Origin of the sequence: Flavobacterium sp. ALD4, from assembly GCF_002836475.1 — a bacterium.
Classification (GTDB): domain Bacteria; phylum Bacteroidota; class Bacteroidia; order Flavobacteriales; family Flavobacteriaceae; genus Flavobacterium.
The window spans coordinates 1,153,427-1,211,097 of the sequence record NZ_PJBJ01000030.1; the positions used below are offsets into that span (position 1 = coordinate 1,153,427).

General features: G+C 36.9%; 51 protein-coding genes and 2 tRNA genes (2 of these 53 running past the window's edge). 36 read left to right on the forward strand and 17 right to left on the reverse strand.

Features of this window, described 5'->3' with window-relative positions; translation table 11 throughout:
* Nucleotides 1-930, forward strand: the 3' end of a protein-coding gene (locus CXF59_RS13770) for a prolyl oligopeptidase family protein (RefSeq protein WP_232758922.1). 1,167 nt of this gene lie to the left of the window's left edge; 930 of the gene's 2,097 nt are visible here — the last part of the coding sequence; the start codon falls outside the window, past its left edge; its stop codon occupies nucleotides 928-930.
* Between the two features lie 235 nt (nucleotides 931-1,165).
* Here CXF59_RS13770 and CXF59_RS13775 read toward each other — a convergent pair whose 3' ends face one another.
* The 3 genes from CXF59_RS13775 to CXF59_RS13785 all read right to left on the reverse strand — a co-directional run bounded on the left by CXF59_RS13775 (nucleotide 1,166) and on the right by CXF59_RS13785 (nucleotide 5,333).
* Nucleotides 1,166-2,764: a murein L,D-transpeptidase gene (locus CXF59_RS13775; RefSeq protein WP_101138316.1), complete on the reverse strand. Its 1,599-nt coding sequence runs from the start codon at nucleotides 2,762-2,764 to the stop codon at nucleotides 1,166-1,168.
* Between the two features lie 279 nt (nucleotides 2,765-3,043).
* Nucleotides 3,044-3,532, reverse strand: coding sequence for a L,D-transpeptidase family protein (locus CXF59_RS13780; protein ID WP_232758903.1), 489 nt, complete (start codon nucleotides 3,530-3,532; stop codon nucleotides 3,044-3,046).
* Between the two features lie 190 nt (nucleotides 3,533-3,722).
* Entirely contained in the window at nucleotides 3,723-5,333 is a 1,611-nt protein-coding gene (locus tag CXF59_RS13785; protein WP_101138317.1) for a murein L,D-transpeptidase, read from the reverse strand.
* A 162-nt stretch (nucleotides 5,334-5,495) separates the two neighbouring features.
* Here CXF59_RS13785 and CXF59_RS13790 point away from each other — a divergent pair, with 162 nt between their 5' ends.
* The 7 genes from CXF59_RS13790 to CXF59_RS13820 all read left to right on the forward strand — a co-directional run bounded on the left by CXF59_RS13790 (nucleotide 5,496) and on the right by CXF59_RS13820 (nucleotide 9,947).
* Nucleotides 5,496-5,987: a nuclear transport factor 2 family protein gene (locus CXF59_RS13790; RefSeq protein ID WP_101138318.1), complete on the forward strand. Its 492-nt coding sequence runs from the start codon at nucleotides 5,496-5,498 to the stop codon at nucleotides 5,985-5,987.
* Between the two features lie 141 nt (nucleotides 5,988-6,128).
* Complete coding sequence (trmB, locus tag CXF59_RS13795) at nucleotides 6,129-6,806, forward strand: tRNA (guanosine(46)-N7)-methyltransferase TrmB (protein WP_101138319.1); 678 nt, start codon at nucleotides 6,129-6,131, stop codon at nucleotides 6,804-6,806.
* Between the two features lie 53 nt (nucleotides 6,807-6,859).
* Nucleotides 6,860-7,495 carry a LysE family transporter gene (locus CXF59_RS13800; RefSeq protein ID WP_101138320.1) on the forward strand — a complete coding sequence of 212 codons (636 nt, stop codon included), beginning with the start codon at nucleotides 6,860-6,862 and terminating at the stop codon, nucleotides 7,493-7,495.
* Nucleotides 7,496-7,545: 50 nt separating this feature from the next.
* Nucleotides 7,546-7,872, forward strand: coding sequence for an MGMT family protein (locus tag CXF59_RS13805; RefSeq protein WP_101138321.1), 327 nt, complete (start codon nucleotides 7,546-7,548; stop codon nucleotides 7,870-7,872).
* Nucleotides 7,873-8,064: 192 nt separating this feature from the next.
* On the forward strand, nucleotides 8,065-9,201 hold the full coding sequence (locus CXF59_RS13810) for an Mrp/NBP35 family ATP-binding protein (RefSeq protein WP_198554703.1): 1,137 nt from the start codon (nucleotides 8,065-8,067) through the stop codon (nucleotides 9,199-9,201).
* Between the two features lie 45 nt (nucleotides 9,202-9,246).
* Entirely contained in the window at nucleotides 9,247-9,486 is a 240-nt protein-coding gene (locus CXF59_RS13815) for a NifU family protein (RefSeq protein ID WP_101138323.1), read from the forward strand.
* Nucleotides 9,487-9,629: 143 nt separating this feature from the next.
* Nucleotides 9,630-9,947 (forward strand): 2Fe-2S iron-sulfur cluster-binding protein, encoded by a 318-nt coding sequence (locus CXF59_RS13820; protein ID WP_101138324.1) that lies wholly within the window; start codon nucleotides 9,630-9,632, stop codon nucleotides 9,945-9,947.
* A 152-nt stretch (nucleotides 9,948-10,099) separates the two neighbouring features.
* Here CXF59_RS13820 and CXF59_RS13825 read toward each other — a convergent pair whose 3' ends face one another.
* Complete coding sequence (locus CXF59_RS13825; protein WP_101138325.1) at nucleotides 10,100-10,882, reverse strand: DUF3050 domain-containing protein; 783 nt, start codon at nucleotides 10,880-10,882, stop codon at nucleotides 10,100-10,102.
* A 91-nt stretch (nucleotides 10,883-10,973) separates the two neighbouring features.
* Nucleotides 10,974-12,152 carry an acyl-CoA dehydrogenase family protein gene (locus tag CXF59_RS13830; RefSeq protein WP_101138326.1) on the reverse strand — a complete coding sequence of 393 codons (1,179 nt, stop codon included), beginning with the start codon at nucleotides 12,150-12,152 and terminating at the stop codon, nucleotides 10,974-10,976.
* Nucleotides 12,153-12,863: 711 nt separating this feature from the next.
* Here CXF59_RS13830 and CXF59_RS13835 point away from each other — a divergent pair.
* Complete coding sequence (locus CXF59_RS13835) at nucleotides 12,864-13,394, forward strand: hypothetical protein (RefSeq protein ID WP_157824585.1); 531 nt, start codon at nucleotides 12,864-12,866, stop codon at nucleotides 13,392-13,394.
* Nucleotides 13,395-13,469: 75 nt separating this feature from the next.
* Here CXF59_RS13835 and CXF59_RS13840 read toward each other — a convergent pair whose 3' ends face one another.
* The 3 genes from CXF59_RS13840 to CXF59_RS13850 form a co-directional block, all read right to left on the reverse strand.
* Nucleotides 13,470-14,177: a tRNA1(Val) (adenine(37)-N6)-methyltransferase gene (locus CXF59_RS13840; RefSeq protein WP_101138328.1), complete on the reverse strand. Its 708-nt coding sequence runs from the start codon at nucleotides 14,175-14,177 to the stop codon at nucleotides 13,470-13,472.
* 71 nt (nucleotides 14,178-14,248) lie between these two features.
* Entirely contained in the window at nucleotides 14,249-14,773 is a 525-nt protein-coding gene (rimM, locus tag CXF59_RS13845) for a ribosome maturation factor RimM (RefSeq protein ID WP_101138329.1), read from the reverse strand.
* A gap of 14 nt (nucleotides 14,774-14,787) precedes the next feature.
* Nucleotides 14,788-15,354, reverse strand: coding sequence for a 30S ribosomal protein S16 (locus CXF59_RS13850; protein ID WP_101138330.1), 567 nt, complete (start codon nucleotides 15,352-15,354; stop codon nucleotides 14,788-14,790).
* 199 nt (nucleotides 15,355-15,553) lie between these two features.
* Here CXF59_RS13850 and CXF59_RS13855 point away from each other — a divergent pair, with 199 nt between their 5' ends.
* Nucleotides 15,554-16,069, forward strand: a complete 516-nt coding sequence (locus CXF59_RS13855) for a DUF6252 family protein (protein ID WP_101138331.1) — start codon at nucleotides 15,554-15,556, stop codon at nucleotides 16,067-16,069.
* Nucleotides 16,070-16,218: 149 nt separating this feature from the next.
* Complete coding sequence (locus tag CXF59_RS13860; protein WP_007137132.1) at nucleotides 16,219-16,581, forward strand: RNA-binding protein; 363 nt, start codon at nucleotides 16,219-16,221, stop codon at nucleotides 16,579-16,581.
* Between the two features lie 339 nt (nucleotides 16,582-16,920).
* Here the strand turns inward: CXF59_RS13860 and leuB are convergent, their stop codons facing one another.
* The 4 genes from leuB to leuC form a co-directional block, all read right to left on the reverse strand.
* Complete coding sequence (gene leuB, locus CXF59_RS13865) at nucleotides 16,921-17,982, reverse strand: 3-isopropylmalate dehydrogenase (RefSeq protein ID WP_101138332.1); 1,062 nt, start codon at nucleotides 17,980-17,982, stop codon at nucleotides 16,921-16,923.
* A 239-nt stretch (nucleotides 17,983-18,221) separates the two neighbouring features.
* Complete coding sequence (locus CXF59_RS13870; RefSeq protein WP_232758905.1) at nucleotides 18,222-19,814, reverse strand: alpha-isopropylmalate synthase regulatory domain-containing protein; 1,593 nt, start codon at nucleotides 19,812-19,814, stop codon at nucleotides 18,222-18,224.
* Nucleotides 19,815-19,950: 136 nt separating this feature from the next.
* Nucleotides 19,951-20,547 (reverse strand): 3-isopropylmalate dehydratase small subunit, encoded by a 597-nt coding sequence (leuD, locus tag CXF59_RS13875; RefSeq protein WP_101138559.1) that lies wholly within the window; start codon nucleotides 20,545-20,547, stop codon nucleotides 19,951-19,953.
* A gap of 165 nt (nucleotides 20,548-20,712) precedes the next feature.
* Nucleotides 20,713-22,107, reverse strand: a complete 1,395-nt coding sequence (leuC, locus tag CXF59_RS13880; protein ID WP_101138333.1) for a 3-isopropylmalate dehydratase large subunit — start codon at nucleotides 22,105-22,107, stop codon at nucleotides 20,713-20,715.
* Between the two features lie 968 nt (nucleotides 22,108-23,075).
* Between leuC and CXF59_RS13885 the strand changes: the two genes are divergently transcribed.
* The 16 genes from CXF59_RS13885 to CXF59_RS13955 all read left to right on the forward strand — a co-directional run bounded on the left by CXF59_RS13885 (nucleotide 23,076) and on the right by CXF59_RS13955 (nucleotide 46,320).
* Nucleotides 23,076-23,390, forward strand: a complete 315-nt coding sequence (locus CXF59_RS13885) for a hypothetical protein (RefSeq protein WP_101138334.1) — start codon at nucleotides 23,076-23,078, stop codon at nucleotides 23,388-23,390.
* A 365-nt stretch (nucleotides 23,391-23,755) separates the two neighbouring features.
* A complete protein-coding gene (locus tag CXF59_RS13890) occupies nucleotides 23,756-24,847 on the forward strand; it encodes a proton-conducting transporter membrane subunit (RefSeq protein ID WP_369828573.1) in 1,092 nt (363 codons plus the stop codon).
* Nucleotides 24,844-27,213 (forward strand): DUF2309 domain-containing protein, encoded by a 2,370-nt coding sequence (locus tag CXF59_RS13895; protein ID WP_101138335.1) that lies wholly within the window; start codon nucleotides 24,844-24,846, stop codon nucleotides 27,211-27,213. The genes CXF59_RS13890 and CXF59_RS13895 overlap by 4 nt, the downstream gene beginning before the upstream one ends.
* A gap of 408 nt (nucleotides 27,214-27,621) precedes the next feature.
* Nucleotides 27,622-32,160: a DNA polymerase III subunit alpha gene (gene dnaE, locus CXF59_RS13900; RefSeq protein WP_101138336.1), complete on the forward strand. Its 4,539-nt coding sequence runs from the start codon at nucleotides 27,622-27,624 to the stop codon at nucleotides 32,158-32,160.
* A 264-nt stretch (nucleotides 32,161-32,424) separates the two neighbouring features.
* Entirely contained in the window at nucleotides 32,425-33,393 is a 969-nt protein-coding gene (locus CXF59_RS13905) for an outer membrane beta-barrel protein (protein WP_101138337.1), read from the forward strand.
* Nucleotides 33,394-33,751: 358 nt separating this feature from the next.
* Complete coding sequence (trxA, locus tag CXF59_RS13910; protein ID WP_016990016.1) at nucleotides 33,752-34,069, forward strand: thioredoxin; 318 nt, start codon at nucleotides 33,752-33,754, stop codon at nucleotides 34,067-34,069.
* A gap of 186 nt (nucleotides 34,070-34,255) precedes the next feature.
* Nucleotides 34,256-35,185, forward strand: a complete 930-nt coding sequence (locus tag CXF59_RS13915; RefSeq protein ID WP_101138338.1) for a DUF58 domain-containing protein — start codon at nucleotides 34,256-34,258, stop codon at nucleotides 35,183-35,185.
* Between the two features lie 85 nt (nucleotides 35,186-35,270).
* Nucleotides 35,271-35,344 (forward strand) — tRNA-Asp (locus CXF59_RS13920).
* 521 nt (nucleotides 35,345-35,865) lie between these two features.
* Nucleotides 35,866-35,939: transfer RNA gene (locus CXF59_RS13925), tRNA-Asp, on the forward strand.
* A 702-nt stretch (nucleotides 35,940-36,641) separates the two neighbouring features.
* On the forward strand, nucleotides 36,642-37,049 hold the full coding sequence (locus CXF59_RS13930) for a DUF4402 domain-containing protein (RefSeq protein ID WP_157824587.1): 408 nt from the start codon (nucleotides 36,642-36,644) through the stop codon (nucleotides 37,047-37,049).
* Between the two features lie 709 nt (nucleotides 37,050-37,758).
* On the forward strand, nucleotides 37,759-38,262 hold the full coding sequence (locus CXF59_RS13935) for a DUF4402 domain-containing protein (RefSeq protein WP_101138340.1): 504 nt from the start codon (nucleotides 37,759-37,761) through the stop codon (nucleotides 38,260-38,262).
* An 82-nt stretch (nucleotides 38,263-38,344) separates the two neighbouring features.
* Nucleotides 38,345-39,205 (forward strand): molecular chaperone, encoded by an 861-nt coding sequence (locus CXF59_RS13940; RefSeq protein ID WP_157824588.1) that lies wholly within the window; start codon nucleotides 38,345-38,347, stop codon nucleotides 39,203-39,205.
* 17 nt (nucleotides 39,206-39,222) lie between these two features.
* Nucleotides 39,223-39,747 (forward strand): DUF4402 domain-containing protein, encoded by a 525-nt coding sequence (locus CXF59_RS13945; RefSeq protein ID WP_101138342.1) that lies wholly within the window; start codon nucleotides 39,223-39,225, stop codon nucleotides 39,745-39,747.
* Nucleotides 39,748-39,818: 71 nt separating this feature from the next.
* Nucleotides 39,819-42,737, forward strand: coding sequence for a carboxypeptidase-like regulatory domain-containing protein (locus CXF59_RS13950; protein ID WP_101138343.1), 2,919 nt, complete (start codon nucleotides 39,819-39,821; stop codon nucleotides 42,735-42,737).
* A gap of 17 nt (nucleotides 42,738-42,754) precedes the next feature.
* Nucleotides 42,755-42,922: a hypothetical protein gene (locus CXF59_RS15030; protein WP_157824589.1), complete on the forward strand. Its 168-nt coding sequence runs from the start codon at nucleotides 42,755-42,757 to the stop codon at nucleotides 42,920-42,922.
* Nucleotides 42,919-46,320 (forward strand): ice-binding family protein, encoded by a 3,402-nt coding sequence (locus CXF59_RS13955; RefSeq protein ID WP_101138344.1) that lies wholly within the window; start codon nucleotides 42,919-42,921, stop codon nucleotides 46,318-46,320. Before CXF59_RS15030 ends, CXF59_RS13955 begins: the two co-directional genes overlap by 4 nt.
* A 471-nt stretch (nucleotides 46,321-46,791) precedes the next feature.
* Here CXF59_RS13955 and CXF59_RS13960 read toward each other — a convergent pair whose 3' ends face one another.
* Together CXF59_RS13960 and CXF59_RS15800 are read right to left on the reverse strand one after the other, a co-directional pair.
* Nucleotides 46,792-48,051, reverse strand: a complete 1,260-nt coding sequence (locus tag CXF59_RS13960) for a DUF819 domain-containing protein (protein WP_101138345.1) — start codon at nucleotides 48,049-48,051, stop codon at nucleotides 46,792-46,794.
* A 353-nt stretch (nucleotides 48,052-48,404) separates the two neighbouring features.
* Nucleotides 48,405-48,704, reverse strand: a complete 300-nt coding sequence (locus CXF59_RS15800) for a DUF456 family protein (RefSeq protein WP_369828581.1) — start codon at nucleotides 48,702-48,704, stop codon at nucleotides 48,405-48,407.
* Nucleotides 48,705-48,961: 257 nt separating this feature from the next.
* Between CXF59_RS15800 and CXF59_RS13970 the strand changes: the two genes are divergently transcribed.
* From CXF59_RS13970 to CXF59_RS13980, 3 genes are read left to right on the forward strand one after another with little or no spacing between them, the layout of a single operon-like run.
* Nucleotides 48,962-49,324 (forward strand): hypothetical protein, encoded by a 363-nt coding sequence (locus tag CXF59_RS13970; RefSeq protein WP_101138346.1) that lies wholly within the window; start codon nucleotides 48,962-48,964, stop codon nucleotides 49,322-49,324.
* A 45-nt stretch (nucleotides 49,325-49,369) separates the two neighbouring features.
* Nucleotides 49,370-49,846, forward strand: coding sequence for a hypothetical protein (locus CXF59_RS13975; protein WP_101138347.1), 477 nt, complete (start codon nucleotides 49,370-49,372; stop codon nucleotides 49,844-49,846).
* Nucleotides 49,847-49,849: 3 nt separating this feature from the next.
* Nucleotides 49,850-50,554 carry a DUF4184 family protein gene (locus tag CXF59_RS13980; RefSeq protein WP_101138348.1) on the forward strand — a complete coding sequence of 235 codons (705 nt, stop codon included), beginning with the start codon at nucleotides 49,850-49,852 and terminating at the stop codon, nucleotides 50,552-50,554.
* 1 nt (nucleotide 50,555) lies between these two features.
* Here CXF59_RS13980 and CXF59_RS13985 read toward each other — a convergent pair whose 3' ends face one another.
* The 3 genes from CXF59_RS13985 to CXF59_RS13995 all read right to left on the reverse strand — a co-directional run bounded on the left by CXF59_RS13985 (nucleotide 50,556) and on the right by CXF59_RS13995 (nucleotide 52,993).
* Nucleotides 50,556-51,677: a glycosyltransferase gene (locus CXF59_RS13985; protein ID WP_101138349.1), complete on the reverse strand. Its 1,122-nt coding sequence runs from the start codon at nucleotides 51,675-51,677 to the stop codon at nucleotides 50,556-50,558.
* 12 nt (nucleotides 51,678-51,689) lie between these two features.
* Nucleotides 51,690-52,655, reverse strand: a complete 966-nt coding sequence (locus CXF59_RS13990) for a lysylphosphatidylglycerol synthase domain-containing protein (RefSeq protein WP_101138561.1) — start codon at nucleotides 52,653-52,655, stop codon at nucleotides 51,690-51,692.
* A 146-nt stretch (nucleotides 52,656-52,801) separates the two neighbouring features.
* Nucleotides 52,802-52,993, reverse strand: a complete 192-nt coding sequence (locus CXF59_RS13995) for a hypothetical protein (RefSeq protein ID WP_101138350.1) — start codon at nucleotides 52,991-52,993, stop codon at nucleotides 52,802-52,804.
* Between the two features lie 627 nt (nucleotides 52,994-53,620).
* Here CXF59_RS13995 and ruvC point away from each other — a divergent pair.
* The 6 genes from ruvC to CXF59_RS14030 all read left to right on the forward strand — a co-directional run.
* Nucleotides 53,621-54,175: a crossover junction endodeoxyribonuclease RuvC gene (ruvC, locus tag CXF59_RS14005; protein WP_101138351.1), complete on the forward strand. Its 555-nt coding sequence runs from the start codon at nucleotides 53,621-53,623 to the stop codon at nucleotides 54,173-54,175.
* A 51-nt stretch (nucleotides 54,176-54,226) separates the two neighbouring features.
* Nucleotides 54,227-55,360, forward strand: coding sequence for a radical SAM family heme chaperone HemW (hemW, locus tag CXF59_RS14010; RefSeq protein ID WP_101138352.1), 1,134 nt, complete (start codon nucleotides 54,227-54,229; stop codon nucleotides 55,358-55,360).
* Between the two features lie 87 nt (nucleotides 55,361-55,447).
* Complete coding sequence (locus tag CXF59_RS14015; protein ID WP_101138353.1) at nucleotides 55,448-56,227, forward strand: cyclase family protein; 780 nt, start codon at nucleotides 55,448-55,450, stop codon at nucleotides 56,225-56,227.
* Nucleotides 56,228-56,283: 56 nt separating this feature from the next.
* A complete protein-coding gene (locus tag CXF59_RS14020; RefSeq protein ID WP_101138354.1) occupies nucleotides 56,284-56,649 on the forward strand; it encodes an MmcQ/YjbR family DNA-binding protein in 366 nt (121 codons plus the stop codon).
* A gap of 117 nt (nucleotides 56,650-56,766) precedes the next feature.
* On the forward strand, nucleotides 56,767-57,177 hold the full coding sequence (locus tag CXF59_RS14025) for a response regulator (protein ID WP_101138355.1): 411 nt from the start codon (nucleotides 56,767-56,769) through the stop codon (nucleotides 57,175-57,177).
* A 6-nt stretch (nucleotides 57,178-57,183) separates the two neighbouring features.
* On the forward strand, nucleotides 57,184-57,671 hold the 5' portion of the coding sequence (locus CXF59_RS14030) for a heme NO-binding domain-containing protein (protein ID WP_101138356.1). It continues 55 nt past the right edge of the window; the window shows 488 of its 543 coding nt (coding positions 1-488); its start codon is at nucleotides 57,184-57,186; its stop codon lies beyond the right edge, outside the window.

Sequence of the window (57,671 nt, forward strand, 5' to 3'; positions counted from 1 at the left end):
TTATATTATTCTTTCACTAATTACACTACGCCAGGAACTATATACTCCTTTGAAGCTAAAAAAGGAAAATCAGCAGTATATCAAAAACCAAAAGTGGACTTTAAAAGTGAAGATTTTGAATCCAAACAAGTTTTTTATACTTCAAAAGACGGAACTAAAATCCCAATGATGATTACCTATAAAAAGGGTGTGAAATTGAACGGTAAAAATCCAACAATACTTTATGGTTATGGAGGTTTTAACGTGAGTCTAACGCCAAGCTTTAGTATCGCTAATGCGGTATGGTTAGAAAATGGAGGGGTTTATGCCGTACCTAACTTGCGTGGCGGAGGAGAATATGGAAAAAAATGGCACGATGCAGGGACCAAAATGCAAAAGCAAAATGTATTTGATGATTTCATCGCGGCGGGCGAATACTTGATTGCTCAAAAATATACTTCTTCCGAGTTCCTTGCAATTCGTGGCGGGTCAAATGGAGGTTTATTAGTAGGGGCAACGATGACACAGCGTCCAGAATTGATGAAAGTAGCTTTGCCGGCAGTGGGAGTGATGGATATGTTGCGTTACCATACTTTTACGGCAGGTGCAGGTTGGTCATATGATTACGGAACAGCACAAGACAGCAAAGAAATGTTTGAATATATCAAAGGCTACTCTCCGGTACACAACGTAAAAGCGGGAACACACTATCCAGCTACTATGGTCACCACCGGGGATCACGATGATAGAGTGGTGCCTGCGCACAGTTTTAAATTTACGGCGGAGTTACAGGAAAAACAAACAGGAAATAGTCCGGTTTTAATTCGCATTGATGTAAAAGCAGGCCACGGTGCCGGTAAATCATTGGCAGCGACTATCCAAGAAAATGTCGATATTCAGGCGTTTACGCTGTACAATATGGGATTCAAAGAATTGCCAAAATTAAAATAATTTAGATTTTATTTGAAGCTATCCCGATAGCTATCGGGACTACTCCCGACGCTTTTAAGCACTGTATTCACGATAACAAAAACTATGGTCTATGCCCTCTTTTGCTAATTCGGGAGATCCCGCTTCAATTAGGAATGGGAAATAGAAACACAAAGAACTATTTTTTATACAAAACGCCAACCGAGAGATTGGCGTTTTGTATTTGCATAAGTTAAAGCAGATAGCGGCTCGTTTTTTATAAGTCGGAAAGTAATATTTTAGACAAGCGTTCGTCGTGTCCATAAATATCTTCATAAAAATGAATTTGACCGTCGCTATCAACCCAAGCCGTAAAATAACCTATGTATACTGGGATTCGGGTTTTTAGATTGTAAGTTTTCTCGACTTGTCTATTCATGGCGGCATCTATTTTCTCGACTGTCCAGTTTTTATCGTCCTTTAAAACTTCGATCGCTAAATCTCTTGGACGAGCTAAACGAATGCAACCATGACTAAATGCCCTTTGTTCTTCGTCAAACAAACTTTTTGATGGGGTATCATGCATAAAAATAATATGGGAATTTGGAAAAACAAATTTCACTTTACCCAAGGCGTTCTGTGGTCCGGGTCTTTGCCGCACTCGATGTCCAACCCATTCCATATCGTGTTTTGCTAGATAGTTACTGTTTCTGGCAATAGCCGGTAAAATTTCTTTTCTTAAAATACTTGATGGTACATTCCAGTAGGGACTAAATATAATTTGGTTCATTTGGCCGCTGAACACAGCCGTTTTATTCATGGATTTGCCTACGACAACTCTGGAGACGAGTAGGGGCTTGCCTTGCTTGAAATAAGTTAGGATAAAGGAAGGGATATTCACCACTATAGATTGTTCTATTTTTGTTAAACTGGGCGAAATCCATCTCGAGCGCTCCATATTGACCATAATAGTCTTGATGCGGTCGTGTGTGGGTATATTCATATTCGTAATATGTTTGGGCAACAGTAAGGAATCCGGATTGAATGCGTTGCGTTTTTTGTACTTTAGGATACCTTCCACTAAGTAATTATCAAAGATGTTTTTTTTAGAATCTATTATTAAATCTCCGGTAATAAACAGACGGTTTCTAATTTGTAAGATGACATCGGAAGTATCTCCGGGTTTCAGGGATTTTAATTTTTTGGAAAAAATAATTGGGTCCCAACCCCCTTTTTTTTCAATGTCACGGTAATTTTGAAGTGCCTTTTTTAAAAGGTAATATTGCCCGGGAAGGTCTTTTAGCTGTTTGTTGAGTAAGCCGGGGTCCTGAAGCAAGGAGTCCAATCGATTGACATACGATTGTTTTTTTCGGGGTAGATACCAACCTAGTTCTACCGTTTTTTTCGCATCTAATCCTTTAAAAACGCGATCAGCATAAAAAAAATAAAGAGAAGACATAAGAAGTTCCACCTCCAGATCTGACTTGTTTATATTCTCCGTATCCTGAAAAATAGTTTGTATTTTTTCTGCATAGGGTACACGTATTTTAAGTCCTTCCTGCTCTAAATTATTGACTTTGTTGTATAATAAGGCTGCAAACTCATTCATGCCATTGCTGTCATGCCAAAGAAACTGGTAATCGTGTTTCTTGTAGAGTTGGACAACTTCCGGTTTGAGGTATTTAAACTTTGGATATTTAACAAAAAAAGGGGCTACTAAAGTACTGTCAAATGGTATTGGTGGGAAGGAAGGAATTTTTTGGTAATTGAGAGCAGCAGACACTGACGAAAAACTACTCGCTGTTGTCGTAGTGGAAAATCCTACTATTAGCAAGCTGTTTATTAAAAAAACAGAAATGACAAGTATGCGTTTCATGTCAATATATTTATGGTGTTAACTATAAATATACAAAAAAAAAGGGGGAGTAATTTTTAAGTAACGTTTTGACAAATGGGAAGTTATAAAAAAACGGTCAATATTAATCCTCGTGAGAAAGATTACCTTGTTGTGAAGCTGTGAATCGTTATTTTATAAATAGCAATGCCGCTAATTCGTCATCTCTATTATAAACGTTTCATAAAAATGATTGTCTTCCTTGTCATCTGCCCAAGCGGCAAAACAGCCAAAGTAAACCGGGATTTTATTTTTTAATGTCTACCATTTTTCTTCTCCGCTATTCATGGCTTTGATAATCTTTTGTTTATGCCATTTTTTATCATCTTTCAAGATAAGAGTTGCCAGTTCAATGGGCTTTTCCACTCGAATACAACCGTGACTGAATGCTCTGTCTTCTTTATTGAATAGACTTTTTGCAGGAGTGTCGTTTAAATAAATAGCATTCGAATTAGGAAACAAGAATTTTATTAATCCCAATGAATTTTTAGGTGTCGGTTTTTGTCGCACGTAATCGTTATGCCACTGCATACCGTATTCTTCCAAATAATGTCCGTTTTTTTTGATACGGGGAAGAATTTCTTTGTCCAGAATGCTCTGCGGAATATTGCAATAAAGACCAAATAAATAGATTTTATTGGAGCGCTGAAAATCACTGTTTGATTCATCACTTTTCCCACATCGGATTGCTATCTGATACCCTATTTTTTTTACAAGACAATGTACCAAGTAAAAACAGAAAAAACGCAATTGCGATATGTTAAAATAATTTTCTCATACTGATGGAGTTTGTACTTCCTTTTAAAACTAATGCTAGAGTACATTAAAAGTCTATATGATATTGCATAGTTGCCTTTGGCATGGTAGTTTAGAATCACAAAAAAATGTATCGCGTGTGGTATTAATAGAATCAGCAGTGACTTAAGAGAATTGACTAGTCTTATTCTGAATCCTTAGAAAATAATAAGTCAGCTAAACGATCGTCTCGTTGGTATAAGTCCTTATAAAAATTGATTTTTCCAGTATCGTCAACCCAAGCAGTAAAATAACCAATATGTATCGGGATTTCATTCGTGAGTATATGGATAGTTTGCTTTTCTCCTTTCATAGCTTCATTGATAGCGTATAGGGGCCAGTTCGTATCCCCTTTTAGAATTAATATTGCCAGTTCCTTGGCTTTGTCCATATTGATACACCCATGACTAAATGCACGGTAATCAAATTCAAATAAACTTTTATAGGGGGTGTCGTGTAGATAAATGGCATTCGAATTCGGAAACATAAATTTAACTAATCCCATTGGGTTTTTGAATCCAGGTCTTTGTCTGATGTTTCCATTATTCCATTCCATGTCGTGTGATTCAAGATAATTTTCGTTTTGAAATATGGCTTGTTTTAATTCGTTTTCGATGATACTTCTGGGAACATTCCAATACGGGCTAAAAACAATAGAACTGATGGATCCGCTGAAGACTACTGTTTCGGTCATATTTTTACCCACTAAAAGATTAGATTCCAATTCTTTTTTGCCGTTTCTGTTGTAGGTCAGTTTAAAAGCGGGAATGTTTATAACTATATATTCAGGGACTTGTGTAAGCTTAGGGTCAATCCATCGACAGCGCTCCATATTTACCATAATAGTGCTGATGTATTTCTTTATTGGTATGTTCATTCGTTGCACTTGCCAGGTCGAAAGTATTTTGTTGGCTTTGTATCCGTTTCTTTTTTTGAAACTCATGACTCCTGCCATCAATTCTTCGTCATAAAGGTTGCTTCCAGAATCCTGCTTTAAATCTCCCATAACAACAAGACGGTGTCTGATTTGACCAATTGTTTTTGAGCTGTCATTGTGTTTGTAGTATTGTACCAAAGGATCAATGTAAATGGGGTTCCAATCACCGCTTTGTTCTATCGCTCTATATATTTTCAAGACTTCACGGAGTTTGTAATATTGTCCAAATAGTTGCTTTTCATTTTTGCTTAAAAGTTTAGGGTCTGCTAAAAGGGAATCCAAAAGGTCCTCATATGAAATATTTTTTCGGGGCAGAAACCATCCGATTTCGATGGTTTTAGTGACATCGATTCCAAGGAACACTTTCTTTGCATAAAAGATATACATAGTGGTTAATAGTATTTCTGTATCGGTTTGTGAAAGTTCAGTCGCGGTATTCGTATTGAATATCCCGTCAATTATGGGGGAATATGTTAAGCTGGATCTCAGACCTTCTTCTTCTAAGCTGTTCACTTTGGAATAAAGTAAATCAGCAAATTCAATCAGGCCTTTTTTATCATACCAAATTGAATTGTAATTTCGGTTTTTATATAAAGCAAGTACATCGGATTGGTATTTTTTTAAATCGGGATATTTGGTAAAAAAAGAATTGAGAATAGCCTCGTTAATTGGGATTACAGATTTTTCAACAGGAGTCTTTTGAAAAATTTTGGCAATGGAAATTATCTTTGCCGGTATATCGTCATTTCTGTAATGATAAAAAGCGGCAAGAGAAAAACCACATAAAACAACTACAATCGATAAAAATAAATTTTTCACGGTACTAGCATTTGCTTAAAGATAAATAATTATGTGCTTTTTATAAAATAAATGGAGGTCAACAAGAGTTTAAAGGAGGTTTTTTGATCTATTCTATTCTGTTTTTCGGTTTTTTCTTTCAAAGAGCAAAAGATTTTATATTTTTATCTAAATTATTAGCTCATGAAAAAAATCATATTTGTCCTACTTGTAGTGACGATTTCCTGTAAGCCAACCGAAGACACTATCTTCTCTGATGACACTCAAATCAATATATTGCTTGATTCTTGGCATAAAGCTGCAGCAGACGCAAGGTATGACGCCTATTTTAGTAAGATGACCGAGGATGCTGTTTTCATCGGTACCGATGCGACTGAGAATTGGGGAAAACCCGCCTTTCAAGGATTTGCAAAACCTTATTTTGATAAAGGGAAGGCATGGAATTTTACAGCATTGGAACGTCATATTTATTTTGATAAAACAAAAGAGATGGCTTGGTTTGATGAATTGTTGAATACGCAAATGAAAATATGCCGGGGTTCAGGAGTACTGGTGAAAATAGGGAGCGAATGGAAGATCAAACAGTATGTTTTATCGATGACGGTTCCGAATGAAAATGTGAATGCCGTTATCAAAATCAAAGCGCCCATAGAAGATAAACTGATATCGGGTTAATATAAAGCGAGTCGATAGCCAAATATTTTAGTATAAACAGTACTTTTTTTGTAGGGTATAAGCTGGTTTGGATTAATTTTTCTTTCGTTCGGTCTTCGGTCTTATATATTTCCTTAATTTTGCAAAAATATTTGAAAAATCGTGGGAAGCAAAAATAAATTAAAGAGGTTCGAGGAAAACGAAACATTTACCAATGTTTTTCAACCAACAAGAGAAGAAGTAGTGGGTGATTTATTTCCTTTAAAGGGGAAATGGAACGCAGATTTTTTTAAAAATGACAACCCTATAGTCGTGGAGTTAGGCTGTGGTAAAGGAGAATATTCAGTTGGGCTGGCGGAAAGATATCCAAATAAAAATTTCATTGGAATTGATATTAAAGGAGCTCGTTTTTGGCGAGGTGCTAAAACCGCTGTTGATGAAGGCTTGCAAAATGTAGCTTTTATTAGAACTCAAATCGAATTAATCAATCATATTTTTGCCGAAAATGAAGTGGACGAAATCTGGATTACTTTCCCGGATCCGCAAATAAAATACAAGCGTACCAAGCATAGAATGACAAATTCGGAGTTTTTGCAATTGTATAAAAAAGTGCTTAAAAAAGACGGTGTTGTAAACCTTAAAACGGACAGTGAATTCATGCATGGATATACACTTGGGTTACTTCATGGTGAAGGACACGAAGTGTTGTATGCGAATCACAATGTATATGTCAACGAAGGAAGTCCGGAGGAAGTAACTGCCTTTCAGACCTTTTACGAAAAACAATATTTAGAAGTTAATAAAGCAATTACGTATATTCGATTCAAAATCAAAGAATAATTATTTTTTAAAGTTTGAATTGCTAGCCTTTTGCGAATGCTGACACCGTGCCTATGAATTTAATTATATCTTTACTTTCTGGTTTTATTACTGCTTTAATTGGGATTACTCCGCCAGGATTACTCAATATGACGGCGGCTAAAGTGAACTTGAAAGAAGGGAAAAAAAATGCCTCCTGGTTCATATTCGGTGCAGTGATAATTATTTTTTTTCAAGCCTATTTGGCGATATTGTTTGCGCGCGTCATCGATATTCGACCAGATATAGTAGTTTTATTGCGTGAGGTGGGCTTCGGGATATTTGGAGCTTTGACCGTTTATTTTTTGTGGTTAGCTAAAAAACCAAAAATCAAGAAAGCAAAAATCAAGAAGAGTAGTAAAAAGAAGCGTTTTTTTCTTGGCATGCTGCTCTCGGCACTTAATTTCTTTCCAATCCCGTATTATGTTTTTGTAAGTATAACGCTGTCTTCCTATGATATTTTTTCTTTTAGTACCATCTCGAATCTTATTTTTGTTATCGGTGCGGTAATAGGATCCACTCTTGTTTTTTATTTTTACATTACCTTCTTTCAAAAAATAGAAAACAAAGCCGATTATCTATTAAGGAATATGAATACTATTATTGGAAGTATAACGGGATTGATTTCGATAATTACGTTATTTAATATCATAAGGTATTATTTAGAGTAGTTCGTCGGGTACTTTCAAATAGGCGTAAGCCATCGTTATCATTTAGAACTATGTCAAACGAGAATTTTTTCGAAAGGGTTTATGCTGTCGCAAGAGAGGTTCCTTACGGAAGAGTCACTTCTTATGGCGCTATTGCTAAAGCCTTAGGAACGGCCCGTTCAGCAAGAATGGTTGGTTGGGCAATGAACGCCTCACATAATAGGGAAGATGTTCCCGCCCACCGCGTGGTGAATAGAAACGGATTGCTTACCGGAAAATTCCATTTTGAGGGTACTAATCTGATGCAACAATTATTAGAAAGTGAAGGCATAGAAGTGGTCGAGAATCAAATTGTAGATTTTGAAAAACATTTTTGGGAACCAGAAGTCCAGTTTTAGGATCTCAATTAATGGGCAACTGATAAGTTAGCGCTATTTGTAATAGGATAAGAAGTGTTAATTTCGGCATCAATAAATCCAATCCAATTCCTTTATTTTAAGAACTTTTCATAGTATCTTTACAATCTGAAATCAGTTTAAATAAAGATAACGTTTCAACTGTAAATATCAATTGAAAATAGTACAATTATAATGAAATTAGATAGAAAAGAAATTCTTAAAGCTTTAGAAACAATTACTATAGCGGGAGAAGGAAAGAATATGGTAGAAAGTGGAGCGGTTACAAACGTAGTCACTTTTGGAGATGAGGTTGTTGTTGATTTAGTTTTGCACACACCAGCTATGCACATCAAGAAACGTGCAGAAGACGACATTAAAAAAACAATCCACGACTTAGTTTCGCCAGATGCAAAAGTTAAAGTAAACACCAAAGTGGAAGCGGCTGTGGCTGAAAATCCAAACCAAATAAAAGGAAAAGCTATTCCGGGAATAAAAAACATTATTGCTGTAGCCTCTGGTAAAGGGGGTGTAGGTAAATCTACAGTTACTGCAAATCTAGCGGTAACATTGGCAAAAATGGGATTTAGTGTTGGTATTTTAGATGCTGATATCTACGGACCTTCCATGCCAATAATGTTTGATGTAGAAAACGAAAAACCAGTTTCTGTAGTTGTTGACGGTAAATCTAAAATGAAACCGGTAGAGAGCTACGAAGTAAAAATACTATCGATTGGTTTTTTCACTGCGCCAAGTCAAGCTGTAATCTGGAGAGGGCCAATGGCTTCTAAAGCGTTGAATCAAATGATTTTTGATGCAGATTGGGGTGAACTGGATTTCATGTTGATCGATTTGCCTCCAGGAACCGGCGATATTCATCTGTCTATCGTTCAGGCTTTGCCAATAACGGGAGTGGTAGTAGTAAGTACACCGCAAGCAGTAGCTTTGGCTGATGCCAAAAAAGGAGTTTCTATGTTCATGTCTGAGGCTATTAATGTTCCTGTTTTGGGTATTATCGAAAATATGGCGTATTTCACACCGGAAGAATTACCTGAAAACAAGTATTATCTTTTTGGAAAAGAAGGAGCAAAAAACTTAGCCGAAGACTTGGGAGTTCCATTCTTAGGAGGAATACCAATTGTACAATCGATTCGTGAGGCCGGCGATTACGGGCGTCCGGCAGCCATGCAAACCGCATCTGCAGTGGAACATGTTTTTGACGAGGTAACTCGTAATGTTGTACAGGAAACCGTAAAACGAAATGAAAATTTACCTGCTTCAGAAGCTGTTAAGATTACCACAATGGCGGGCTGTTCAGCAGTTAAAAAATAATATAAGATTAGATAGTTCGCTATGATAATCTTTAAATAAAATAGAATGACAACAGAAGAATTAACAACAGAAGTTCAAAAAGCACTCGAAGAAATCAGACCCTTTTTGAATTCGGACGGTGGAGATATATCTTTAGTTTCCATCGAAGAAGGCAAGCATGTCAAAGTTAGACTTGAAGGCGCCTGCACCAGCTGTAGCGTCAACCAAATGACACTGAGAGCCGGAGTAGAAACGACTATTAAAAGGTTTGCTCCACAAATTGAAACTGTTGTAAATATCCTATAACTATTTTTGATGTGTCCCCGCTGAACAAGTGGGGCTGTGTCATCTATTGTAGTATTCCAAATAGAAAGCGGCAGGGTTTCCACTTTTATCACTCACACAATAGTATTAACTAGAAGTAAAAAGCTTATAACTATAATTTAATTATGGATGTATTAATAAAAATTAAGGACAGAGAAGGAGTAGTGCATGAATTGCAGGCTCCCACAGATATGGCCATGAATATCATGGAACTATGTAAAGCCTACGAACTTCCGGTAGAAGGAACTTGTGGCGGAATGGCAATGTGCGCTTCTTGTCAATGTTATGTGCTTAATCATGTTCTATTACCAGAAATGGGTGAAGATGAAGAAGCGATGCTCTCAGAGGCGTTTTATGTTAAATCAAATAGCAGATTGGGTTGTCAAATTCCAATTACCGAAAGTTTAGAAGGATTGGAATTAGAGTTAGCTCCAGAAAATTAAAAAAAGCGTCACAATTAAATGTGACGCTTTTTTTATTATTTTTATGTCCGTTGCTGAAATTAAGATTATACTATTTATTTTTCATAAGAGTAAATAAAAGGTATTCAATAATAATAAATACAGAAAGTCAGTACCATCAAACGCAAAAAAGATTAAGCCATTTCGACTTTCATCTCAATAATCTCTTCAATAGCATCCCATAGACCAATTCTTTTATCTAAAGCCGTTAGCGAAACTTCTTTGACTTCTGTCCATTTTTGGGCATCGTCTCCGCAAAGTTCTGTAATCATTTTCATAGCCATTGGCCCGTGTTCATCTGCGTCTATTTCAATATGTCTTTCGAAATAATGAATTAATTTTTTTAGATCAGTATCAGGAAAATTAATTTGAAAATTTTTAATAATCTCCGTAAACATTTTTGGGATTAAGTCTTCTCTTCCAAAGGTGAAGGCAGCTGCTATTTCATGCGGCTTTCCTTGTTCAATAACGCTAAAAGTGAATTCCAGAAATGCTTTTATTTTGGGGTGTAAATTACTGGTCTTTATGGCCACAAAAATATTTTGCAACGAATTAACTTCTGCCAGGAAACTTTCAATTTCAACTGTGCTTGCACCGCAATCCTGCATGGATTCAATGTACATTTCATAGTGGCTTTGTCTGCGACCGTCGAGCGTCAAATCAGATTCTTCTGCCACCACGATTTCATTTATCAAATACCTCGTGTCTGGGTTTGCAGTTGCAAACCAAGGAGTTGTCGTACAGGTTAATTTAGATTGTAATGCTTTTAGTAAGGACATAAAGTCCCACACGGCAAATACATGGTTTTCTAAGAACGACTGTAAATCTTCAATCGTTTTTACTTTTTTGTACAAAGTGTGTTGCAACAGGATCTTTTTTTGTGGTTCAATCGCTGTATTGATATCTTGAATGTTCATAGATGGTATTTTGATGTAAATATAAAAAAGCTTCTTGTTTCCAAGAAGCTTTTGCTATCATTTTTATAGATACTTTAATAGTTGTTTACTACTATTTAAAAGCAGGGATTCCTGTAATATCCATACCCGTAATTAATAAATGAATATCATGTGTACCTTCATAGGTGATTACTGATTCTAAATTCATCATATGACGCATGATGGAGTATTCACCACTTATTCCCATAGCTCCTAATATTTGTCTTGCCTCACGTGCAATATTAATGGCCATGTCGACATTGTTTCTTTTGGCCATAGAAATCTGAGCCGTTGTAGCTCTTCCTTCATTTTTTAAAACACCCAGTCTCCAAGTCAGTAATTGTGCTTTTGTGATCTCCGTAATCATTTCAGCTAATTTCTTTTGTTGTAATTGTGTTCCGGCAATAGGCTTGTCAAACTGAATTCGTTCTTTAGCATAACGAAGCGCAGTATCGTAACAGTCCATAGCAGCGCCAATAGCGCCCCAGGCGATTCCGTAGCGTGCTGAATCTAAACATCCAAGTGGTGCTCCTAAACCAGATTTGTTAGGTAACAAATTTTCTTTTGGTACTTTTACATTATCGAATATTAGTTCTCCTGTCGATGAGGCACGAAGGGACCATTTATTATGTGTTTCGGGTGTAGTAAAACCTTCCATGCCGCGTTCTACGATAAGTCCGTGAATTCTACCAGCTTCATTTTTTGCCCAAACAACTGCAATATCTGCAAACGGCGCATTTGAGATCCACATTTTAGCGCCATTCAATAAATAGTGGTCACCCATATCTTTAAAGTTGGTAATCATGCTTCCTGGATCAGAACCATAATTCGGCTCAGTCAAGCCAAAGCAACCCATAAATTCACCGGTGGCTAATTTTGGTAAATACTTCTTGCGTTGCTCTTCATTGCCATATTTCCAAATAGGATACATAACCAAAGAAGATTGAACGGAAGAAGTAGAACGTACTCCTGAATCACCGCGCTCAATTTCCTGCATGATTAATCCGTATGAGATTTGATCTAATCCTGCTCCACCATATTCCTCAGGGATATAAGGACCAAAACCGCCTATTTCGCCTAAACCTTTAATAATTTGTTTTGGGAATTCTGCTTTTTGAGCATATTCTTCTATAATAGGAGATACTTCACGTTTTACCCACGCACGAGCGGAATCACGCACTAATTTGTGTTCTTCTGTCAATAAATCGTCGAGGTTGTAATAATCGGGAGATTGAAATAAATCTGGTTGCATATTGAGCTTTTTTATAATAGTATTGCAGTAGCAAAGGAATTGTATTCGGTCTTGAGAATAAAACTAAGGCTAATTGCTTGATTATTTGTTTCTACCTCACAAATTTACACAAAGAAATATAACAAAACCATTATATATTGTTATATTTTGTATAAAACAAATTGTAGTCTCATTTAAAGTTATAAATATATTTTTAAAATAATGCTTCTCATTATGTTTTGGAAAACAGGGAGGATTTTCAATTTTTTGGATCACATCTAAATAAAGCACCCGTATTTAAACATGAGCAATGATATAGTAAATTTTATATAGATATCAGAAGTTATAAAATAAATATATATTTATTTATCGGGTCGCATAATTAGTCATTATACCTCTAATAAAAAATATAAAATTAAGAGGTCGTCTATATTTATTATGGTTTTCATTGTGATTTTCGCTCTGGTATCCGGTAAAAGCAGAAATTACATTACTTATTACAATAAAGCGAACTCCATTGATAGTGTTTACAAAATTAATCGTGAAACAATTACTTTTATAAAACGATACAAAAAACTATTTAAAAAATACAAATCGCCCAAGAGCTACGATACCTATAGCAAATATGAAAACTAGATTGTTTTTTCTGACAAGTACAGCAAAAGCTTTGGAAAAAAAAGCTTGTATAAATTACTTGATGTAGTCGCTCCTTACAAGAGACATTATAAAAACTTGTTTCCGATTTGCGCGAAATACGGAATAGATAGCTTAAGTGTTGAGCAGAAAACAGCAAGTACTAAGGACAATATGAATAAACGATTAATAGATTCTTTTTCCGTAGCTTTTGTTCGTGACCAAGAAGCGAAACGTATGGTTTCCTTGGTGATGGTGAAGAATGATGCGAAAAATGCAAGACTTTTAAAATGGACTTTAGAAAATTATGGGTACCCGTCATTCCGAAAAATTGCTACGACAGGCAATAATGATGTGTTTATGCCTATGCTGATATTTTGGAGTTACATGTGGATTGGCGTACCAGAATATTATTCCTATTTTAAAAATACATCATTGAAGTATGTAAAATCTGGAGAATGTTCTCCACGCGAATATGCAACAATGATAGACCATGAACATGAAAATAATTACGGAATTCTCTATGGTGAGTATTTTGGAGATTTTTTGGATACATTAAAAAGTAACCGTAATAGGAGAAGTATTGGTCTTAAAAGTAGAGATTTTAAGATAAAAAAAATCAGCAAATAAAGTAGTAAAAAACTAGTAGTTGCATGAAAATTATAGGCAGCCACTATGATCAATATAGCGTGGGTAAATCATTGATTACATTTTCAAATAAAACTCTTTAGTCAATTCGATGTATTCTGGAGTATATACATGTCTGGTAACCTCGATGGTTAATTCGTCAATAGGAAAGTCTGTAATTTGGTTTCGGCTAAAAGCTAACAGGCTACGTTTGATTTCGGTAGTTGGAGTTCCTTTTACGCGAGTGATCTTTATAGGATAAAGTTCCATTTCTTTGGCTAAAGCCACGAAATTATCTTCCTCTTTAAAAGGAATAATGACCGAAAATATTCCGTTTTCAGAAAGTAATAGATCGGCTGCCTCAATTAAATCTTCAAATGGCATCGCATCTTGAAAGCGGGCTAAATCTCTCTGGTCGCAGTCTGTTTTGTAGTCTTCGGAATAAAATGGGGGGTTGGAAACGATTAAATCGTACTCGTCTTCTGGATCTTCAACAAATTCATCTAAACCGGCATGAAAGCAGAATAAACGATTGCTCCAAGGGGAGCTTTCAAAATTATCGACAGTTTGTTCGTATGCTTCTTGATCAATTTCCAGTGCGTCAATTTGTTCCGCGGTACTCCGCTGGGATAACATCAATGCAATGAGCCCCGTTCCTGCACCAATATCCAGAATGCTAAATGGGTTGTTTTCAATTGGCGTCCAGGCACCCAATAAGACACCGTCAGTTCCAATTTTCATGGCACAACGATCTTGTTCAAGCGAAAATTGTTTGAATTGGAACATATAGAATTGATATTGAAGATTAACGATTTTTGATTTCAGATTTCTTCGTAACTGAAAACGGATTGCTTCCTTTAAAGGTACATCTCGATTAAACCTTCCGGCAAATCCATGATTACTTTTTTGTTTTCACGGTCAATTTTGACAAGGAAATGGTCAATCATCGGAATTAAGATTTCCACTTCGCCGTTTAGTACTTCAAAAAGGGGTTGGGCGGTTGAGTCATTTATGGATTCGATTTTTCCAACAATACCAAGGCGGTTATCTTCCACTTCAAAGCCAATAACTTCGTGAAAGTAGAATTTGTTACCAGTAAGTTTTGGCAACATCTTTAGAGGAAGGTATATGTCGTTACCCATTATGGCATCAGCATCTTCTTCAGTATTCATGTCTTCAAAACGAATTCTTAGGAAATCATTTTTGTGTAAGGAGCTATTTTCAATAAAAAAAGGAACCAAGTGTTTGTTGCATTCAACAAACACTGATTCCAAGTTTTCGTATAACTCTGGTTCGTCCGTATCTAAATAGGCAAGGACTTCCCCTTTAAAACTAAATTTTTTGGCGATTTTGCCTAAATAGAAACAATCTTCTTTATGCATCGTCGCTTATAAATTTATGCTTGAGTTTCTTCGTTGTTTTCTTCTGCAGCAGGAGTTTCTTCAGTTGAAGCTTCAACTTCAGCAACTTCTTCTTCAACAGCAGGAGCGGCAGCGGCAATAGCATCCGCTTCCGCTTTAGCTGCAGCAGCTAAACGTTTTGCGTTTACATCTTGTTCTGCTTTGAAAGCTTTAGCTTTAGCATCAGCTTGCACCTTTGTTAAGCCATCTTTCTTAGCGTCAACTGTTCCAGTTTTAGCTTCTAACCAAGTAGCTAATTTTGCATCAGCTTGTTCTTGAGTTAAGGCTCCTTTACGGATACCACCATCAAGGTGATGTTTCAATAAAGCTCCTTTATAAGAAAGAATTGCTTTAGCAGTATCAGTTGGTTGAGCACCATTGTGCAACCATTTAACTGCACTATCAAGGTTTAAGTCGATAGTTGCTGGGTTTGTGTTTGGATTGTAAGTACCGATTTTCTCTAAGTATTTACCGTCTCTTTTTGAGCGAGCATCTGCTGCTACAACCCAGTAAAAAGGTTTTCCTTTTTTACCGTGTCTTTGTAATCTAATTTTTACTGACATAATCTAAATGATTAAATTTTGAGGTACTCGACCTCTGTTAATTAAGTGTGCAAAGATATACTATTTATTTTAATATGCCAATAGCTTGTTAGTATAATGAATGAGAATAGGTTATGCTGTTTTTGGCCGTATTTTATTTGCAATAATTGGGTATATTTAGCCCTAATAGTATACTTTTGTTTACTTAAAGACGCATATTATGAAAAAATATTTTCTTTTTATTATCGTGCTTTTTACCCTAATGGCCTGTGAAGAAGACGTAAGGTTTAATAATCCTTCATTTCAAGGGATAAAAGACAATGTATTTTGGAGGGCTGTGGTGTCCACGGCTTCGGTAGGTCCTAATGGATCTCTGGTAATTGAGGCATACTCTGGTAACGAAGTGATTACTTTAAAGATGCCTATGCCTGCTAAGGTGGTTAATCAAAAAGATAAAAATAGCTATGTCACCTATGATTTGGGGACAAGTACTTCCAAGATGGCAACTTATGTTCTTACGGATAGTAATGGGACAACTACTTTTACGACTGGATTAGGACTTGGTGATGGTCAGATTGTCATAACAGAATATGATGTTGTCACTAAAACAGTATCAGGTACGTTTAAGTTTAATGCAGAGAATCGCTACAATAACCCTATTGCGGGACCTGTTTTAAATTTTCAACAGGGAGTTTTTTACAAGGTGTCCATAATTGCAGCTATGTCTGTAAATTAAGTAACGAGGAGAGTGTTATGTCTCTTTTAGTACTCATGTTTTTGTTTTTGAATGTGTTGGGGAAATAAATTAAATACAGAAATATGCTTATATATAGTGTGTTATAAAATAATATGACTATATTTGTTTCATATTATAAATTAGTACATATGAATATTTTTGTTGGAAGCCTTCCATTCAGTATTGAGGAAGCAGATTTAAGAGAGTCTTTCGAGGCTTACGGTGCAGTTGATTCTGTAAAAATTATTACTGATAAATTTACTGGAAGAAGTAAAGGATTCGGTTTTGTCGAAATGACAAATGATGATGAAGCTCAAAAAGCGATTGATGAATTGAACGGTGCAACTGTTCAAGGACGTGCAATTGTGGTTAACAAATCTGAGCCTAAACCAGAAGGAGAGAGAAGAAGTTTTAATAATAACAGTCGTGGTGGAGATTCACGCGGTGGTTATGGTGGTGGAAACAGCCGTGGTGGAGAAAACCGTGGTGGTGGAAACAGAGGAGGGTATTAATATCTTATTCTACAACTATAAAAAAAGGTGTCAATGTAAATTGACACCTTTTTTATTTGGTATAAGTCCTGTGAGTGATAGTTATTATGAAGTGGTCAAAAAAGATTTATTTGGGGCTTAGATTATAGTTGTTATTTCGTAGAGGTATCCTACGGGTTGCCAGAGAGTAGCACATATTTAGATTTAGTTTGTCTTGTTTTAGTGCAGAGATTTTTTTGTACCGGATTATCAACAACTATTTTGTGAACCTTTGTTATCTTCTTTGCGTTTCTTTACGAAAGTTCATAAAAAAAGCCATCTATTTTTATAGACAGCTTTTCATATATTATATTTTGAATTTTATAAATTAGCAACTAGCCAATCTCCAACATCACTTGTTTTATAAGCTGTCGCTCCTTTGTTAGCTAAGTCTTCTGTAACAATTCCTTGTTCTAAAGATTTGTTTACTGCTGCTCTAATAGTGGCCGCTTCTTCATGTAGTCCAAAAGCATCTTCAAACATCATTGCTGCTGATAATATAGTGGCTAATGGATTGGCAATATTTAATCCTGTTGCTTGCGGGTAAGAACCGTGAATTGGTTCGTATAAGGAAGTATGTTCTCCAACAGATGCTGAGGGCATTAATCCCATAGATCCGGAAATTACTGATGCTTCATCTGTTAAGATATCTCCAAAAAGGTTTTCAGTAATCAATACATCATAGGAGTTTGGCCATTGCACTAATCTCATTGCTACTGCATCCACAAATTCATAACTTACGGTTACTTCCGGATAGTCTTTTTCCATTGCTTGTACCGTTTCTCTCCACAAACGGGATGTTTCCAATACGTTTGCTTTGTCAACACAACATAATTTTTTAGTACGAGTCATTGCTAGTTCAAAACCTTTTTTAGCTAAACGTTGTACTTCTGCTCTTGTGTAAGTGCAAGTGTCAAAAGCAGTTTCGCCTCCGTCAAGTCTTCCTTTTTCACCAAAATAGATTCCTCCTGTCAATTCTCTTAAGAAAACTAAGTCAGTTCCTTCGATGCGTTCTCTTTTTAAAGGAGAATTATCGATCAAAGATGGAAAGGTAAAAGTAGGACGTACATTAGCAAACAAACCTAATTTTTTACGCATTAGCAATAATCCTTGTTCCGGTCTTACTGGTGCCGATGGGTCATTGTCGTATTTTGGGTGTCCGATAGCTCCAAATAGTACAGCATCTGCAGCCATACATATTTCGTGCGTTTCATCAGGATAAGGAACTCCAACGGCGTCAATGGCGCAAGCTCCGGTTAAGGCGGGTGTCCAAATGATTTCGTGGTTAAATTTTTTAGCAATAGCATCAGAAACTTTAACGGCCTCATTAATTACTTCTGGTCCAATTCCGTCTCCTGCTAATAGCGCGATAGTATATTTCATTTTTTATAGGTTTTTCCTCCTTCCGACCCCTCCGAAGAAAGGGGGAGACTGGGTGTATATTGATTGAGTTGTTGTTCGTTTTTTATTCTATTCTTTGTGCCTCTCTGTGGGAGAGTCTTATAGAATAGATTTGTGTTCACTTATCTATAATCTACGTAATGAGATTAGATTTTTATTCTGATTCGTCTAACATTCAGTCTTCGTTTTGGTGTAGACTGAGTATTAATGGTTCATTGTTATTATTGAGATTGTAGTTCTTTAAGTTTATGTTCCGATTCCGATAAGTCTCCTTCCCTTACGGCGAAGGTTGGGGTGGGAATCACGTTCAGCATTTTTTGTGTTGCAACGATTGCTGCTACAGTTTGATCAGAGTCCAATCCTCTGGTTTTAAATTCTTTACCATTAATAGTCCAGGTGATAATGGTTTCGCATAATGCATCAGAACTACTTCCGGGTGGTATTCTTACTGCGTAATCAATCAATTTGGGTAATTGCAGTTCCTTGCTTTTGTATATTTTTGCTAAGGCATTCATAAATGCATCGAATTGTCCGTCTCCCTGTGCATGTTCTTCGATGACTTCCCCGTCTATATTTAAACAAAGGGTAGTTGAAGGGCGTAAACCTTTGGCATGAGAGAGAACATAAGATTCGACTATTATTTTTTCCTGATAGGCTTGGCTGTCTAGAACATCAGAAATAATATAAGGGAGGTCCTCTTTAGTAACAGTTTCTTTCTTGTCTCCCAATTCAATAATTCTTTGGGTAACTAATTTTAGATCTTCTGCATTTAGTTTTAAGCCTAACTCCTGAAGGTTCTTTTCGATGTTAGCCTTACCAGAAGTTTTACCTAAGGCATATTGGCGTTTTCTGCCAAAACGTTCGGGAAGCAAATCGTTGAAATAGAGGTTGTTTTTATTATCTCCATCAGCATGAATGCCAGCAGTTTGTGTAAATACATTATCTCCTACGATGGGTTTGTTAGCAGGAATTCGATACCCCGTAAAAGTTTCGACTAATTTACTGACTGAATATAAGGAGGATTCTTTGACGTTGATTTCTATTTCAGGTAAGAAGTCGTTGATTACGGCAACCGTACTTTCAAGAGGCGCGTTTCCTGCACGTTCTCCCATTCCGTTTACGGTAACGTGCAAGCCGTTAATACCTGCTTTTATAGCTTCCATCACATTGGCGATACTCAAATCATAATCATTATGAGCGTGAAAATCAAAATGGATGTTTGGATATTTTGCAGTAATTTGCGAAATAAACTCAAAGGTTTGAGAAGGAATAAGTACGCCTAATGTATCAGGCAAGAGTATTCTTTTAACTGGTTGTGTCGATAAAAAATCCAAGAATGCGAATACATATTCTGGAGAATTCCGCATGCCGTTGCTCCAGTCTTCTAGGTATACATTAGTGGCAATATTATTTGCTGAAGCCAAAGCTATTGTTTGGGCGATTTCGGCAAAATGCTGTTCTGGTGTTTTTTTTAGTTGATGTGTTAAATGATTTAATGACCCTTTCGTCAGTAAATTTTGAACTTTAGCGCCTGCTTTTTTCATCCATTCGATAGAAAGTCCGCCGTCAACAAAGGTTAATACTTCGATTCGGTCCTCATATCCTTTGGCCGAAGCCCAAGCCATAATTCCTTTTACCCCTTGAAATTCGCCTTCACTCACTCGGGCTGAAGCGATTTCGATTCGATCAACATTTAATTCCTCCAGCAACAATTGCGCAATGGTTAGCTTTTCTACAGCAGAAAAGGATACTCCTGAGGTTTGCTCACCATCACGGAGTGTCGTATCCATTATTTCAATTTTTCTTTTTTCCATTTCTAAATTTGATGCTACTACGATTTCAGGTTTAGTGATTGGGAATCGTACAATTGTATTTTATAAAATAATAAAAGCAGTTATGCAAGGCAACAATAAAACTGCCGCCGCTTTAACCGCCTTTTATCAGTTGTTTTTAGTACGGAAGTTCATTTGCAAACGCTACTACTTCCTCTTTTATATTTTGTAGGTAGTCAATATCATCAAATCCGTTAATCATGTTGTCTTTTTTGTAACCGGAAATGTCAAAAGATTCTTTTTCTCCTGTTGCTTTAAGTGTGATGGTCTGCTCTGGGAGGTTGACTTCTAATTCCGTTGTAGGATCTGCTTCGATAGTCTTGAAAATGCGATCTGCAAATGCGGCACTCACTTGAACAGGAAGTACACCAACATTTAAACAGTTGTTTCTAAAAATATCAGCAAAAAAACTGGAAACTACGCATCTGAAACCATAGTCGTAAACTGCCCAGGCAGCATGTTCTCTTGAAGATCCAGAGCCAAAGTTTCTTCCGCCTACAAGGATTTTTCCGCTATATGTAGGATTGTTTAAAACGAAATCTGATTTTGGAGAATCGTCATTATTGTATCTCCAATCACGGAAAAGGTTATCGCCAAAACCAACACGTTCGGTTGCTTTAAGAAAACGAGCAGGAATAATTTGATCCGTATCTACATTTTCTATAGAAAGAGGGACTGCTGTGCTGGTAAGAATATTAAATTTATCGTAAGCCATCGTAATTTTTGATTTTTGAGTGACGATTTTGATTTTTGATTTTCGTTTAAAAAAATAAATCTTGGTCGCCACTATTTTTATATATCTATTAAATATGTAAGTTGACAGTTGGGTAGGTTTTCGATATCTGAAATCAAATATCGTTAATCTATATTCAGTAATCTCTTACAACAACTCTCGCGGATCTGTTAAGATTCCTGTTACCGCAGCCGCAGCCGCCATAAACGGACTGGCCAATAACGTTCTTGAACCAGGTCCTTGGCGTCCTTCGAAATTCCTGTTAGAAGTACTAACCGCATATTTTCCGGCTGGGACTTTATCATCATTCATCGCTAAGCAAGCAGAGCATCCGGGTTGACGTAATACAAAACCGGAATCAGTCAATATATCAAGAATTCCTTCGTCTTTTATTTGTGCCTCAACAACATGTGATCCCGGAACCAGCCATGCAGTGACGTTATCTGCTTTTTTTCGTCCTTTTACAATCGATGCAAAAGCTCTAAAGTCTTCAATACGACCATTAGTGCAGCTCCCTAGAAAAACGTAATCAATTTGTTTTCCTATCATGGCTTCTCCTTGTTGGAATCCCATGTAACCTAAAGATTTGGCATAGGTTTCTTCTCCTTCAACAACATCTTTAGAATTTGGAATACTTTTAGAAATACCTAATCCCATACCTGGATTAGTTCCATACGTAATCATTGGTTCAATGTCAGAAGCTTCAAAGTTGAATTCTTCATCAAATTTTGCATCCGCATCTGTTTTTAATGTTTTCCAATAGGCTACGGCTTTATCCCAAGCATCGCCTTTTGGAGCATATAGACGCCCCTCTAAATAATCAAAAGTCGTTTGATCTGGAGCAATCATTCCTCCACGAGCACCCATTTCGATACTTAAATTACAAACGGTCATACGACCTTCCATAGTCATGTCTTCAAAAACTTTTCCTGCGTATTCCACAAAATAACCGGTAGCTCCTGAAGTTGATAGTTTTGATATGATATAAAGAGCAACGTCTTTTGGGGTAACTCCTAACTGAAGGTCACCAGCGACGTTAATAAGCATTTTTTTAGGTTTCGGTTGCATGATACATTGTGTAGAAAGTACCATTTCTACCTCAGATGTACCAATCCCGAAAGCAATAGCGCCAAAGGCACCGTGTGTAGAAGTATGTGAATCTCCACAAACAATGGTAGCGCCCGGTAATGTAATTCCGTTTTCAGGACCTACAACGTGAACGATTCCATTTTTTTTATTCCCTAATCCCCAGTGACTAATCCCGTATTCTTTTGAGTTTTCTTCTAACGCTCTTAGTTGGTTTGCAGATAATGGGTCTTCAACGGGTAAATGTTGGTTTATAGTTGGGGTATTGTGATCGGCGGTGGCAAAAGTGCGCTCTGGATATAAAACCGAGATACCTCTTTCTTTTAAACCTAAAAAAGCAACAGGACTGGTAACTTCATGAATGAAATGACGGTCAATAAAAAACACATCCGGTCCATCTTCAATTTTACGCACCACGTGCGAATCCCATACTTTGTCAAATAATGTAGTGCTCATTTTAATGTTTTTTAAGTGTATTTCTTCTTTTACAACCCCTAAATTCAGCTGCGGTTGTAACTAAGAGATCAAATTTAGAAAAAGAAACAAAGGTGTCAATTTGGATTATTCATTATATACGATGCCCAAACCGTTTTTACGGTGTCCTGTAACTTCGTTTTGCCTGCTTGTCGTTTTATAACGCTTTTTTAATTTTATTTTAATTCTGCGTAGATGTGGTTTTTACTATAGCCGCTGTTGTTTTGGTAAATTATTTATCTGGCATATTTGGGCTTTGCATGGCCACTATTATTAGGAATACTGCAATGAGAAATTATTTTAATAGAATATTCCGCAGTGATTGTTTCTTTTTAATTTTAGGAGATGCGTTTTTATATTCCTTTTCTACTGGGGAAAGGCTTGTTTTTTCACTGCTTTTTCAGGTATTAATTTTGGGGAAATACTACGACATCCAAATAATTTAAAAGAGGCGCTTTTTTAGATTTCTGACCTGTCAAATTCTAGGTTGTGGCACCAGGAAGCCCTTTTACTGGTATGATCTGAAAGCCGTTATTTTTTAGTTTATTCTTTACGCCAATTAAAGGCATTAAAGAACGTCTCAACCCAGATATAACGGTTGTTTTAGAGGTCCATTAAAAATCAGTTCAATCTTTTTGTGCTAAAGCCTATTTGGTGAAATAGATTTTCAACTATTAGTTATGGTTGCCGAGGCTAGTTCATGATAAATTTGAAAAATGTTTTAAGCAAGTTTTTTTTTCTCTGCTGACACAGCAGGCTAAGTAAGATTAAGTTCTTTCGAAGCTTTTTTAATACGTTGTATTTCTGTTTTTTAAGAAAATTGAAAGTTGATACAATGTATAATTCATAAAGTTTACTTATGTATTGTATAACAAATATAAATAAAAATTTATGAGTATAATGCATAATATTTGTGCCAGATTTAAAGTCTAATCATTAATAACACAGCTATGGATACAAATGGATTAACAAAACCGGCAAATATTAAGCAAAAATTTCAATTGGTAAAAGGAGATTTTACTCCTTCTGAAGCTTCGGATGTAATTATGTCTTTGATTGATGAAAAAATTAATTTTCATCAAAAACAAAGGCTTCAAAACTGGGAACAAGACCACAAGAGCGATTCAGATGAAATCGATGACCGCATCGATCAGCTTGAAAAAGAAAAACAAGCTGTCAAAGAGTTTATTGCAGGCGCTAGAAGTTTAAAAAGTAATTTAAATATAAATGGGATCCTTGAAATCACAATTGTAGATAATCAATAATAAAAATTAGAGAAAAAATGATATTAAAAAATCATCTACCCCTATTCATTAACAAAATAACCAACTATTTATTGTGGTTATTGTTTATAGGCAATCTGACTTATTTAATATGTAACTTTCCAAATGTTCCAGAATGGTACTGTGGGAATGTTTTAAAAATTAACGGCTTTACGGCACTTATTTGGACACTTGTAACATTTTTTAGTGCGATTATAAGCAGCTATGGAAAAAATTATTTGAAAGGGTTTGAATATCACTCTAAATTTTCACTGTTGTGCTTAGGGTTTACGTTTTCTATCATGGTTTTTGTAATGTCTAACCATGTGGCACTTTTATTAACGATGTGGTTATTAATGGGGCTTTTTATGTCTCAGCTAATAGGTGTGGATTCTCGGTGGGGTGAAGCAAGAGAGGCATCAAAATTTGCTCTTAAATATTTTGTAGCTGGTAGTTTGTTTTTAAGTGCTGGAGTGCTATTATTGGCTTTTCAAACGGAAGCTTTTACCCTAAGTGAGATTATTTCTAAGGTAAGCGATGTGCCTAAAAGCATAACACTTGTAGCAGGTTTGTGCATCATTACGGCCGCTATAATTCAATCGGCAATTTACCCTTTCCATCGTTGGTTACTTTCGGCAATGACAGCTCCAACACCGGCATCGGCATTGATGCATGCAGGTTTTGTAAACGGTTCTGGGATTTTATTGGCCTTATTCTCGACCGTGTTATTTGCCTCGAATACTTTAATCATCCTCTTTGTTATAGGAGGTTTGACCGCAGTTATTGCCCAATTTACTAAACTTCTACAGGTAAATTTGAAGCAAAAATTAGCCTGTTCCACCATTGCCCAAATGGGTTTCATGATTATGCAGTGCGGTTTGGGGTTTTTCAATGCGGCCGTTGTTCACTTACTACTTCATGGGTTTTATAAAGCCTACTTATTTCTATCTGCAGGAGAGGAAATAGGGCATTCGAAACCGCAAAAACCAACGCAAATTAAAATCAAACCGTTACAAGCTATAATTGTACTTTTCTTTGGTATTCTCGGCGCTTTTCTATTTGCTTATTTAACAGGAAAAGGCACAGAATTAAATAGCAGTATTTTTCTAACGCTTATTGTCGCCATTACCGTTGGTCAGGCTACTTACAATATTGTTAAAGAACAAAGTTTAAGCCTCTTTCAAAAATCAGTTGCGCCACCACTTTTGTTTGTTTGTGGCATGGTAACCTACGCCTTAATATATAAGGGAGTAACAGCATTAATGAGCGATATGCCAATGGTGGTTGTGCCATTATCGTTATCTGTAATTGAAATAGCGTTTGGTATTTTGTTCCTAGCGGGCTTTTTTATAATGAAGTTGGGTATCTACCGCAACTATCCATGGCTCTATGCTAAATTGTTAAATATATCTCAGCCCTACAAAAAAACTGTTTTAATGTATAAATCGAAATCATTATGATAAATCTAACCATTAAAAAAAGTATCGAAGAAGCATCTCAAGTCGTAGGAAAGACATGGCCTTTGTACTCTTTTGTAACTTCGAATCCGTTATCAGGTTATGAGCGAATGCCTTTTGAAAAAGCAGTAAATCAGGCAGGAAAATTTCTTAATGCTAATGTGTTTCCAGAATCTACGTTATTCCGTCAAGCATGGGAAAAGGGTGAAATTGATGAAAAGGTACTTTTGAAATCACTTGGAGAAAACCAACTTTTAGAAACTCCCGAGTACTATTTACAACAAATGGCCTCTCATAAAAAAAGCGATGCTAAAAACAGTCATCATGATTTAGATAGAATCATGGCGAAATGGCTGGCCGCCTTTATGGATGAAGGTTTGGCAGAATGGGAAATGCCCAATAAAAGCGAAGGGTTTTATAGTGCTTGGCGCAAACTGGCGGTATATGATAATGATATGCCTAAAATGGTTATTGGAGACATCCCAAAAACAAAGACCGAGGCACTAGATACAGTAATGAACGGGTATTCCTCAAATGATTTTACTAAAATATTTACATGGCACTTAGCCGCATTACCGGGCTGGACGGGATATATAAATTATCGAACTACATATCACTCAGAGTGGCAACAAGAATATCCTATAACATTAGAAGATTATCTCGCAGTTAGACTGTGGGTGGCTAAAGAAATAGATGCTGAAATTTATCCGGAAGACAATGATACTTCAACCATCTCATCGCTATCGAAGCTACAATACATTTGGTTAAAAGCATGGGAAAAAAGCTGGCAAAAAGAACTTATAAAAGTATTAGATAGCAAACAGATAAGTACCCCAACAACCAAAAAAAAAGAACGAGTTCCAGATGCTCAAATGGTGTTTTGTATTGATACTCGATCAGAGTTAATACGAAGACATGTAGAGAATAAAGGGCATTATGAAACTTTTGGATATGCAGGTTTTTTTGGAATTGCGATGGATTATGAAGATTTAAAAGATGGATTAATACGCAAATCGTGTCCGCCTATTTTAAACTCTGCCTACCATGTTTCAGAAGTTCCGCAGGAGGGTCACACTGAAAAAGTGCAAGCATATAAGCAAAAAAATGCCGTTTCAAACTTTAAGGAATATTTTCTAAAAAGAATGAAAAACATGCTTCCTTCGGCCTTTGGGTATGTTGAAGGCGCTGGACTCTTTTACGGAATGTCTTTAATAGCAAGAACACTGGTGCCGGGGCATTTATATCGGTTTAATAAGAATAATACAACGGCGTACGAATCTATTTGTGAACCGCAGATTGGGAACACAGACGCCGCCGAAAAGACGCATCTTGATATTCCTTTGGCAGAAAAGGTAGCGATTGTAAAAGGCGCTTTTGATTTAATGGGATGGGAAAAACTTGCCCCTTTAGTACTTTTTATAGGTCATGGAAGCCACTCTGCAAACAATCCTTTTGGGTCCAGTTTAGACTGCGGAGCCTGTGCTGCAAGTCCTGGTAGGCATAATGCAAGGATGCTAGCTACAATAGCAAATATCCTAGAAGTGCAACAAGCCTTGAAAGAGAATCACAACATTGAAATTCCAGCCAGTACCATTTTTATTGGAGGAGAACACAATACCACTACAGATGAGATATTGCTTTTCGACTCAGAGATTCCAGACTCCCATAAAGACCAATTGCAAAAATTGAAATTAAATTTACTAAAAACGCAACAAACGGCAACTCAAGAAAGGCTGGCCGTTGCCAATAATAGTGTTTCTTTTGCTAGTGAAAAAGCAAATAATTGGAGCGAAACCAGACCTGAGTGGGGCTTGGCTAAAAATGCAGGCTTTATTGTTGGGTCGCGAGAATTAACAAAACAGAATAATCTGGACGGACGTTGCTTTCTACATTCTTATAATTGGGAAAAAGATAAAAGCGGGAAAGCACTTGAAGCCATCATGCAAGGACCCATGGTCGTAACCCAGTGGATAAACAACCACTATTATTTTTCAACTGTTGATAATGTCGTTTTTGGCGGGGGGTCGAAAATAACCCATAATATCACTGGCAAATTTGCTGTGTTGCAAGGGAATGGAGGGGACATAAAAATGGGGCTTCCTCTTCAGTCGGTAATGGAATCAGACGTAGAAATGTATCATCAGCCACTGCGATTATCCGTGGTTATACACGCGCCAGTATCGAGAGTGTCAGAAATACTTTTAAGGAACGAACATCTCAAAAACTTACTTGATAATGAGTGGATTTACTTAATGGTTATGGACCCACTAGATGGGAATAAAATACATAATTATCAACAAAATCTCAATTGGGATTCGACTAGTCAAAAAAGCATGACTAGCAATGTAATCGAAATGATGACTGCTTAGTAGTTTGCTATCAAACAAAGAAAGCTGTTTCGTAATTCACGAAACAGCTTTCTTGTTTTTACCACGCCTTCTTTTGAGAAAGGAGCCAAAATAGTTATCTTGAAGTTTATGAATTCTAAGGAAAAAAACTATTTTTTTTAGGTTTTATTTTTCAGAAGGTATAAAATTGAAAACACTTCTAAATCCTAATTTGTAATTTTAATTTGATCTCTGTCAAACATAATAATTCTATTTATATTTCTTGTGATTGTTGATAACTTAGCTATTTATTTACCCTAAAAAAACCTAAATTTGAAGTTCTATTTTTGTGATTACTTCTAATTTTAAAGTGTTTAAAACCAGTTAAATACACAGTCGAGATCCGAAGGATTTAGGCTTCCCGTAAATTGCGGGACTGGAATGAGGCCTATGTACTTAATATTCGATACCGAAACTACAGGATTGCCAAAGCGTTGGGATGCACCCATCACTGATACTGACAACTGGCCACGTTGTATACAAATCGCATGGCAGTTGCATGATGATATGGGGAAACTCCTCGAACATCAGGATTATTTGGTAAAACCCGATGGATTTAATATTCCTTATGATGCGGAGCGAATTCACGGCATTTCGACTGAATTAGCAGCAGAAAACGGAATCTCCTTAGCGGCCGTTTTGGAGAAATTCAATGAGGCGATGGGTAAGGCTAAATTCATTGTAGGTCAGAATCTAGGTTTCGACCTGAATATTATGGGTTCTGAATTTCATCGTTTGGGATTAGAGAGCCAAATGAGTAAAATGCCCGTTCTTGATACCTGTACAGAAGTCACTGCCTCGTTATTAAAATTACCTGGAGGTCGTGGAGGACGATTTAAATTACCAACGTTAACCGAATTACATAGTTTTCTTTTTAATAAAGCATTTGGCGAAGCGCATAACGCGACCGCCGATGTTGAGGCTACGACACGTTGTTTCTTGGAATTGATTCGCAGAGAGAATTATACTAAAGAGCAACTCGATGTCCCTGCTGGTTATTTCCAGGAATTCCAAAATAAGAATCCAAGAGAGACTACTCTTATAGGTTTAAAGCATATCAATTTAAAAGAGGCTTCTGATGCAATCCGTCAGCAGTTTGGAGAAAAACAAACGGCTACGGTTTCGAAGGCAAAGCTTTCAGAAAATAAAAAAGTACTGGTTGATACAGACTTTGTACATCTACATAACCATACCCAATTCTCTGTTTTACAATCGACAATAAGTATTCCGCAGCTTGTTAAAGCGGCTTCAAAGGAAAAAATGCCTGCTGTTGCTATGACAGATCATGCGAACTTGATGGGTGCTTTCCACTTTGTTCGTGATATCTTAAACCATAATAAAGCGGCTGAAGCGAAAAACGCAGCATTAATCGAAAACGGTGAAGAACCGACAGAGGTGCCCATGAAACCTATTGTAGGTTGCGAGTTTTATGTTTGTGAGAATCATAAAGACAAAACTCGTAAAGACAACGGATACCAAATAGTACTTTTGGCGAAGACCAAAAAAGGCTATCATAATTTGGCTAAAATGTCTTCAATAGCCTACACTCAGGGTTTTTATTATGTGCCCAGAATTGACAGGAAAGTTATTCAGCAATACAAGGAAGATATCATTGTGTTGTCTGGAAATCTAAATGGAGAAATCCCGAATAAGATTTTAAACCTTGGTGAAAACCAAGCAGAAGAAGCCCTGTTGTGGTGGAAGGAAGAGTTCAAGGAAGACTTCTATATGGAGGTGATGCGTCACAATCAAGAGGATGAAAACAGAGTTAATACCACCTTGATTTCTTTGGCAAGAAAACACGAAGTGAAAATAGTAGCTACTAATAACACTTTTTATATAGACAAAGGAAATGCGAATGCACACGATATTTTGCTGTGTGTGCGCGAAGGTGAAAAACAAACGACGCCAATAGGTCGTGGTCGTGGCTATCGGTACGGTTTGCCTAATCAGGAATATTATTTCAAGACAGGGGAGGAGATGAAAAAGCTCTTTACTGACTTGCCTGAAGCGATTTGGAATTTAGCGGAAATCGTGGATAAAATTGAAATATACAATTTGGCGCGGGAGGTTTTATTACCCAAATTTGATATTCCAGAGGAGTTTTTTGTTGTAGAAGATAGTGTTGATGGAGGAGTTCGTGGAGAAAATGCATATTTGCGACATCTTACTTACGAAGGAGCAAATAGAAGGTATCCTGAAATTACAGAAGTGATTAGGGAACGTTTGGATTTTGAATTACTGACTATTTCTAACTCTGGTTATCCGGGATATTTCCTGATTGTACAGGATCTTATTGCCGAAGCCCGAAGTATGGGCGTTTCGGTAGGACCAGGGCGTGGATCAGCTGCAGGGTCTGTAGTGGCCTATTGTTTGAAAATTACAAACATTGACCCTTTGATGTATAACCTGCTTTTTGAGCGTTTCTTGAATCCCGATCGTGTGTCGTTACCCGATATTGATATCGATTTTGATGACGAAGGGCGAAGCAGTGTAATGGATTATGTGATTAGAAAATACGGATCAAAACAGGTAGCGCAAATTATCACATATGGTAAAATGGCCACTAAATCGGCGATTCGAGATACAGCGCGTGTACTGGATTTGCCTTTGTTTGAAGCAGATAAAATAGCAAAATTAATTCCGGGGATGATGCCTGGAAAATGGAATTTGGCCCGATTTTTAAGTGAAGACGAAGCCTTAATAAGAAAAGCAGTTCGTCCGGAAGAGTACGATAAGATTAAAGAATTAATCGCTCTGGCCGGAGAAGACGATTTAGGGGGCGAAACTATTCAGCAAGCAAAAGTGTTGGAAGGGAATTTAAGAAACACGGGAATACATGCCTGTGGGGTGATCATTACGCCAAGTGATATTACTGATTTTGTTCCTGTAGCTACCGCCAAAGATTCGGACTTGTATGTGACGCAGTTTGATAACTCGGTGGTAGAAACAGCTGGGTTGTTAAAAATGGACTTCTTAGGGTTAAAAACTCTTACCCTTATAAAAGACACGGTTAAATTAGTAAAATACAGAAACGGCATCGATCTCGATCCAGATGCGTTTCCTATAGATGATTTAAAAACATACGAGCTTTTTCAACGGGGAGAAACGGTAGGGATTTTTCAATATGAATCTGCGGGAATGCAGAAATACATGAAGGAATTGAAGCCAACCGTTTTCCCGGATTTAATTGCCATGAATGCTTTATATCGTCCAGGGCCAATTGCTTATATTCCGAGTTTTGTAAAAAGGAAAAATGGGGAAGAGGAAATTATTTATGATCTTGAGGCCTGTGAAGAGTTATTGAAAGATACCTATGGGATCACTGTTTATCAAGAACAGGTGATGCTTTTGTCTCAAAAATTAGCTGATTTCTCAAAGGGTGATGCCGATGTTTTGCGTAAAGCGATGGGAAAGAAGCAAAAAGATGTCTTGGATAAAATGAAGCCTAAATTCATTAGTCAGGCTATGGCCAAGGGGCATCCAGAAGACAAGCTAGAAAAAATATGGAAAGACTGGGAAGCCTTTGCTGAATACGCCTTTAATAAGTCGCACTCTACCTGTTATGCATGGATTGCCTATCAAACAGCTTATTTAAAAGCCAATTACCCTGCTGAATATATGGCTGCGGTATTGTCTAATAACATGAGTGACATCAAGCAGGTTTCTTTTTTTATGGAGGAATGCAAGCGAATGGGACTTGAAGTATTAGGACCAGATGTAAATGAGTCCCACTATAAATTTACTGTAAACGATAATTATGCGGTCCGTTTTGGAATGGGAGCGATTAAAGGAGTGGGGGCAGGAGCAGTAGCGACCATTGTTCAAAACAGAAAAGACGGGAAGTACAAATCGGTATTTGACTTGACCAAACGTATTGATTTGCGAGCGGCCAATAAAAAAGCATTGGAAAACTTAATTCTAGCTGGTGGTTTTGATTCCTTTTCGGGAACCTTGCGTTCTCAGTATTTTCATGATGACGGCGATGGAATTACCTTTTATGAAAAAGCGATAAGGTATGGCGCTAAGTTTCAAGAAAATGAGAACTCGTCTCAGGTGAGTTTGTTCGGTGAAAGTAGTGATGTTCAAATTGCTGAGCCGGTCATCCCTCCTTGTGAAGACTGGAGCACCATGGAAAAACTGGCTAAAGAGAAAGAGGTCGTGGGAATATATATATCAGGACATCCATTAGATGATTACAAATTTGAGATGAAGTATTTTTGTAATGCCAAGCTCGAGGCACTGAGGAGCTTAGAGCTAAATGTGGGTAAGAACTTGACCTTCGGCGGAATTATAAATGACGTACAGCATAGGGTGGCTAAAAACGGAAAAGGCTGGGGAATATTCACCTTAGAAGGATATGATGAAAGCTATGAGTTTAAGATCTTTGGAGAGGAATATCTTAAGTTCCGTCATTTCTTTATTCAAAACAATTTTACCTATATGAAAGTATTGGTCAAAGAGGGATGGGTCAACCAGGATACCGGTAAAAAAAGTGAACCAAGGATACAGTTCATGTTGGTGCAATATTTACAGGACGTATTGGATGATTTTGCAAAGAAGCTGATTGTATTGCTCAATATAAGTGATCTTGATCCTGATTTTATCCATAAGTTGGGGCATCTTTTTTTCGAAAATAAAGGAGATAATCTGGTGACTTTTGAAATCATGGAATTAGAAAAAGTCAAAAAAATAATGGAAGCTGAGCGAATTGTCATTGAAAAGGAATCAGACGATTTTATTGATGAAAATGATACGCTGGAGGTCTCTGAATCGATAGAACCAGAAGCTGCTGCCGCCGTTGTCGAAGTGGAGGAAATTAAAGTGGTTACTAAATTAACGATGGCTAGCAGAAAACTGAAAATAAAAATTTCAAATGAGTTGCTGATGGAATTAGAGAAAATGCAGATTAATTTTAAGCTGAATTAGATCAGATGTATGTAGAGTCGCATAAATAGTCGTCAGAACTGACCGCTACAACGTTTAAAGAACGTCCTTTTCATCAATGAAATCGACGTTTTTTTGTGGTTTGGAGCTGTTTTTTTTACCTACAGCAGTTGTTGTCGTTGTGTAACTAACTGATTTTTATATGCATGTATCATAGTTTGTTTTATAGCGCAATTTTTTAAAAAATACCGAATTAATATACAGGAAAATCGTGTAGTTTTGGTGGTGGTAAAAAAATTAAAAATCATGAAAAAAAACCTATTTCTATTAGGATTAATGGCGTGCTCGATGACAATGATGGGGCAAATTGACAAAAAAGAAAGCAAGACGGAAAACTGGTATTTTAAATTAGGGGGGTCTTATTTTACACAAACGGCTTCAACGGAATTTCCGGATGTTGGAGGTCAATTACCAAATAGAGATGTATATCAAGGTACTATGTCTAGTAACAAATTGGTTTCTCGAGAAAGTGTAACTGGATCTTTCGGAGAGGGTTTTAGAGGTGGCTTGACAGCTGGTTACCGTTTTTCCACTCGTTTAGGAGTGGAGATGGGAGTGAATTACTATATTGGTAACTCTAAAACAATGGCTCAAACAACAAATAGGCTTATTTCATATGACCCAAAGACTACCGCAGCTACTTATGTGAGCTTTACTGCTGAAGGGCAAATTAAAGCATTAGATTTAGCTCCTGCTGTAGTTTTGTTTTTAGGAGAAGTTAATGGTTTTGAGCCATACACTAAGGTTGGGATTATTATGCCAGTTCACGGTACGTTAGCTATTGATACAAATAGAGACTATAGAACTTTTGTAGGCGCTACTGAAGTTGCAAATACTGAAGCTTACTCAAAAGATGTAGTTAAACCAAATGCGACAGTTGGTTTTATGTCCGTTTTAGGAACTTCATACAAATTAGGAAAATACATTTCTGCTTATGCTGAGTTAGAGTACCGTAACTTTACCGTACATGGAAAAACGAAAGAAACTGAAGTTTATACTGAAAATGATGTAGATAAGTTAAATACGTCTACTTCTTTCAGGAAAGCATCATATTCAGCAACCCACAGTGATTATGTGAATAGTTTGAATGGAAGTTCTAACAATGAAGAGTTTAATAGTGCCGGTTTTGACGAAACAAAACCAAAGGATGAATTAAGTTCGTTTGTTGGAATTAGTGGTTTAGGATTGACTTTAGGGCTAAAATATAGTTTATAATTACAAAAGAATCATTTTATTACAAGAAAGGCTGCCCGATAAGGCGGCCTTTCTTGTAATCTGAATGTGATTTTTTGTTGCTGTTGCGTTTCTGTAGTTCTGAGAGAGGCGGGAGCCTGTGCGATGATCGCTGGAAACGCAGCAAATATTTATGGGATAAAAGGGGCTGACGCTGCGGTAGCTGGAATAAGTTGTTAATCAATTATAGTATAGTGTAAGGAAAGAGAGGTTAATAACGATTGTCAATGCATTTATAATCAAAACTAATTTGGGAATAGTGTTTCATTTAGTATAAATGTTTAAATTTGTAGTCAAGTTTTGAATGAAATCAGAATTTTAAATTTTAAAAAAAGAAATTATGGCATTAGCAATAACAGATGCTACTTTTGAAGAAGTAGTTTTGAAATCAGACAAACCAGTGATGGTGGATTTTTGGGCAGCATGGTGTGGGCCTTGTAGAATGGTTGGACCGATTATTGATGAATTGGGTACGGAATACGACGGAAAAGTTGTTGTAGGGAAAGTGGATGTAGATGCAAATCAAGAATTTGCTGCAAAATACGGTGTGAGAAACATTCCAACGGTATTGATTTTTCATAACGGTGAAGTAGTAGGGAAGCAAGTAGGAGTAGCTCCTAAGCAAACTTACGCAGATAGTTTAGACGCGTTGTTGTAATCGGTAGATTGCGATTTATATAGAATTTTTTACAAATTCAGATTAAAGGTTTGGCGCAAGTCAAGCCTTTTTTTGTTTTGTCCTGAAAGCGGTCGGGATTGCTTTAGCTTTTCAATTTAATTCTCTTTTTGTAATCTTGTATTCTTTTAATTTTTAAAGCATTTATTATTTTAATATATTTGAGATATGAAGATTGAATCGCAAATAGAAAAAATTTCGAGTTTTCAACATCTTGAATTGTTAGCAAATCAGGTTGTGGAAGGATTTATCTCTGGGATGCACAAGAGTCCGTTTCATGGATTTTCGGCTGAATTTGCAGAGCATAAAGTTTATAATGTGGGAGAAAGCACTAAGCATATCGATTGGAAACTATTTGCTAGAACGGATCGTTTGTATACAAAGCGTTTTGAAGAAGAAACTAATTTGCGTTGCCATATTATTATTGACAACTCCTCGTCAATGCATTACCCGAAGTTAGGAACAAATCAAAATTTTCACGAAAATAAAATAGGCTTCTCCGTTTTGGCTTCAGCAGTTTTAATGAATATCTTAAAGAAACAGCGGGATGCAATAGGGTTAAGTGTGTTTTCAGATACGTATGAGTATTATGCTCCTGAAAAAGGGAGTGATCGCCATCACAGAATGGTATTGAATGCGCTTGAAAACGTAATGGTAGCTCCCACGGTCAAAAAAAGTACGGATACTATCAGCTTTTTACACCAAATAGCGGAGAAAATGCATAGGCGTTCCATGATTATCTTGTTTACGGATATGTTTCAATCTGGTTCTGGAGACGAAGCATTGTTTAGTGCGCTGCAACATTTAAAGCACAACAAACATAAAGTGGTGTTGTTTCATGTTACAGATACTAAAACAGAACTCAATTTTGACTTTGATAACACGCCCAGAAAGTTCATAGATGTGGAGACTGGAGAATCCGTTTCGGTTTTTTCCGATAATGTGAAGGAGGAATATGAAAAACAGGCTGCTTTGTACTTCAAAAAGTTGGCGTTAAGCTGTGCTCAAAACAAGATTAAGTACGTTCCGGTTAATGTCAGTGATGATTTCGAAAAAGTTTTACTGACATACTTAGCTGAAAAACAAAACTTTGGATGATCAGTTGAAAATAATAGTTTTTTTTAATTACAAACGCTTGTGTAGGTCGAAATGAATTGTATCTTTGCAACCGCAATAACGCTGAGGTCTGGTAGTTCAGTTGGTTAGAATACCTGCCTGTCACGCAGGGGGTCGCGGGTTCGAGTCCCGTCCAGACCGCAATATTGGGGAGAGCCTTTCTTAACGGAAAGGCTTTTTTGCCCCATTAAAGTATCTAAAGTTAGTTGTGTTGTTTGGTCGAGTTGGTAGCAACGAGACCGGGTTTAGTAGTTAGACCAATGAAAAGCTTTCCATGTTTCTGAATTTATTCAGAACCTACGGATGGCTTTTTTGATTTTCTATAAGGTTGGTTTGGTTGTCATTTCAAAAGAAATAGAATCTTTAGTATAGTATGCGTAGTATAGATATGTATAATTTGATTTTTAGGATACGACTCACACAGGATTTTTAGCGATAGAAAAATAGCTTAATTGTGAAATTTTTGAAGGGAACTAGAGGTTGCTGTCGAGGAGAAAAGGATAAATCGTGCTTTTTTAAGACGACTAATGGTATAAAATTTTAAATACTAGTCTGGCATCTAATGTTTTGGAAAAAGCGTACTCTAATGAGGGTGTTTTTTTGATTTTAGTGTTAGTTTTAAATTAAAATGTGTTGTATCTTTGCAACCGCAATAACGCTGAGGTCTGGTAGTTCAGTTGGTTAGAATACCTGCCTGTCACGCAGGGGGTCGCGGGTTCGAGTCCCGTCCAGACCGCATATTTTCTAGAGCCTTTCTTAACGGAAAGGCTTTTTTTTTGTTTAAAAACTATATTTTATCCTTCTGTTGATAGTCGGCATCACTTGATGTGTATTATGAGGGTTTTTTGTCCTAATACCTTTTCTACAGTTAATGGTTTGTCTAGAACGGAACCGCAGGTAAGGAAGCTTGTTCTATGGAGTGTTCTAGCTTGTAATTGTACGGTATTGTTTCAGGGGTATACTTCCATTCGATAGTGGGCATCAGCGCCGCGCTTTTGATAATTTTAAGTGTACTTGAGGAAATTAGCCGCTTAATTTAATCTCTAGGAGTGTTTTTTTTTTGTATATTCAACGTTATGGCAGTTATTTTAACAAACTATCATTCCGTTAAAAGTAAGATAAATATTATTTTAAATAAAAAAACATGTATTTAATCGGATATATTTGTCGTTTAAGCGAAATAGCAGCTACATTTACTGCAGCTTAGAATGCACGTCGACGATTCCTGGTTGAATCGCTATTTTAAGCCCTAGACTTTTTTTTTTTTTTTTAGAACACTAACCTAAATCGTGTTTTAGTACTGAAAAGAAAACGGAAAAAGCGCTCAAAATAATGTACCATGAAAAAAATTATTTTATTAACAATCCTCCTGCAGTTAGGTTTTTCAGCCGTCACGGTTGCGCAAGGCACCGCTAATGCGACTGCTTCTGCAACCATAATGACTCCCATTCAAATTGTTAAAAATTCAGATATTGATTTTGGCAATTTCGCCACTAATGGACGAGCGGGTACCGTGGTATTAGGTGCCGATAATACGGGTGCTAGGATGAGCTCTCCGAACATTAGCCTGCCGAATGGGGCAGGTGTTGCTAAAGCTGCCGGTTTTACTGTGACGGGTGAAGGTAATGCTGCTTATAGTATCACACTGCCTTCTAGCGGAGTTTTAATTTATAATGGGGTAGCGAACATGGTTGTTGACGCGTTCACTTGTTCGGCATCAAAAGTGCTAGCAGGTGGAAAGGAAATAATATACCTTGGAGCTACCGTACATGCAGGCGCCGCTCAGGCTCATGGAACCTATTCCAGTCTTGGTTCGGGTATTGAGGTAAGTGTTAATTATAATTAATTTAGTACTGTTCTTTTCTACTTTCAAAGTGATGTTATTATTTTTATTGTGAATGCAGATTAAGATAATTGTTTCGGTTCTGCCTTTGCCGATTTATTTTTCCACCTTCCTTTTTTTCTGATCAATTCTTAAAAACTTCAACTAATAAATATTGGAGCTGTTTTATTGTGTGAAAAAGCACCGATGCTTTTTGCATATGCTGGTCAAAATAGTCCTCTTTTTGGAATTGTTTCTCTTTCCATGAGCCTAATCAAAAGAACTTTCTTGTAGATTGAAAAACAGCGGCTTTCTGTGATGAAGATCCGAAGGATTTATTTTTCTACACAGGAATCAAGATCCAAATTATTGAATTAGTAAATTGCTAATGTCTCTGGGTTTTTGCGAATAATTAATAGTATTCGGTCCTCTTAGTGTAATTTCGAAATCTGATTATTTTGCGATTTGTTAGCACTAAGAATGAAGGTGATTTTTCAGAGTTATGTCTTGCTATTTTAGTTGTTCACAAGGTAAAAAAAGTTGTTATGGATCTATTATTTTACAGTTAAATTTGTGAAATCAGGTAGTAATAGTAAAGAATTGTGTAGTTCAACGAGTATAATAGTTGTTTAACGATTATATTTTCAGGAGACCTTCATTAGTTGTTATTTTGCCTTCGGAAAAAATAATAGAATGCCCCCATTCTATCAATCAAAACAATTAGACCTACGTTATGAAAAAAATTACTTTATTAGCTATCTTAGCTATCGCAGCATTCTCAAATAATGCAAACGCTCAATCCACAGCATCAGCAACGGCTGCTGCAACTATCGTTACGCCAATTGCAATTTCAAATACTGCTCCTATGAGTTTTGGAAACGTAGCTGTTACGGGTACTGGAGGGACAGTAGTATTGTTAGCGGGAGGTGGAAGAAATAGCACGGGAGGTTTAACTCTTCCAACAACAAAAGGTAAAGTTACAGCTGCATCTTTTAACGTTACGGGTACAGCAGAGTACGCATATTATGTTAAGCTACCAACTGGTCCAGTAGAACTTACGGGCACTAGTGATTCTGATAAGATGGGTGTAACAGACTTTACGAGTAGTCTTCTTGGGGATGGGAATCTTAAAGACGGTACGCAAACTTTTACAGTAGGAGCAACATTAAATGTAAAGGATAACCAAGTCGCAGGAGCTTATACAGGTTCATTTAACGTGACCGTAAATTATAACTAGATAAATAAAATAAAGCAAGTGCTGCAAATTGCAGCACTTGCTTTATTTTTCTATATTGCGTGGAAATCAAAAAAAACAGCATATGGATTTTTATCTAAAAGGGCAACACCACTATTTTAAAGGCAATCTTCTTCGATTGTTTTTTTTTATTTCAATTTGTACATTATCAGTAAACAATGCTTTAGCACAGGGAGATTTACTTGTTTTTCCAAAACGTCTTGTATTTGAAGGGAGAAGTAAAACGGAGCAAATAAACCTTGCTAATACTGGTAAAGAGACTTCTACGTATAATGTGTCATTTGTAGAGTTTAGAATGAATGAAGCAGGTGGTTTTGAGGAAATCAAAGAGCCTGATTTAGGACAGCAATTTGCAACCCCCTTTTTAAGAGTCTACCCAAGACAAGTTACTTTGGCGCCCAACGAATCCCAAACTGTAAAAGTGCAGCTAGTCAATACTGGCGAACTTGAGGTTGGAGAATATCGATCTCATCTTTATTTCAGAGCCGTCAAAAACACTAAGCCACTCGGTCAGGAAAAAATGGAAGGCGACACTAATGCATTGTCTGTCAAAATTGAAACTGTTTTTGGTGTTTCCATAGCCACTATCATACGTAAAGGCGATTCAGATACTGCGGTGACGATTTCCGCATTGGAATATGAAAATAAAGAGGACTTGGGTACTTTTCTACACTTCAATATTAATAGAATAGGTAATATGTCTGCGTATGGCGACATTACGATCAGTTATATGTCTACACAAGACAAATGGTACGAGGTGGGGAAAATAAAAGGCATAGGGGTTTATACTCCTGGGACTTTGCGAAAAAATAAAATACTGTTACAAAAACCCGCAGGGGTCAACTTCAACGGAGGAAAATTTAAGGTCGTTTATACGAGCAACGAAGGCACGGAACTGATTGCAGAAAAGGAATTGGATTTATGAATGTTTATTTATAATAGTTGAAAATACTAAAGGTACATATCAAGATAAGATGGCTGTTTTTACTATCAGCTTTATTTTTGTGCATACCTGTCTTTTATGCACAACCCACCTTGCCTCAACGGACACTAACTGTATTGCCTACTCAGCCCATTGATTTTGGGTTGTTTTACAGCACCGGTGCCGCGGGTACAATCAAAGTAGATTGGCAAGGTGTTCGTACCACTACAGGAGGCGTTATTGCCTTGTCTGGTTCTACCGCTCGACCCGCTATTTTTGATGTAAAGTTATGTCAGGGCAGAAATGTAATCATAAGCTATCCGCCTACTACAACTATAAGTAATGGAGGAGGGGTTTCGTTAACACTTGATATTGGTCCAACAGAAAAGGGCGTAAGTGGTTCGAGTTTTGTTGTGAATAACAATTGCAATTTTATAACAACAGTAAGAGTTGGGGGAACGCTTCATGTTCCCGGGGCTGCTTCCACAGCGGCCTATTCAGGTGTCTATTCGGGCATTTTTGAATTGAATTTCGTTCAAGAATGATGGAGGGGGAGAAGCTAATAAAATTGAAACATTCTGATTGTATTTCGTGTTGTAGGTATATTCACTTATGGATGTATGTCCTATTTTTATTTTTGACCCTAATTCAAGTCCATGCACAAGGTAATGCCATAGCTGAAAAAGCAGCTTATTTTTCTGATTTGGACGAAGTTCCTGTGGAAATTATAGTGGATGGTAAGTGGAGTTTTGAAACCAATGTCATTATCACGGATTCTAATTTGCTTTTCATTAATGTTGTGGATTTATTTACGCGTCTAAAAATACCGTGTAAGGAGAGTGCAACGGGCAACAGCTTAGAAGGCTTCATTGAAAACGAATACAAAACGTATACAATTGATTACTCGACCGGACAAATTAAGGTAGGCAGCATAGATATTACTTCTACAAGGGGGCTATTGGAAGAAAATGGTGTTAAATATATACAAGCATCAGTCTTATCTGAAGCATTTGGTTTAACATTGACATTCAATGCGCGATCGCTGTCTGCTAAATTAGTATCTAGTTTTGAATTACCGTATGTCAAGCAAATGCGTATTGAAAACACCAGAAACAATATTTCAAAATTAGAGGGACAGGAAGTCGCGGTCGATACTGTAATCTCGCGGGATTATCACTTATTTAAGTTTGGGATGCTAGATTGGGCGTTTAATTCGAATCAGACGGTAAGTGGAGCCAGCACTAATAATGTGATTTTAGGCGTAGGGAGTGAACTGCTTTTTGGCGAAGCCAATATTGCAATAAATTATAACGATAAGTACAAATTTGACAACCGACAGCTTCAGTACAGTTGGCGCTGGATAGACAATGATAAGAAACTTATTAAGCAGGCTCAGCTAGGTAAAATATACAATCAAAGTATTGCTTTTTTAGGAGCACCTTTAATTGGTGGTACAGTCAATAATTCTCCAAATACCGTTCGGAAAGCAAGTGGAACTTACACGATAAACGACTATACGGAGCCCAACTGGACTGTAGAGCTTTATATCAATGATGTTCTAGCCGATTATACGTCGGCAGATGCATCGGGTTTGTATGTGTTTAACGTTCCCATTGTTTATGGGTACACTACATTAAGATTAAAATTTTATGGTCCTTTGGGGGAAGAGCGCACCGAAGAGCGCATTATGAATACCCCTTATACTTTTATGCCTGCCAAAATTTTAGAATATAGTTTGTCAGGTGGTGTTTTGCAAGATGCGAATGGAAGCCGCTACGGAAAAGCGGATTTTAATTATGGGGTGAATCGCTTTTTAACTGTTGGTGGGGGGCTGGAGTATTTGTCGAGCATATCAAATCGTCCTTTTATTCCTTATGCAAAAGTGGCGTTTCAGCCCTTTAGTAAAATGATTGTGAACTTAGAATACGATCATGATGTACGAATGAAAGGGTTGTTGAATTATAATTTCATAAAAAGTGCTTTTTTAGAACTGGACTATACAAAATACGTAGAAGGGCAACTTGCTACCCGTTTTAATGCGCTTGAAGAAAGGAAAATCAGAATCTCTGTACCTATTAAAATAAATCATTTTTCCGGGTTTTCAAAATTGAATTTCAGTCAGTTTGTTTATGAGTCGTTTAACTACAACCAGCTCGATTTCGTTTATTCGGCTTATTACAGACAATTGGGTGTCAATTCATCAACATTAGTGAACTGGGTGGGAACGAATTCGCCTTACATGACCACTAATTTGAGCTTGTCTTACAGATTGCTAAATGGTCTTGTTTTGCGTCCATCTGTAGAATATAATTTGAAGCAAAATAAGCTTACGAGATATCGTGCAGAAATTGAGAAGCGGGTTTCTAAAATGTATTTTTCGGCTTCGTATGAAAGAAATGTGACGTCAAAAAGTAATACTTTTTTTTTAAACTTTAGATATGATTTGCCATATGCACGTACCGGATTATCTGCATTTTATAGCAATAAAAACATTAGTTTTACAGAAAACGCACAGGGAAGTTTAGCCTTTGGCGGAGATAATTATACCTATGCTGGGAACAATTCATCATTAAGTAAAGGTGGTCTGCTGTTTTATCCTTTTCTTGATTTGAATCAAAATGGAATATTGGATAATGGGGAAAAAATGGTGTTGTTGTCTTCCGTGAGAGTATCGGGTGGTAACGCGGTAATAAGTGAAAAAGATTCCATTGTACGTGTGTCAGATTTGAACGCTTTTGTCAACTATAATGTATCATTTTCTAATGATGATTTAGAGAGTATATCATGGAAGTTTAAACACAATACCTATCAGGTACTTGTTGACCCCAACCAATATAAAAGGGTGTTTGTTCCAATTATTAGTATGGGTGAAATAAACGGCATGATCTATTTTAATAAGGAGAATACCAGAAAAGGATTAGGAAGGGTTACGATTCAAATCTATAATGGGCAAGGTAAAAAAGTAGCGCAGACATTAAGTGAACCCGACGGGTATTTCAGTTATTTGGGATTAGTACCAGGGAATTATAAAGTCCGTGTGGATGAAGAACAATTAAAAAAACTGGATTATCAGTCTTCACCAAAAGAGCAGGAGATTTTTATAAAGGTTTCAGAAGATGGAACAATAGTGGACGGACTGGATTTTAATTTAAAAGCAATAACGTCGGTGGTCTCTATAGAACCCGCTAAAATTATTTTGACTGATGCCCCTAATCAACCTTCCTCTATAGACAAGCAGTCAGAAAGTCATTTTAATACTTCTTTCGGTAAAATATCAGATCAGCAAGGGCTCTTTTATAGTGTGCAGATAGGGGTTTTTAAAAATTACCTATATTCGCAACATCTTTTAAAGTTTACACCGGTGTTTTATGAGATTTTATCCAATGGTACGATCAGATATATTTCAGGTAAATATGATTTAAAAGCGGATGCTAAAACGGCCAGAAATATAATTGTAGCTAAGGGGATAAAAGACGCTTACATTGTTAAATATAAGGATGGGAAAAAGATTGATACTTCCAAAGGGAGGTATTAGTCAAAAACAAATAAGGAATGAATATAAAAACAGGTACGTCGGTTCAAATTAAAGTGGTTAGCACCCGGTTTGAAATCAAAAATATAGTAATTCAATTAGGGGGTAATTACGCCAATAAAATAATTGAAGCAATATTTGATGAAAATGATAATATCAATACGAATCTTAATGCTCAAAACGTATGACCTTAAAAATACTTACGCTAAAAATAAAATTTTTAGCACTTTTTTTTCTGATTATGGGGTTCTTCTTAGGACTTAATAGCGCTGTTGCACAAGCTAATGAAACATTCGTCTCATCTGGAATCTTTACTGTTCCGGCAGGCGTAACAAGCCTTACTATTGAGGCTTGGGGTGGCGGTGGCGGTGGTGCGTCTTTGAGTAATTCCGATGGTGGCGGCGGTGGTGGCGGTGGCGCTAATTCTTCAAGAACAATTGCCGTTACTCCGGGCAGTCAATATAGCTACACAGTAGGAACTGGCGGCGCTATTGGGTCAGATGGCGGAGAATCAACAGTTTCACCTTTATCTTCAGACATAATTATTAAGGCAGGGGGCGGAATAAGAGCTAGATTTACCACAGGAGGCGCAGGCGGAACAGCTTCGTTAGGTAGTGTCAATACAAATGGGGCGGCCGGTACAAATGAGGGTAATGGAAATGCAGGAGGTGATGGTGGAAATGCCGGAGGATCAGCCGGAGGATTAGGAGGAGCCGGAGGAGGTAAGGGCTCTGTTAAAGATGGAACGGAAGGTACTACTCCTGGCGGCGGCGGCGGCGGCGGTGCTAAAAGTTCATCTGGAGCAAAAGGGGGTGATGGTCAAGTTAGTTTTACTTACACCTGTCTTGCTACTCCTGGATCAATAACAGGTACAGTTATACAATATCCAAGAGTTACAGCGCAGACATATAGTATTTTAGAAGTACCAAATGCCACAACTTATAGTTGGGCTATACCATTTGGCTGGGAGATAACAGCAGGAGCAGGAACAAAATCAATTACTGTGACCACAGGCTTGGCTGGTCAAAATGGGAATATAACGGTATCCGCTGCTAACGATTGTAGTACTAGTCCAGCTGCAGCATCCCTCAAGGTAGCGGTCACGGTTAATCTTAGATCACTTACAAATTTTACACTTTTTACATCCGTAGGGGCAGTATCAAATACTGCTGTTTCAGATATAACCGGTGATATTGGTACGAATGTAGGTGCCGTAACTGGTTTTGGTCCTCCTTCAATAGTAAATGGGAAAATTGAAATTGCTAATAGTATTACTGCGCAAGCTGCCTTAGACTTACGTGATATTTGTATTCAATTATCTAATACAGTAACAACCAACTCTACTTCTGCCGCTAGAGCAATGGGAAATGGAGAGGTACTAACTCCAGGCGTATATTCTATTGGGGGTGCAGCATCTACCGGAGGGACTCTGACCTTAGATGCGCAAGGAGATCCCAATGCTCAATTTATTTTTAAAATAGGAGGTGCGTTTACCACTGGCGCGAATGCTACAGTGGTTTTAGTGAACGGAGCTTCGCCAGCAAATATATTTTGGATGGCTGATGGTGCAATTGCTATGGCTGCTTCAACAATAATCAGCGGGACTTTAATTGGTAATCCTGGTGCTGTTTCAATGGGTGCTGGCGGACAATTATCGGGAAGAATGCTTTCTACATCTGGCGCCGTTTCTGTCGATGCAACCGAAGCTGCAAATACAAGGATAAACAAATGGAAAGGCTCAGTTAGTAATAACTGGAATACTCCTAGTAACTGGACGCAAAACGTAGTTCCGGCAATAGATGCGAGTATTATTTTTGATGATATGCCATTCAACCATTTAGTATTGGATCAGAATCGATCAGTAACTAATATTACTAATGCACAAGCACCTTACAGAGTAGTTTGCAACGGCTATAAACTTGTTGTAAAAGGAAATACGCTGTTTACAAACGGAGCGCAAATTGATGCTTCGGCAGCTAGTTCTGTCGTGGAGTATGGAGGTTCTTCAGTGCAAACCATAGATAGCGGTCAATACCTCAATGAAAAGACGTTCAATTTAAATATCAATAATGCAGCAGGGGTGAACCTCAACACAAACTTTACTCTTGATAATAATCTGACAATTAACGATGGCAAAATATTTACAATTGAAGCAGCCAAAAACTTAACAGTTGTAGGTGCTATTGCGAATTCAGGGGGTAACAGCGGACTTGTTTTAAGATCCAATGCTTCAGGGACGGCTTCTCTTATTCATAATACAATCGATGTGCCAGCAACAGTCCAACGATACATAAGTGGTGCTGCGGAAGACTGGCATTTCCTTTCTGCTCCAGTTTCAAATCAAAGCATTAGTGGCGGTTGGAATCCAGCTGGTACTTATGGGAATGGGACTGGTTATGATCTATATATATGGAATGAACCAACACCTTGTTGGACTTACCAATTGAACACGACTGTGGCGCCTACCTGGCCATCAATTCATCCTACTTCAAACTTTGTAAAAGGGCTAGGTTATTTGTATTCTACCCAAGCGGCTAATCCTACAAAAGAATTCATTGGGGTATTAAACAACGGGACTATTAGTATTCCAGTGACAAAAGAGGGTCCTGATACCAGCCCAGAACCTGATGTAAGAGGATTTAATCTAATAGGGAACCCTTATCCGTCAGCTATCGATTGGAAGAGCACTGGTTGGACACGTAACAACTTGCTTGTCACAGGCAGTGGGTATGATATGTGGATATGGAATCCAGCTGCAAAAAATTATGGAGTTTATAATACTACTACTGTGGGGTCGACCGGTACACATGGCGTTACGCAAAATATCGCACCAATGCAGGGTTTCTATGTAAGAGCAGCTAGTAATGGTGCTGTTGGTATGACAAATACGATACGGGTAAATACAGGTGCAAGCAATTGGATGAAGACAAAAAACAACAAGACTAATAATTTAAAAGTTAGAATTGCATCCGATTCAAGCTTGGGGTATGATGAAGTTTTAGTTCAGTTTGGCGCATCGTTAAATGAGGCTGGGGCCGCAAAGCTTTTTAGTACAATAAAATCAGCACCATCGCTCTATTTAACGCATGGGAAAGAGGAATTAACCGTATTGAATTTGACTAATACAGTCGAAAATACTTCGGTGCCTCTTATGTTTAAAGCGGGAAGCGACGGGAACTATACGTTAACTATTAATCTGGAAAGTAAGGATTATGGGGTATTAGTATTAGAAGATAAAAAAACAAAAACTACATCTGACTTAAAAGTAAATCCAAAATACCAGTTCAAAGGATCAATTAAAGATGCTGCAAGTAGATTTGTTCTTCACTTTACACCTGTAACCAAGGAGGTTGCATCCTTACCGGCTGTTATTTATTATGATGGCAATGAAATCATCGTGGATTTAACTTTGATATCTGAACAAACAGAGGTGAAAATCTATGATATGCTAGGGAAGTTACTTGTTAATAAAAAGGTGGAAGGTAAAATGATTCATCGCTTCGATATAAATCCAAAAAACGAGGTTTATATTGTAGTAGGGAACAGCAAAGGGAAATCCGTCAGCCGTAAGATTTTAGCTTATTAAAGGATTACGGGCCGTCTTATGCATTAAGATTTGAATCAGAACAGCGTGGATCGATATTACTATACGTCGTAATAAACAGCTGCCAAAATGTTATCGAAATTAAAAGCTACATAAAAGTGGATGCGGAGACTCTCTTTCAATTTCGACCAGACACGGTAAGGCCGGTTACGCAGATTAGACTATAGGGGACTATGCCGGCGGCATTCTTTATTCTGAATTATTTCACGAATTATTAAAACCCTATTCTTGTAGTTGAATAGGGTTTTTTCGTTAGAGTAGCAGTTTTTGCGTGAGGGGTAGTAGCGGCATCCTTTTACAAAGCGATAGCGGTGTAAAAGATATAGTGAATAACCCGACCCTGTTGGGTCACGCCCAAACGACAAGACCGCTTTAAAGGGGGATTATGCTGATTGTTCCTTAGAATTAGCTGATGAAACCCTTTAAATTACTATCATTTAGCGCTAGAATTATTTAAGTGACAATTTTAGATATTTGGTGTAGTAATAAACCACAAACATAGGCTCCGTAGGTTCCTACGGCATAGCCCAGAACAGCCAGTAGCACTCCCACGGGAGCTAAAAATGGGCTAAATGCTGCTGCAACAATGGGCGCAGAAGCGGCACCACCAATATTTGCTTGACTTCCTACTGCCACATAAAAGAAAGGTGCTTTAATGATTTTGGCTACAATTATCATTACAATGATATGCGTGGTGATCCAAATAACTCCAACTAAAAATAATAAGGGGTTGTCAAAAATAGCACCCAGGTTCATATGTGTTCCTATGGTTCCCACTAAGATGTATAAGAATATGGTACCTACTTTTGAAGCGCCATAGCTTTCTATTTTTCGCACTTTGGTAAATGATAGTAAAACGCCCGCTGTTGTAGTGATAATAACCAGCCAGAAGAATTCGTTAGTAAAAGAATATTTTTCTAATGCCGGATAGTTTTCTTTAAAAAAGGGAGCTAGTATATCTGCTAAAAAGTGTCCTAAACCGGTCAAGCCAAAAGCGACCATGAGGACTATCATTATATTATTAGTTGTTAGCGGTATTCTTTTACCTGCTTGTTCTTCTTCGAGTTTTTTTTCTAATTCGGCTATAGGAGCATTATCTGCTTTTAACCACTTGTCAATTTTATCTGATTTTTGAGCACCATAAAGCAAAAATCCCATCCATAAATTGGCTACTAACACATCTACAGCAATCATCTGGGCAAACATGCTTTTGCTTGCGCCAAATACTTCTAGCATGGCGGTTTGATTTGCGCCGCCACCAATCCAACTTCCTGCTATTGTTGATAGTCCTTTCCAAACTTCTTCTCCATTTGATAAAGCTACTTCAGGGTAGAAGCTACCTACAATGTATAAGGCTAATGGACCGCCTATTATAATACCTAAAGTTCCTGCCAAAAACATAATAATAGCTTTGCTTCCTAGTTTTTTTAATGCAGCGAAATTGATACTTAAGGTAAGTAATACTAAACTTGCGGGTAATAAATAGCGAGAGGCAATGTTGTATAGACTTGAAGTCTCTCCTGATATAATATTGAAGGTGTTGAAAAGTGCCGGAATGAAATAGCACAACAAAACCGAAGGGACTATCCCGTAAAATTTCTTAAAAAAAGGTTTGTCACTGGAGGAGGTGATAAATATTAAACCTAATATTGTCATAAGAATACCTAGTACAACAGCATCGTTAGTTATTAGGGGAGCTGGGTTTTCGATCATAATTTTTGGTTTGTATGGTTTTGATAAGCAAATCTTACATTTCTCTTTTACTTGCAGAACCTATTTTCTAATATTTTTTTAAGCGCCAATAGCGTAGGTAAATCTCAGTCGCTATCTGCATGATCATTATGTCATTTTTTAATGACAAGGTACAGCGGTCTATTTTAGATAGTTCCGTTGCTTTTGGTAAACTTAACTTTTCTCTATTTAAAAAACACTACATTCAATTAATTAATGTACGCTCAGGAAATAAGATTAGATGATTTTTTTAAAAGAAAGGGTACTAAATACCAAATGAATAAATAGTGTTTTCTTTTCTGGTTTCCTCAGTTATACTTTCGAGAAGTAAAAGCTTAAAATAATATTTCTTTATAGCGCCAAACCAGACGAATATAGAGCCCTAAAAACAGTACGTAAACTAAAAACAGCATAAACGTGGGAGCGATGAATCCAATAAAAGATCTTATGGCAGCTTTCAAAGCGCGTTTGTGGTTTTTAGAGTCATGTAGCAGTTTTCTATTAAAAGCGGCTACAAAAGCACCGATAAGAAATCCAAACGAGATGGGAGAAAGGAGGCCAACAATCAGTCTGATATTTGTTCCCCAAATGCCATAGGAACTTCCTCCGAATCGTTTCGGCCCTCTAGACGGGATCTACATATTCCAATATTGAAATGATGATGGTAATCAACAAGGTAATGCCACGAATCCAATAGTTTCGGGAACTGCAGTTGTAAAATAAAGGAGTAAAAGCCCTATCCAACTCATGGGCGGTCTCGGTAAAACGCGAAGAAAACTCCCTATAATTCCAATAAACATACAGCAAAACCAAAGGACTAAAAGGAAAGTATCCGTAAAATTTTATTTTGTATTTTTGGAAAATAAATACAACAGGTATTCATAAAACGAGTATGAAAAAATTAGTTTCAATCTTTTTTATAGTGTTCTTTTTGAATACCGCTTTCGCCCAAGACAAAGGCAGCAGCGATGTCGCTTTGAAGGAAAGAATATATAAAGAGAATAGAGCAAAAGTGTTGAATTTTTCGATGAAAGATTTTGACCGTGTCTTCTTTGAGTTTTCAGACAAAAAAGCAACTGCAAATTTGGTATTAACAAAGGAAGCGTTTTATAAATACACGATTCAAATTGCCGCTTTTTCAGATCGATTGGGGGTTTTGTATCCGGATCAAAAGGAAATGGCTGAAGCAAGCAAGAAAAAATGGTTTGCTGAAAGCTATGAAGATTATTTGGTTTCGAAACAATCTCAAAGATAATAATTGTATTTTTATAAAATATTACTCCAATTCAAAAACAAAACATTGAAGCACTATTACTTTTTTTTAGTATTCTTACTTTTTAATTCCTGTCAGTATTTCGAAAAGCAAGTGCCTTCGGAAAAGGAATTATTGAAAAAAGAGCTGAAAGCAATCAATTGGAAAGAAGTTGATGAGTATCCATCCTTTGTCGATTGCGACAAATTAGAGAACAAAAGGCAGCGCCAGCAGTGTTTTTTTGAGTATTTAACAGAGTTAATACAAGATAAATTGAACAGCGATACGCTTTCGGTACTCTATCCTGAATTAGATACCATAGAGGTGAAAGTTACGATTTATTCCAATTCAAAAATGGAATTTGAACCCCAGTTTCCAAAGGATTCGGTCGCCTATGATACGATTAAAATCGACAGTATTCTGAATGCCAGATTGGTTAATTTTCCAAAGGTGAACCCGGCAATTAAACGCGGGATTCCGGTAAAAACACAATTTATACTTCCAGTAATCCTTAAAGTTGAGTAAGTAATGCCGTTTACCTTATCACACCCAGCTATTCTTTTACCTTTTTTAAAAAATAAAAAATTGTCGGCTACCGCTTTGATAATCGGTTCGATGTCTCCTGATTTCGAATACTTTTTTCGAATGAAAATGCAAAGTGAGATTAGCCATACTTTTTGGGGGATATTTCTAATTGATTTCCCGTTGGGCTTTATAGTGATGTTTGCTTTTCACGAAATCATAAAAAAGCCATTTATAGAAAATGCGCCCCTTTTTTTTCAAAAAAGATTGGCCGTTTTGAAAGATTCAAAATGGATTGATTATTTCAAAAATAATTTTTTAACGGTTGTAATTTCCTTTTTTTTAGGTGCTGTTTCACATATTTTTTGGGACTCCATGACGCATTGGGACGGCTATCTGGTGCAGAGGGCTTCTTTCTTAAATCTGGAACTGTTTTCAATTCCTTTGTACAAAATAGCACAGCATTTGAGTTCGATAATCGGATTGGCATACATTTTAGGGTATGTCTATAATCTTCCTAGTGACAATAAAGAGTTAAGGGTGATTAATTTAAATTACTGGTATTTAACTTTTCTCTTTGCGGTTTTTGCAATTGCCCTGCGGTTCTATTTCGGGACAGAGCTCGATAAGATAGGGAACGCCATAGTTAGTGTTCTTTCGCCAATGATCTTCGCTGTGACTTTGGTGGGATTCTTTTTCAGGAACAAGTGAACTATTTAGAGAACCGTCTTCCTTTCCATTCATATTTACCAATCAAAGAATAGAAGGCAACACTCACACTAAAAAAAGGATATAATAAACTACTTAGAGTTAAATACTGCATTTTAGTTGTCGTCAAAAAAGAATGGGATTTATGTATTAAAACAGCATCAACGGCGAACTTAAGTAGAATTAAGAAACAGATAGTCAGTAGCGATAATAAACCCATAATCCATAATCCATAACCCACAACAATACTTAAGTTTCCAATAAAAACGACCAACGCAAGAAACTGCCCAAAAGTACTCTGATAGGAAGCCGTCTTCGATGCCCAACGCACCCTTTGGTAAAACAAGGCTTTCCAATCGTCCAGAGCTTTAGTAACAACAATGTTGCTTTTTGATTTTACATAATGGACGCGATCTGGAAAGCGCGCTATCGCTTTTTGCAATAAGAATACATCATCTCCGCTTGCGATGGTATCATTTCCTTGAAAACCATTCAGTTCTTGAAAGAATGATTGCTTGTAAGCCAAGTTGGCACCGTTGCACATAAAACCTTTTCCTATTCCGAAGCTGCCTATAGTTGCTCCTTGTAGGCTCGCCAAATCTAATTGTTGGAAATGATGTAAGAACGTGTTTTTACAATCATACGTTACGGCCCCCACTACCATCGAAACGTCGTGCAGCTGAACGTAATTGTCCAACAGTAACATCCAGTTTTCAGGAACCACGCAGTCCGCATCGGTGGTGATGATCCAGTCGCTGGTGACAAAAGGAATAGCCGTGGAAATAGCATCTTTTTTTGGAGAATTAGAAACTCTATTGTTTTTTATAATTCGAACATTGAACATTGAACAGTTAGGACTAAATACTTCCTCCGATTCATCATCGACCAGAATAACTTCAAACCGTTCCTTTGGGTAATTTAACTTAGAAAAACTATCTAAAAGTAGAGGTAGGTTCGCCGCTTCATTACGGAAAGGCACTATGATAGTGAATCTTGTCCGGCTAGTTGTTGTAATTGGCGTTGAGCCATCAAGTTCCAAGGATTTTATTTTTGTAAAACCATAAATAAGCCATGCAATAGTAATGCAGTAAATAATTAAAATGGAGCTTAGAAAAAACGTATACATATAGTTGAGGCATTAATTTTTTATTTCCTCCATTCGGAGGGTTAAGGGGCTTTTATAAATCAGAACATAATAACTTCCCATGATAACTGGCAGAAAGACATTAAGAAACCACATTAGAGTCGAAATAAAAACGATAATCCACTCGTTGATGCCTAGAATCCCAAAGAAATAAATAGCCACACTCCCTTTTATCGCAAAATCTAAAAACTGGAATGTAGGTAAGGAGGAGGCCACAAGATAAATACTGGTTATGGCTGCCATGAGGGTAATATAGGGCAAATCAACATCAAAAGCCAAAAACAAAAAATAGTATTGATGCGAAAAAAGCAGGTAGCGACAAATGGCCAGAACTATATTTTTCCTATGAATGTACTTGGGGATTTCATTAATTTTATGAAGTAACTTTTCTATGGAATACCCTTTAATTATGAATTTTTTTAGGAAAAAAAAGAGGAGTAAAAAGAGAAAAGTTATACCAAAAAGTAACGCCACCGTTCTCGTCGTAATTACATTGAATTTGGCATTAAAATACAACAAACCAAAAACCCCAAAAATCACGGTCAAAATCATTTGGATTCCATTGCAAATCAAGTTTAAAAACAACACTTTTTTGGTAGCTGATTTATCAAAGAACATTGCTTTACCTGCATATTCCCCAATGCCATTTGGAGTAAATAGTCCAGCCGTCAAGGCAGCAAGGACTTGTTTTGTTGCCTCTACTTTGGAGATTTTATATAGAAAAGAAATAAGATTCTGCCATTTTAAAATTTCTAAAAAATGATTCAAGACACTCAATAGCATAATGAAAATAATTCCAGTAACCGACTGATTTTTATTGAATAAAATAAGGAACTTCTCCCAATCGAGGGCGCCGCTATTTGCCAGTTGATCGTAAATAAAATAAAAGGCAGCACCTACAATCAAAAGTTTGATTAGAAGTACAAGGGATTGCTTAGTTTTGTGCGGAATCGAAATCATTGAGACAAAGAAAATGAAATTCATTTTGTTTTCCTAATGGACACAATAGGCCTCAAAAATATAAATCAAAGAGCTATCGATTCAATAATCAAAATTGAATGAACCTCAAAAGGTTTTAATCCTGCGAGAGTTGTTCTATTAGAATATTATGTGTCTTTAGTTTTATTGATACTTTTGACGGAATCACTAATAAATGCGAGTAGTCTTATTAGCAGAATTAAAATTCCTGCAAAAAGGAATAATTTTTTTACAATGTCATCTTCTTTAAAAGTAGAAATTCCAACTATTATAAAAACTATCCCTAAGGGTATAGTGCCGAATTTTTTTAAATTTTTCATGATATGAAATTGTTTTGTCTTTGGTTATTATAGTGAGCATATTATGTTTTAAAATGTTACAATAAGTTCAATTAGAGCTCTCTGTTATTGATTAGAAATAAGAATCTTTAAACTATTGGTTTTTACGATTTTAAAATTCCGAGAAAATGATTCAAGACACTCAATAGCAAAATCAAAACAACTTGAGTAACCGACTTTTTTTCTTACATAAAACAATCAACTTCTACCAATCTAGGGCGCCGCTATTTGCCAGTTGATTGTAAATAAAATAAAAGGCAGTCCTTACAATCAAAAGTTTGATTAGAAGTAAGTGGAATTGCTTAGTTTTGTGCATAATCGAAATCATGGAGACAAAGAAAAGAAAACTATTGTGAAAATGCTATTTCGCAAAGATTTACAAAGACTCTGGGTAATGAAAAAAAAGTGTTCCACAAAGATTCACAAATAGAAAGCAAAGCTGAGAAAAGATTTTAAATTAATTTCCGAATCTTTGAGGCTGTTTTGTTTGGATCTATGTGATGAAAAAAAATATTCTGCGGATCTGCGCTAAGGTTTTAAATTTATAAGACTAAGCATAACAAAAAAGCTTCGTGTCTTTGTGGCAAAAAAAAACGTACCAAAATAAAAATGGCAAACGAACGCATCATATTAGGAATTGACCCGGGAACAACTGTAATGGGGTTTGGCTTGATTCGAGTTATCAATAAAAAAATGGAATTTTTGCAACTCAATGAATTGCAGTTATCCAAATACGATAACCATTATCAGAAGTTGAAACTCATTTTTGAGCGCACGATTGAGTTAATCGACACTCATAATCCAGATGAGGTTGCCATTGAAGCGCCTTTCTTTGGGAAAAATGTGCAGTCGATGTTGAAGTTGGGACGTGCGCAAGGTGTAGCGATGGCTGCGGCACTTTCGAGAGACATTCCGATTACCGAATATGAACCAAAAAAAATAAAAATGGCCATTACTGGAAACGGAAATGCCAGCAAAGAGCAGGTCGCGAAAATGCTGCAGCAATTATTGGGATTGAAAGAATTGCCTAAAAATCTGGATAGCACCGATGGATTGGCAGCTGCGGTTTGTCACTTTTTCAATTCAGGAAAAGTGGTCGGAACGAAAAGCTATACTGGCTGGGACGCTTTTGTGAAACAAAACGAAGAACGAGTAAAAAAATAGTGTTCAGTGAACAGTTTTTAGAACTGCATACTGAACACTGAATATTATACAATGAGCGGCATCTACATACACATACCATTCTGCAAGCAAGCGTGTCATTACTGTGATTTTCATTTCTCGACGTCGATGAAGAGGAAAGAGGAGATGGTTTTGGCTTTGGCCAAAGAAATTCAAATGCGCAAAAACGAATTTCACAACGACACAATAGAGACTATTTATTTTGGAGGAGGAACGCCTTCGGTATTAACTTCAGACGAAATTAATTTCCTGATTGATTCAGTTTATGAAAATTATAAGGTCGGTGAAAACCCGGAAATCACGCTCGAAGCCAATCCGGATGATTTGTCTGGTGAACGAATATTAATATTGTCAAAAAGCAAAGTCAACCGCTTAAGTATTGGGATTCAATCGTTCTTCGCAGATGATTTACGGATGATGAACCGAGCGCATAATTCGGCGGAAGCCCAGAAATGTTTAGAAGAAGCTACTAAGTATTTTGACAATATTTCGCTTGATTTGATATATGGAGTTCCGGGGATGAGCAATGAAAAATGGAAGCAGAACATTGAAAAGGCGCTTTCTTTTGGCGTACCACACATCTCGAGTTACGCTTTGACTGTAGAACCTAAAACGGCTATGAGTAAAATGATTCAGACCGGAAAAATGGAAGCGCCAAAAGACGATGTAGCTCAGGAGCATTTTATGATTTTGGTGGAGACACTGGAGTCAAAAGGGTTTATTCATTACGAATTATCGAATTTCGGTAAAGAAAATTACTTTTCAAAAAACAACTCCGCCTATTGGTTGGGAAAAAAATATATGGGTATTGGGCCGTCGGCACACAGTTATAATGGAATTTCCAGAAGTTGGAATGTATCCAATAACATAATCTATTTGAAATCCATTCAAGAAGAGAAGTTGCCAAATGAATTAGAAACCTTGTCGGAAGCCGACCGTTATAACGAATATATTATGACAGGTTTGCGAACCATTTGGGGTGTTTCCTTAGATAGAATTCAAGCGGAATTTGGGCAGATGTATTTGAATTATGTCCATAAACAAGCTCAAAAATTTATAGACGATAAGTTGCTTTTAGTAGAGAATGGTATTTTGAAACCCACAAAAAAAGGAAAATTTTTGACAGATGGGATAGCGTCTGATCTTTTTTGGGTAAATTTGGAATAATATAACTACTAAGCACAGAAAGGAAGCACAGTGCTCAAAAGCTTTGTGGACTTAGTTTAATCTTTTTACCCTTTGCGTTAAAAAATCATGAAAACTACTATTCAACACAACAACCAAACTATTCAAGTCGATTTATCAAAACCCATTGACATTTCGATACCATTATCTAACACAGAGGACAATCCAATCGCTTGGTATATTGATAAACCAGTAATTGAGCCCGTTAAGTTTGATGAATGGGTAGGTAAAGTTTCGTCAGGGATGTCTTCCACTAATTTCAATAATATTCTTTTTAATCCCCATGGCCACGGAACGCATACGGAATGTTTGGGGCATATCACGCATGCATTTTATAGCGTGAACCAAGTCCTGAAACAGTTTTTCTTTACCGCCGAATTAGTTTCAGTGGAACTAGAAGACCAGGAAGGGGACTTTGTGATTACAAAAGCGGCGATAGAGACTGCTTTAAATGGAAAAAAACCAGAAGCAATTGTCATCAGGACCTTGCCGAATGATACCGATAAAGTTTCCAGGAAATATTCCCACACCGCCCCACCGTTCCTAGCCGAAGATGCTGCTTTATTTCTTCGCGAAAGCGGAATTAAACACTTGCTGATTGACCTGCCAAGTGTCGACAAGGAAAAGGACGAAGGAAAACTCCTGGCGCACAAGGCGTTTTGGAATGTGACTGATGTGAAAAACTTGAATGCGGATGCTAGATTGGATTGTACGATAACCGAAATGATTTTTGTTTCTCAAGAGGTACAAGACGGAAGTTATTTGTTGAATTTACAAATGGCATCTTTTGAGAATGATGCAAGTCCCAGTAAACCTGTTTTATATTCTATTTTAGACGACAAGAAGTAAGTTGGTATTGCAGTGATTTAAAATTCAGCATTTACAATTTAAGATAATTTTAGAAGATGAACCTGGAAAACTTTTATGAATATTGCCTGTCCAAAAAAGCGGTGACAGAACACTTTCCTTTTGATGAGGATACTTTGGTGTTTAAAGTGGGCGGAAAAATCTTTGCCTCGTCTTCATTACGTCAATGGGAAAAAGGGGAGGCATCAGTAAATTTAAAATGTGCCCCAGAACGCGCACAGGAATTGCGTGCGCAGTATGATGATATAAAACCAGGTTGGCACGCGAGTAAAATCCATTGGAATACGGTCGCTATAAATAAAGAAGTTAAGGATACTCTCTTAAAAGAATTGATTGACCATTCCTATGAATTGGTTTTCGAAAACTTAACTAAGAAAATGCAAGTAGCGATTTTAAAAAATTAAAACCATTCGGCGACAATTTATGGCTATTCAACGGTAGTAACGGTGCAATTATCGAAAATCCGTTTGAAACTTATATATTCATGCTATTTTAGAGTCGATCATTATATAAAAAAATAAATGGGCAGATCACTAAATATATTGTTAATTGAAGATGATGCAATTGAGGTAATGAAATTCAATAGAGTTTTAAGTGCCATGAATTTGAGACATAAGATAATTGAAGCAAATAATGGAGAGGAAGCATTAACAATTTTGAAGGTTAAAGAAATCACGCCCGATATCATTATATTGGATTTAAATATGCCAAAAATCAACGGAATTGAATTTTTGGGGATATTAAAAGCAGATGAATATTTAAAATACATACCTGCAATTATTTTAACCACATCAAATAACCGGAAAGATGTTATGGAGTGTTACAGAACTGGTATCGCGGGTTATTTGTTGAAGCCTCTTAAGTATGATGATTATGTGGACCGAATAAAAAAATTAATAGAATATTGGAGTTGTAACGAATTAATATCCTAATAAAGTATGTACGGAATTATAAATAAGGCGATTGAGGAATTGGTTACCGCTAATTTTGGTGAGGAAAAATGGGAGGCTATTAAACTTAGAAGCGGTATAGATATTGATTTTTTTATAAGTACCGAACCTTATGACGACGACATCACTTTTAAGTTGGCTCAGGCCGTTTCTGACGAAATGGGAATGACATTGAGTGCCGTGTTGGTCGAATTTGGTGAATGGTGGGTTTTAAAAACTACAAAAGATAAATATGGTGGATTAATGGAAGCGGGTGGAAACGATTTGAAAGAATTTTTAATAAACTTGCCACTCTTCCATAATCGCGTCATGCTGATTTATCCCAAATTAACCCCGCCAGAATTTAAGGTGAGTGATGTCACTGAAAACAGTATTAATTTACATTATTTGTCAAAAAGGGAAGGGCTTCAGGATTTTGTAAGAGGTTTGATTCAAGGTTTGGGAAAAATGTATGATACACCCGTAACGATTAATTT

What these genes read in the sequence shown, in the direction of transcription:
- CXF59_RS13775 (WP_101138316.1), bottom strand. Translation starts at nt 2,764, where the DNA reads ATGAAACGCATACTTGTCATTTCTGTTTTTTTAATAAACAGCTTGCTA.
- CXF59_RS13790 (WP_101138318.1), top strand. Translation starts at nt 5,496, where the DNA reads ATGAAAAAAATCATATTTGTCCTACTTGTAGTGACGATTTCCTGTAAG.
- CXF59_RS13800 (WP_101138320.1), top strand. Translation starts at nt 6,860, where the DNA reads ATGAATTTAATTATATCTTTACTTTCTGGTTTTATTACTGCTTTAATT.
- CXF59_RS13805 (WP_101138321.1), top strand. Translation starts at nt 7,546, where the DNA reads ATGTCAAACGAGAATTTTTTCGAAAGGGTTTATGCTGTCGCAAGAGAG.
- CXF59_RS13810 (WP_198554703.1), top strand. Translation starts at nt 8,065, where the DNA reads ATGAAATTAGATAGAAAAGAAATTCTTAAAGCTTTAGAAACAATTACT.
- CXF59_RS13815 (WP_101138323.1), top strand. Translation starts at nt 9,247, where the DNA reads ATGACAACAGAAGAATTAACAACAGAAGTTCAAAAAGCACTCGAAGAA.
- CXF59_RS13820 (WP_101138324.1), top strand. Translation starts at nt 9,630, where the DNA reads ATGGATGTATTAATAAAAATTAAGGACAGAGAAGGAGTAGTGCATGAA.
- CXF59_RS13825 (WP_101138325.1), bottom strand. Translation starts at nt 10,882, where the DNA reads ATGAACATTCAAGATATCAATACAGCGATTGAACCACAAAAAAAGATC.
- CXF59_RS13830 (WP_101138326.1), bottom strand. Translation starts at nt 12,152, where the DNA reads ATGCAACCAGATTTATTTCAATCTCCCGATTATTACAACCTCGACGAT.
- CXF59_RS13840 (WP_101138328.1), bottom strand. Translation starts at nt 14,177, where the DNA reads ATGTTCCAATTCAAACAATTTTCGCTTGAACAAGATCGTTGTGCCATG.
- rimM (WP_101138329.1), bottom strand. Translation starts at nt 14,773, where the DNA reads ATGCATAAAGAAGATTGTTTCTATTTAGGCAAAATCGCCAAAAAATTT.
- CXF59_RS13850 (WP_101138330.1), bottom strand. Translation starts at nt 15,354, where the DNA reads ATGTCAGTAAAAATTAGATTACAAAGACACGGTAAAAAAGGAAAACCT.
- CXF59_RS13855 (WP_101138331.1), top strand. Translation starts at nt 15,554, where the DNA reads ATGAAAAAATATTTTCTTTTTATTATCGTGCTTTTTACCCTAATGGCC.
- CXF59_RS13860 (WP_007137132.1), top strand. Translation starts at nt 16,219, where the DNA reads ATGAATATTTTTGTTGGAAGCCTTCCATTCAGTATTGAGGAAGCAGAT.
- leuB (WP_101138332.1), bottom strand. Translation starts at nt 17,982, where the DNA reads ATGAAATATACTATCGCGCTATTAGCAGGAGACGGAATTGGACCAGAA.
- CXF59_RS13870 (WP_232758905.1), bottom strand. Translation starts at nt 19,814, where the DNA reads ATGGAAAAAAGAAAAATTGAAATAATGGATACGACACTCCGTGATGGT.
- leuD (WP_101138559.1), bottom strand. Translation starts at nt 20,547, where the DNA reads ATGGCTTACGATAAATTTAATATTCTTACCAGCACAGCAGTCCCTCTT.
- leuC (WP_101138333.1), bottom strand. Translation starts at nt 22,107, where the DNA reads ATGAGCACTACATTATTTGACAAAGTATGGGATTCGCACGTGGTGCGT.
- CXF59_RS13885 (WP_101138334.1), top strand. Translation starts at nt 23,076, where the DNA reads ATGGATACAAATGGATTAACAAAACCGGCAAATATTAAGCAAAAATTT.
- CXF59_RS13890 (WP_369828573.1), top strand. Translation starts at nt 23,756, where the DNA reads ATGTCTCAGCTAATAGGTGTGGATTCTCGGTGGGGTGAAGCAAGAGAG.
- CXF59_RS13895 (WP_101138335.1), top strand. Translation starts at nt 24,844, where the DNA reads ATGATAAATCTAACCATTAAAAAAAGTATCGAAGAAGCATCTCAAGTC.
- dnaE (WP_101138336.1), top strand. Translation starts at nt 27,622, where the DNA reads ATGTACTTAATATTCGATACCGAAACTACAGGATTGCCAAAGCGTTGG.
- CXF59_RS13905 (WP_101138337.1), top strand. Translation starts at nt 32,425, where the DNA reads ATGAAAAAAAACCTATTTCTATTAGGATTAATGGCGTGCTCGATGACA.
- trxA (WP_016990016.1), top strand. Translation starts at nt 33,752, where the DNA reads ATGGCATTAGCAATAACAGATGCTACTTTTGAAGAAGTAGTTTTGAAA.
- CXF59_RS13915 (WP_101138338.1), top strand. Translation starts at nt 34,256, where the DNA reads ATGAAGATTGAATCGCAAATAGAAAAAATTTCGAGTTTTCAACATCTT.
- CXF59_RS13930 (WP_157824587.1), top strand. Translation starts at nt 36,642, where the DNA reads ATGACTCCCATTCAAATTGTTAAAAATTCAGATATTGATTTTGGCAAT.
- CXF59_RS13935 (WP_101138340.1), top strand. Translation starts at nt 37,759, where the DNA reads ATGAAAAAAATTACTTTATTAGCTATCTTAGCTATCGCAGCATTCTCA.
- CXF59_RS13940 (WP_157824588.1), top strand. Translation starts at nt 38,345, where the DNA reads ATGGATTTTTATCTAAAAGGGCAACACCACTATTTTAAAGGCAATCTT.
- CXF59_RS13950 (WP_101138343.1), top strand. Translation starts at nt 39,819, where the DNA reads ATGTATGTCCTATTTTTATTTTTGACCCTAATTCAAGTCCATGCACAA.
- CXF59_RS15030 (WP_157824589.1), top strand. Translation starts at nt 42,755, where the DNA reads ATGAATATAAAAACAGGTACGTCGGTTCAAATTAAAGTGGTTAGCACC.
- CXF59_RS13955 (WP_101138344.1), top strand. Translation starts at nt 42,919, where the DNA reads ATGACCTTAAAAATACTTACGCTAAAAATAAAATTTTTAGCACTTTTT.
- CXF59_RS13960 (WP_101138345.1), bottom strand. Translation starts at nt 48,051, where the DNA reads ATGATCGAAAACCCAGCTCCCCTAATAACTAACGATGCTGTTGTACTA.
- CXF59_RS13970 (WP_101138346.1), top strand. Translation starts at nt 48,962, where the DNA reads ATGAAAAAATTAGTTTCAATCTTTTTTATAGTGTTCTTTTTGAATACC.
- CXF59_RS13980 (WP_101138348.1), top strand. Translation starts at nt 49,850, where the DNA reads ATGCCGTTTACCTTATCACACCCAGCTATTCTTTTACCTTTTTTAAAA.
- CXF59_RS13985 (WP_101138349.1), bottom strand. Translation starts at nt 51,677, where the DNA reads ATGTATACGTTTTTTCTAAGCTCCATTTTAATTATTTACTGCATTACT.
- CXF59_RS13990 (WP_101138561.1), bottom strand. Translation starts at nt 52,655, where the DNA reads ATGATTTCGATTCCGCACAAAACTAAGCAATCCCTTGTACTTCTAATC.
- CXF59_RS13995 (WP_101138350.1), bottom strand. Translation starts at nt 52,993, where the DNA reads ATGAAAAATTTAAAAAAATTCGGCACTATACCCTTAGGGATAGTTTTT.
- ruvC (WP_101138351.1), top strand. Translation starts at nt 53,621, where the DNA reads ATGGCAAACGAACGCATCATATTAGGAATTGACCCGGGAACAACTGTA.
- hemW (WP_101138352.1), top strand. Translation starts at nt 54,227, where the DNA reads ATGAGCGGCATCTACATACACATACCATTCTGCAAGCAAGCGTGTCAT.
- CXF59_RS14015 (WP_101138353.1), top strand. Translation starts at nt 55,448, where the DNA reads ATGAAAACTACTATTCAACACAACAACCAAACTATTCAAGTCGATTTA.
- CXF59_RS14020 (WP_101138354.1), top strand. Translation starts at nt 56,284, where the DNA reads ATGAACCTGGAAAACTTTTATGAATATTGCCTGTCCAAAAAAGCGGTG.
- CXF59_RS14025 (WP_101138355.1), top strand. Translation starts at nt 56,767, where the DNA reads ATGGGCAGATCACTAAATATATTGTTAATTGAAGATGATGCAATTGAG.